52 protein-coding genes and 3 rRNA genes (2 of these 55 only partly in view) are annotated in these 56,341 nt (G+C 69.7%); 37 read left to right on the top strand and 18 right to left on the bottom strand.

The genetic code is table 11. The annotated features are described in order from the left end of the window. The 3 genes in view from OG446_RS07020 to OG446_RS07010 are tightly spaced (at most 21 nt apart) and all read left to right on the top strand, a layout consistent with a single transcriptional unit that may run on beyond the window. Positions 1 to 305: the 3' portion of a sterol desaturase family protein gene (locus OG446_RS07020; protein ID WP_328893201.1), read on the top strand. The gene continues 580 nt to the left of window position 1, outside the view; 305 of the gene's 885 nt are visible here — the last part of the coding sequence; its start codon lies beyond the left edge, outside the window; the stop codon is at positions 303 to 305. Then, positions 302 to 991, top strand: a complete 690-nt coding sequence (locus OG446_RS07015; protein WP_328893200.1) for a lysoplasmalogenase — start codon at positions 302 to 304, stop codon at positions 989 to 991. The genes OG446_RS07020 and OG446_RS07015 overlap by 4 nt, the downstream gene beginning before the upstream one ends. Before the next feature lie 21 nt (positions 992 to 1,012). Further along, the gene (locus OG446_RS07010; RefSeq protein ID WP_328893199.1) at positions 1,013 to 2,056 is read left to right on the top strand and encodes a zinc-dependent alcohol dehydrogenase family protein; all 1,044 of its coding nucleotides are present in this window, start codon (positions 1,013 to 1,015) and stop codon (positions 2,054 to 2,056) included. On the opposite strand, the gene OG446_RS07005 is transcribed toward OG446_RS07010, so the two are convergent. Next, positions 2,046 to 3,464 (bottom strand): CoA transferase, encoded by a 1,419-nt coding sequence (locus OG446_RS07005; protein ID WP_328893198.1) that lies wholly within the window; start codon positions 3,462 to 3,464, stop codon positions 2,046 to 2,048. The two genes, OG446_RS07010 and OG446_RS07005, sit on opposite strands and share 11 nt — an antisense overlap. Before the next feature lie 101 nt (positions 3,465 to 3,565). Beyond that, on the bottom strand, positions 3,566 to 5,101 hold the full coding sequence (locus tag OG446_RS07000) for a S8 family peptidase (protein WP_328893197.1): 1,536 nt from the start codon (positions 5,099 to 5,101) through the stop codon (positions 3,566 to 3,568). Positions 5,102 to 5,393: 292 nt separating this feature from the next. On the opposite strand from OG446_RS07000, the gene OG446_RS06995 reads away from it, so the two are divergent. The 3 genes from OG446_RS06995 to moaA all read left to right on the top strand — a co-directional run bounded on the left by OG446_RS06995 (position 5,394) and on the right by moaA (position 8,571). After that, a complete protein-coding gene (locus OG446_RS06995; protein WP_328893196.1) occupies positions 5,394 to 5,759 on the top strand; it encodes a DUF485 domain-containing protein in 366 nt (121 codons plus the stop codon). After that, a complete protein-coding gene (locus OG446_RS06990) occupies positions 5,756 to 7,396 on the top strand; it encodes a solute symporter family protein (RefSeq protein ID WP_328893195.1) in 1,641 nt (546 codons plus the stop codon). The genes OG446_RS06995 and OG446_RS06990 overlap by 4 nt, the downstream gene beginning before the upstream one ends. A 185-nt stretch (positions 7,397 to 7,581) precedes the next feature. Continuing rightward, positions 7,582 to 8,571, top strand: coding sequence for a GTP 3',8-cyclase MoaA (gene moaA, locus OG446_RS06985; protein ID WP_148015997.1), 990 nt, complete (start codon positions 7,582 to 7,584; stop codon positions 8,569 to 8,571). A 75-nt stretch (positions 8,572 to 8,646) separates the two neighbouring features. Here the strand turns inward: moaA and OG446_RS06980 are convergent, their stop codons facing one another. Both OG446_RS06980 and OG446_RS06975 read right to left on the bottom strand, forming a co-directional pair. Beyond that, positions 8,647 to 8,922 carry a hypothetical protein gene (locus OG446_RS06980; RefSeq protein ID WP_328893194.1) on the bottom strand — a complete coding sequence of 92 codons (276 nt, stop codon included), beginning with the start codon at positions 8,920 to 8,922 and terminating at the stop codon, positions 8,647 to 8,649. A gap of 220 nt (positions 8,923 to 9,142) precedes the next feature. Further along, positions 9,143 to 9,520 (bottom strand): DUF3099 domain-containing protein, encoded by a 378-nt coding sequence (locus tag OG446_RS06975; RefSeq protein ID WP_328893193.1) that lies wholly within the window; start codon positions 9,518 to 9,520, stop codon positions 9,143 to 9,145. A gap of 245 nt (positions 9,521 to 9,765) precedes the next feature. Between OG446_RS06975 and OG446_RS06970 the strand changes: the two genes are divergently transcribed. Further along, a complete protein-coding gene (locus OG446_RS06970) occupies positions 9,766 to 10,041 on the top strand; it encodes a GlsB/YeaQ/YmgE family stress response membrane protein (protein ID WP_328893192.1) in 276 nt (91 codons plus the stop codon). Positions 10,042 to 10,111: 70 nt separating this feature from the next. Here OG446_RS06970 and tyrS read toward each other — a convergent pair whose 3' ends face one another. The 3 genes from tyrS to OG446_RS06955 all read right to left on the bottom strand — a co-directional run bounded on the left by tyrS (position 10,112) and on the right by OG446_RS06955 (position 14,504). Further along, on the bottom strand, positions 10,112 to 11,380 hold the full coding sequence (tyrS, locus tag OG446_RS06965) for a tyrosine--tRNA ligase (protein WP_328893191.1): 1,269 nt from the start codon (positions 11,378 to 11,380) through the stop codon (positions 10,112 to 10,114). A 123-nt stretch (positions 11,381 to 11,503) separates the two neighbouring features. After that, positions 11,504 to 12,898 carry a metallopeptidase TldD-related protein gene (locus OG446_RS06960; RefSeq protein WP_328893190.1) on the bottom strand — a complete coding sequence of 465 codons (1,395 nt, stop codon included), beginning with the start codon at positions 12,896 to 12,898 and terminating at the stop codon, positions 11,504 to 11,506. A gap of 82 nt (positions 12,899 to 12,980) precedes the next feature. Beyond that, positions 12,981 to 14,504 carry a TldD/PmbA family protein gene (locus OG446_RS06955; RefSeq protein ID WP_328893189.1) on the bottom strand — a complete coding sequence of 508 codons (1,524 nt, stop codon included), beginning with the start codon at positions 14,502 to 14,504 and terminating at the stop codon, positions 12,981 to 12,983. 272 nt (positions 14,505 to 14,776) lie between these two features. Here OG446_RS06955 and fabG point away from each other — a divergent pair, with 272 nt between their 5' ends. From fabG to OG446_RS06935, 4 genes are all read left to right on the top strand, one after another. Continuing rightward, on the top strand, positions 14,777 to 15,496 hold the full coding sequence (gene fabG, locus OG446_RS06950; RefSeq protein ID WP_328893188.1) for a 3-oxoacyl-[acyl-carrier-protein] reductase: 720 nt from the start codon (positions 14,777 to 14,779) through the stop codon (positions 15,494 to 15,496). Between the two features lie 5 nt (positions 15,497 to 15,501). Then, positions 15,502 to 16,269 (top strand): enoyl-ACP reductase FabI, encoded by a 768-nt coding sequence (gene fabI / locus OG446_RS06945; protein WP_148016005.1) that lies wholly within the window; start codon positions 15,502 to 15,504, stop codon positions 16,267 to 16,269. A gap of 164 nt (positions 16,270 to 16,433) precedes the next feature. Beyond that, entirely contained in the window at positions 16,434 to 16,832 is a 399-nt protein-coding gene (locus tag OG446_RS06940) for a hypothetical protein (RefSeq protein WP_328893187.1), read from the top strand. A gap of 148 nt (positions 16,833 to 16,980) precedes the next feature. Beyond that, positions 16,981 to 18,516, top strand: coding sequence for a hypothetical protein (locus OG446_RS06935; RefSeq protein ID WP_328893186.1), 1,536 nt, complete (start codon positions 16,981 to 16,983; stop codon positions 18,514 to 18,516). A gap of 30 nt (positions 18,517 to 18,546) precedes the next feature. On the opposite strand, the gene OG446_RS06930 is transcribed toward OG446_RS06935, so the two are convergent. Both OG446_RS06930 and OG446_RS06925 read right to left on the bottom strand, forming a co-directional pair. Continuing rightward, on the bottom strand, positions 18,547 to 18,759 hold the full coding sequence (locus OG446_RS06930; RefSeq protein ID WP_328893185.1) for a hypothetical protein: 213 nt from the start codon (positions 18,757 to 18,759) through the stop codon (positions 18,547 to 18,549). Positions 18,760 to 18,958: 199 nt separating this feature from the next. Next, complete coding sequence (locus tag OG446_RS06925; protein ID WP_328893184.1) at positions 18,959 to 19,633, bottom strand: FadR/GntR family transcriptional regulator; 675 nt, start codon at positions 19,631 to 19,633, stop codon at positions 18,959 to 18,961. A gap of 103 nt (positions 19,634 to 19,736) precedes the next feature. Here OG446_RS06925 and OG446_RS06920 point away from each other — a divergent pair, with 103 nt between their 5' ends. The 4 genes from OG446_RS06920 (at position 19,737) to OG446_RS06905 (ending at position 22,108) form a co-directional block, all read left to right on the top strand. Beyond that, entirely contained in the window at positions 19,737 to 21,023 is a 1,287-nt protein-coding gene (locus tag OG446_RS06920) for a CynX/NimT family MFS transporter (RefSeq protein ID WP_328893183.1), read from the top strand. Between the two features lie 26 nt (positions 21,024 to 21,049). Continuing rightward, on the top strand, positions 21,050 to 21,160 hold the full coding sequence (locus OG446_RS06915; protein ID WP_266786054.1) for an SGM_5486 family transporter-associated protein: 111 nt from the start codon (positions 21,050 to 21,052) through the stop codon (positions 21,158 to 21,160). A 148-nt stretch (positions 21,161 to 21,308) separates the two neighbouring features. Continuing rightward, positions 21,309 to 21,515 carry a hypothetical protein gene (locus tag OG446_RS06910; protein WP_328893182.1) on the top strand — a complete coding sequence of 69 codons (207 nt, stop codon included), beginning with the start codon at positions 21,309 to 21,311 and terminating at the stop codon, positions 21,513 to 21,515. A 74-nt stretch (positions 21,516 to 21,589) separates the two neighbouring features. After that, the gene (locus OG446_RS06905) at positions 21,590 to 22,108 is read left to right on the top strand and encodes a SixA phosphatase family protein (RefSeq protein WP_328893181.1); all 519 of its coding nucleotides are present in this window, start codon (positions 21,590 to 21,592) and stop codon (positions 22,106 to 22,108) included. Between the two features lie 72 nt (positions 22,109 to 22,180). Here OG446_RS06905 and serB read toward each other — a convergent pair whose 3' ends face one another. Then, positions 22,181 to 23,437, bottom strand: coding sequence for a phosphoserine phosphatase SerB (gene serB / locus OG446_RS06900; RefSeq protein WP_328893180.1), 1,257 nt, complete (start codon positions 23,435 to 23,437; stop codon positions 22,181 to 22,183). Positions 23,438 to 23,720: 283 nt separating this feature from the next. Here serB and OG446_RS06895 point away from each other — a divergent pair, with 283 nt between their 5' ends. Next, positions 23,721 to 26,267, top strand: coding sequence for an ABC transporter ATP-binding protein/permease (locus OG446_RS06895; RefSeq protein WP_328893179.1), 2,547 nt, complete (start codon positions 23,721 to 23,723; stop codon positions 26,265 to 26,267). 78 nt (positions 26,268 to 26,345) lie between these two features. Here the strand turns inward: OG446_RS06895 and OG446_RS06890 are convergent, their stop codons facing one another. Next, positions 26,346 to 27,101: a transglycosylase SLT domain-containing protein gene (locus OG446_RS06890; protein ID WP_328893178.1), complete on the bottom strand. Its 756-nt coding sequence runs from the start codon at positions 27,099 to 27,101 to the stop codon at positions 26,346 to 26,348. A 460-nt stretch (positions 27,102 to 27,561) separates the two neighbouring features. Here OG446_RS06890 and OG446_RS06885 point away from each other — a divergent pair, with 460 nt between their 5' ends. The 3 genes from OG446_RS06885 (at position 27,562) to OG446_RS06875 (ending at position 29,823) form a co-directional block, all read left to right on the top strand. Beyond that, positions 27,562 to 28,707 carry a GAF domain-containing sensor histidine kinase gene (locus OG446_RS06885; RefSeq protein ID WP_328893177.1) on the top strand — a complete coding sequence of 382 codons (1,146 nt, stop codon included), beginning with the start codon at positions 27,562 to 27,564 and terminating at the stop codon, positions 28,705 to 28,707. Then, entirely contained in the window at positions 28,700 to 29,344 is a 645-nt protein-coding gene (locus OG446_RS06880) for a response regulator transcription factor (protein WP_328893176.1), read from the top strand. The genes OG446_RS06885 and OG446_RS06880 overlap by 8 nt, the downstream gene beginning before the upstream one ends. 227 nt (positions 29,345 to 29,571) lie before the next feature. Further along, the gene (locus tag OG446_RS06875) at positions 29,572 to 29,823 is read left to right on the top strand and encodes a chaplin family protein (protein ID WP_219572718.1); all 252 of its coding nucleotides are present in this window, start codon (positions 29,572 to 29,574) and stop codon (positions 29,821 to 29,823) included. An 80-nt stretch (positions 29,824 to 29,903) separates the two neighbouring features. Here OG446_RS06875 and OG446_RS06870 read toward each other — a convergent pair whose 3' ends face one another. Continuing rightward, a complete protein-coding gene (locus OG446_RS06870; protein WP_328893175.1) occupies positions 29,904 to 30,683 on the bottom strand; it encodes a hypothetical protein in 780 nt (259 codons plus the stop codon). A 198-nt stretch (positions 30,684 to 30,881) separates the two neighbouring features. Between OG446_RS06870 and OG446_RS06865 the strand changes: the two genes are divergently transcribed. The 4 genes from OG446_RS06865 (at position 30,882) to OG446_RS06850 (ending at position 34,103) form a co-directional block, all read left to right on the top strand. Next, positions 30,882 to 31,679: an ABC transporter ATP-binding protein gene (locus OG446_RS06865; protein ID WP_148016018.1), complete on the top strand. Its 798-nt coding sequence runs from the start codon at positions 30,882 to 30,884 to the stop codon at positions 31,677 to 31,679. A 79-nt stretch (positions 31,680 to 31,758) separates the two neighbouring features. Next, positions 31,759 to 32,187, top strand: a complete 429-nt coding sequence (locus OG446_RS06860; protein WP_148016019.1) for an NfeD family protein — start codon at positions 31,759 to 31,761, stop codon at positions 32,185 to 32,187. A gap of 153 nt (positions 32,188 to 32,340) precedes the next feature. Further along, complete coding sequence (locus tag OG446_RS06855) at positions 32,341 to 33,273, top strand: SPFH domain-containing protein (protein ID WP_328893174.1); 933 nt, start codon at positions 32,341 to 32,343, stop codon at positions 33,271 to 33,273. Between the two features lie 62 nt (positions 33,274 to 33,335). Then, positions 33,336 to 34,103, top strand: a complete 768-nt coding sequence (locus OG446_RS06850; protein WP_328893173.1) for a sulfite exporter TauE/SafE family protein — start codon at positions 33,336 to 33,338, stop codon at positions 34,101 to 34,103. Positions 34,104 to 34,163: 60 nt separating this feature from the next. On the opposite strand, the gene OG446_RS06845 is transcribed toward OG446_RS06850, so the two are convergent. The 3 genes from OG446_RS06845 to OG446_RS06835 form a co-directional block, all read right to left on the bottom strand. Further along, the gene (locus OG446_RS06845) at positions 34,164 to 34,670 is read right to left on the bottom strand and encodes an HNH endonuclease (RefSeq protein WP_327711799.1); all 507 of its coding nucleotides are present in this window, start codon (positions 34,668 to 34,670) and stop codon (positions 34,164 to 34,166) included. A gap of 148 nt (positions 34,671 to 34,818) precedes the next feature. Beyond that, positions 34,819 to 35,358 (bottom strand): YbhB/YbcL family Raf kinase inhibitor-like protein, encoded by a 540-nt coding sequence (locus tag OG446_RS06840; protein ID WP_328893172.1) that lies wholly within the window; start codon positions 35,356 to 35,358, stop codon positions 34,819 to 34,821. A 65-nt stretch (positions 35,359 to 35,423) separates the two neighbouring features. Further along, positions 35,424 to 36,206 (bottom strand): sporulation protein, encoded by a 783-nt coding sequence (locus tag OG446_RS06835; RefSeq protein WP_328893171.1) that lies wholly within the window; start codon positions 36,204 to 36,206, stop codon positions 35,424 to 35,426. Positions 36,207 to 36,279: 73 nt separating this feature from the next. Between OG446_RS06835 and OG446_RS06830 the strand changes: the two genes are divergently transcribed. The 4 genes from OG446_RS06830 (at position 36,280) to rrf (ending at position 42,695) form a co-directional block, all read left to right on the top strand. Beyond that, positions 36,280 to 36,921 carry a DNA-3-methyladenine glycosylase gene (locus OG446_RS06830; RefSeq protein ID WP_328893170.1) on the top strand — a complete coding sequence of 214 codons (642 nt, stop codon included), beginning with the start codon at positions 36,280 to 36,282 and terminating at the stop codon, positions 36,919 to 36,921. A 588-nt stretch (positions 36,922 to 37,509) separates the two neighbouring features. Further along, positions 37,510 to 39,035 (top strand): 16S ribosomal RNA (locus tag OG446_RS06825). Between the two features lie 307 nt (positions 39,036 to 39,342). Beyond that, positions 39,343 to 42,467, top strand: a 23S ribosomal RNA gene (locus OG446_RS06820). A 111-nt stretch (positions 42,468 to 42,578) separates the two neighbouring features. After that, positions 42,579 to 42,695, top strand: a 5S ribosomal RNA gene (gene rrf, locus OG446_RS06815). The 16S, 23S and 5S rRNA genes sit together here, the layout of an rRNA operon. Before the next feature lie 223 nt (positions 42,696 to 42,918). On the opposite strand, the gene OG446_RS06810 is transcribed toward rrf, so the two are convergent. After that, positions 42,919 to 44,418, bottom strand: a complete 1,500-nt coding sequence (locus OG446_RS06810; RefSeq protein ID WP_328893169.1) for a hypothetical protein — start codon at positions 44,416 to 44,418, stop codon at positions 42,919 to 42,921. 30 nt (positions 44,419 to 44,448) lie between these two features. Between OG446_RS06810 and OG446_RS06805 the strand changes: the two genes are divergently transcribed. Beyond that, entirely contained in the window at positions 44,449 to 45,204 is a 756-nt protein-coding gene (locus OG446_RS06805; protein ID WP_328893168.1) for a tetratricopeptide repeat protein, read from the top strand. Between the two features lie 58 nt (positions 45,205 to 45,262). On the opposite strand, the gene OG446_RS06800 is transcribed toward OG446_RS06805, so the two are convergent. Further along, entirely contained in the window at positions 45,263 to 46,540 is a 1,278-nt protein-coding gene (locus OG446_RS06800) for a DUF1015 domain-containing protein (RefSeq protein WP_328893167.1), read from the bottom strand. A gap of 71 nt (positions 46,541 to 46,611) precedes the next feature. Here OG446_RS06800 and OG446_RS06795 point away from each other — a divergent pair, with 71 nt between their 5' ends. The 4 genes from OG446_RS06795 (at position 46,612) to OG446_RS06780 (ending at position 50,780) form a co-directional block, all read left to right on the top strand. Continuing rightward, complete coding sequence (locus tag OG446_RS06795; protein WP_328893166.1) at positions 46,612 to 47,640, top strand: HAD-IIA family hydrolase; 1,029 nt, start codon at positions 46,612 to 46,614, stop codon at positions 47,638 to 47,640. Positions 47,641 to 47,833: 193 nt separating this feature from the next. Continuing rightward, positions 47,834 to 48,793: a FecCD family ABC transporter permease gene (locus OG446_RS06790; protein WP_326666718.1), complete on the top strand. Its 960-nt coding sequence runs from the start codon at positions 47,834 to 47,836 to the stop codon at positions 48,791 to 48,793. Between the two features lie 86 nt (positions 48,794 to 48,879). Further along, the gene (locus OG446_RS06785) at positions 48,880 to 49,869 is read left to right on the top strand and encodes a FecCD family ABC transporter permease (protein WP_328898226.1); all 990 of its coding nucleotides are present in this window, start codon (positions 48,880 to 48,882) and stop codon (positions 49,867 to 49,869) included. Between the two features lie 89 nt (positions 49,870 to 49,958). Next, entirely contained in the window at positions 49,959 to 50,780 is an 822-nt protein-coding gene (locus tag OG446_RS06780; protein WP_328898225.1) for an ABC transporter ATP-binding protein, read from the top strand. Between the two features lie 112 nt (positions 50,781 to 50,892). Here OG446_RS06780 and OG446_RS06775 read toward each other — a convergent pair whose 3' ends face one another. Beyond that, the gene (locus tag OG446_RS06775) at positions 50,893 to 51,240 is read right to left on the bottom strand and encodes an SCP2 sterol-binding domain-containing protein (protein WP_328893165.1); all 348 of its coding nucleotides are present in this window, start codon (positions 51,238 to 51,240) and stop codon (positions 50,893 to 50,895) included. A 43-nt stretch (positions 51,241 to 51,283) separates the two neighbouring features. On the opposite strand from OG446_RS06775, the gene OG446_RS06770 reads away from it, so the two are divergent. From OG446_RS06770 to OG446_RS06750, 5 genes are all read left to right on the top strand, one after another. After that, positions 51,284 to 51,622, top strand: coding sequence for a hypothetical protein (locus OG446_RS06770; RefSeq protein ID WP_328893164.1), 339 nt, complete (start codon positions 51,284 to 51,286; stop codon positions 51,620 to 51,622). A 7-nt stretch (positions 51,623 to 51,629) separates the two neighbouring features. Next, positions 51,630 to 52,445: a TlyA family RNA methyltransferase gene (locus tag OG446_RS06765; RefSeq protein ID WP_328893163.1), complete on the top strand. Its 816-nt coding sequence runs from the start codon at positions 51,630 to 51,632 to the stop codon at positions 52,443 to 52,445. After that, complete coding sequence (locus tag OG446_RS06760) at positions 52,442 to 53,347, top strand: NAD kinase (RefSeq protein WP_219572077.1); 906 nt, start codon at positions 52,442 to 52,444, stop codon at positions 53,345 to 53,347. The genes OG446_RS06765 and OG446_RS06760 overlap by 4 nt, the downstream gene beginning before the upstream one ends. A gap of 81 nt (positions 53,348 to 53,428) precedes the next feature. Then, positions 53,429 to 55,174, top strand: a complete 1,746-nt coding sequence (recN, locus tag OG446_RS06755) for a DNA repair protein RecN (protein ID WP_328898224.1) — start codon at positions 53,429 to 53,431, stop codon at positions 55,172 to 55,174. 434 nt (positions 55,175 to 55,608) lie between these two features. Then, positions 55,609 to 56,341, top strand: partial view of a glycosyltransferase family 4 protein gene (locus OG446_RS06750; protein ID WP_328893162.1) — the 5' portion only. 362 nt of this gene lie beyond the right edge of the window; the window shows 733 of its 1,095 coding nt (coding positions 1-733); the start codon lies at positions 55,609 to 55,611; its stop codon lies off the right edge, out of view.

Raw genomic sequence — 56,341 nt, 5'->3', positions numbered from 1 at the left:
ACCACGCCTCCCAGGGCGGCTACCTCGACCGGAACTTCGGCGGCATCCTGATCGTGTGGGACCGGTGGTTCGGGTCCTTCACCGCGGAGACGGAACGGCCCGTGTTCGGGCTCACCAAGAACATCGACACGTTCAACCCGCTGCGGGTCGCCACCCACGAGTACGCCGCGATCGCCCGCGACGTCCGCGCGGCGGGCAGCTGGAGCGAGCGGGCCGGGCGGGTCTTCCGCGGACCCGGCTGGAAGCCCGCCGAAGTCGCGGCGGGCAGGGCCACGGCCGCTCCCGCGCGGGAGCGCACCGGATGAGCGCCGGCCCGTCCCCGGACCGGCGGGAGCGTCTCGTGCGCCCCCTGCTCATCGCCTTCCTCCTCGCGTGCGTGGCCGACCTCGTCGGGGTCCTCACCGACGCCGGCCCCGTCCACCTCGTCGCCAAGCCGCTGCTGATGCCGCTCCTCGCCGCGTACGCCGTCGCCCGGCGCGGGCCCCGGCTGCTGATCGCCGCCCTGCTCTGCGGCTGGACCGGGGACGTGTTCCTGCTGGCCGACGCCGACCTCGCCTTCCTCGTCGGGATGGGCGGATTTGCCGCAGGACACCTCTGCTACCTGCGGCTCTTCGGCCGGGCCCGCGGCGCACTGCTCCCCGGTATCGGGTACGCGGTCGTCCTGACCGTCTTCGTCGTGCTGATCTGGGACGGGTTGCCGGCCGGGCTACGGGTCCCGATGGCGGGCTACAGCCTGCTGCTGACCGCCATGGCCTACCGCTCCGGCGTCCTCGGCCGGTACGCGGCCGCCGGAGGCGCGCTCTTCCTGCTCTCCGACGCCCTGATCGCCACCGGCATCGCCGACTGGCCGCAGCCGCCCGCCCCCGATTTCTGGGTCATGCTCACCTATGTCGCGGCGCAGTTCCTGCTGACCCTGGGCGCGCTCGCGCCGGGGGCGAAAAGAGCCGGTGCGGTCTTCGGGGCGTACCGTGAGCGGAGTATCAGCATCTGAGATCAGCAAGGACCCCCACGCATGCGCGCCACCGTCATCCACGCACCCCACGACATCCGCGTGCAGGAGGTCCCGGACCCGGTGATCCAGCAGCCCACCGACGTGGTGCTGCGGGTCCTGCGGGCCTGTATCTGCGGCAGCGACCTGTGGGCCTACCGCGGCGAGTCCGCCCGGCAGCCCGGCCAGCGCATCGGCCACGAGTTCCTGGGGATCGTCGAGGAGGCGGGCGCCGAGGTCAACGGCTTCGCCGTCGGCGACCTCGTCGTCGCCCCCTTCGTCTGGTCCGACGGCACCTGCACCTACTGCGCCGAGGGCCTGACCACCTCCTGCCCGCAGGGCGGCTTCTGGGGCTCGGTCGGCTCCGACGGCGGACAGGGCGAGGCCGTGCGCGTTCCGTTCGCCGACGGCACACTGGTCAAGCTCCCCGCCGCCGCGGCCTCCGACGACCACCTGCTCACCGCGCTCCTGGCCCTGTCCGACGTCCTCGGCACCGGCCATCACGCCGCTGTCGGCGCCGGTGTGAAGCGGGGCTCCACGGTCGCCGTCGTCGGTGACGGTGCCGTCGGCCTGTGCGGCGTCATGGCCGCCAAGCGGCTCGGCGCCGAGCGGATCATCGCGCTCGGCCGCCACCGGGCACGCACGGACATCGCCCGCGACTTCGGCGCCACCGACATCGTCGCCGAGCGCGGCGAGGCAGCCGTCGAGGCGGTACGGGAACTGCTCGGCGGCGAGGGCGCCCAGGCGGTCATCGAGGCCGTCGGCACCGAGCAGTCGATGCGCACCGCCGTCGGCATCACCCGCGACGGCGGCTCCATCGGCTACGTCGGAGTGCCGCACGGCAGCGGCACCGGGCTGGACCTCGGCATCATGTTCGACCGGAACATCGCCCTGCGCGGTGGCGTCGCCCCCGTACGCACGTACATTCCGGAACTGCTCCCCGACGTGCTGTCCGGCACCATCGACCCGTCGCCCGTCTTCGACCTGGCGGTCGGCCTCGACGAGGTACCGGCCGGCTACAAGGCGATGGACGAGCGCACGGCGCTGAAGGTCCTCATCAAGCCGTGAGCCAGACGGCCGCGTCCGCCCCCAGCGGTCCGGGCGGGCGCGACCAGTCGGCGGGCGCCCCGTCGAAGGCGACCGGCGGCAAGGCATGGCGCAGGCGGCCCAGCGGGCTGTCGGTCTCGGTGAGCCACTTCCGCGGGTCGTAGTGCTCGGGTTCCGTACGGTCCGGCGTCGCCGGGATCTCGTCGGTCAGCCAGGCCGCGGTACGGGCCAGCGAGAGGGTGGCCAGCCGCGAACCGCCCTCGTCGTGCTGCTCGGTCAGCGCCCGCAGTACCGCCGCGGCCAGCAGATAGCCGGTGCCGTGGTCCAGCGCCTGGGCGGGCAGCGCACCCGGCGGACCGTCCGGCTCCTCCGGGTCCGCCTCGGCCACTGCGATGCCGGTGGCGGCCTGCACCACGCTGTCGAAACCGCGCTGCCCGGCCCATGGGCCCTTCCCCCAGGCCGACAGGCGCCCGATCACCAGACCAGGCCTGCGCGCGGCGAGGGACCGCGGCGTGAGGCCGAACCCGTCGAGCGCACCGGGCCGGTATCCGGTGACGACCACGTCCGCCCCGGCCAGCAGCTCGTCGAAGACCTCGCGGCCGGCGCCGCTCGCCAGGTCGATGCTCACCGACCGCTTCCCGAACCCCGTGTCGCTGTGCGCGTCCTGGCTCTCCGGGAGCTGCGGGGCGTCGATCCGCAGGACGTCGGCGCCGAGCAGCGCGAGCGTACGGGTGGCGACCGGCCCCGCGGTGACCCGGGTGAGGTCCAGGACGCGCAGTCCGGCAGCGGGCCGCAGCGGTGTGCCGCCGAGGGCTGCCGTCCGCCGCACCGGGGCCGCGTCCAGCCGCTCCCTCTCCACCAGCGGCACACCGGAGAGTGCGACGCGGCGCGGGTCGACGGCCCACTCCCCGGGTGTTCTGGCGGCCACGGCCAACCCGCCCGCGGCGTACACCGCCTGCTCGATCCCGTCCGCCCGCAGCCCGGCGAAGGACGCCGCCACGGCGTCCACGGCCAGATCGTCGGCGGTGTCCGCGGGCAGCCCCAGCGTGCCCAGCAACCGGGCCCGGTGGTGCGGGTAGTTGGCGTGCGTACGGACCCAGCCGTCGGCCGTGCGCCAGAACCGGGAGAGCGGAGCGAAACTCGCCGGGGCGCGGCCGTCGATCCGCAGATGGCGCTCGCTGACGAACGCGGTGGCCACCGCGCCGTCGTCGGTCCGGACCCGGGGCACGGGGCCGCCGGTGCGGCGGGCCGCGAGCTCGGCGGCGGCCAGGGAGCAGACCGCGACCGCGGCGCGGGCCAACTCCCGCACGGGCAGCCGGGCGGGGAGCAGCCCGGCCGCTTCTGTCGTCCCGATCCGGGAGAGAAGTACGGAGTCACCACCGAGGGCGGCCCAGGCCTGCCCGGTGGCTGAGTCGGGGAGGTGCGTCATCCCCGCACTATGGCACTGAGTGCCATGTGCGGGACAGGGGCGGACCCGGGCGGACCGGGGCCGGCACGGAGGGTTCCTGTGCCGGCCCCTCGCTCCGTCCCCTACCAGCGCACCGCGTCCAGCGCGTCCACCACTCCGGCCCCGTAGAAGCCGTTGCGGTTCTTGCCGCCCTCGCAGACCGCGTCGATCTTGCCGTCGCCGTCGATGTCGTACGGGTCACCGCACGCCGTGGCGTCGGCCTCGAGCGTCAGCAGCGCCTTGACCGCGGCGGCCGACGCGTACGGATGCGTCGACTTGATCAGGGCCACGACGCCCGCGACGTGCGGGGAGGCCATCGACGTACCGGCCTTGTAGCCGTACTTGCCGCCCGGCAGCGTGGACAGGATCAGACCGCTCGTCGCCGGCGGCGCCGGCGTCTGATAGGCCGTCGAGTCCCCGCCCGGCGCGGCCACGTCGATGACGCCGTTGCCGTAGTTCGAGTACGAGGCCTTCAGCCCCTTCGCACCCGTCGCCGAGACCGTCACGACCCCCGGCAGCATCGTCGGGATGTCGAGGCACACCTTCGGGTCGATGGTCCGGGTGACCGGCGTGGTGTCGTTGGGGCTCGTGACGTCCTCGATCGTGTCGGCCGCCAGGTCCTCGGCCGCGTTGCCCGCCGCGGCGACGTTGACCGCGCCCTTGCCCTCGGCGTACCGCGTGGCCCGGGCGACGGCCTCGACCAGTGCGCCCTGGTCCGGGTCGTCCTTGCAGTTGAACAGCCACGGGTCGGTGTAATAGCTGTTGTTCGTGACATCGGCACCGTGGTCCGCGGCCCACATGAAGCCGCAGACGACGGCCTCGGTGTAGAAGAAGCCGTCCGGGTTGCCCACCTTGATGCCGGAGACCTTCACGCCCGGCGCGACCCCGGTCACCCCGATGCCGTTCTTCGCGGCGGCGATGGTGCCCGCGACATGCGTGCCGTGATCGCTCTCACCGGTCTTCGGACGCCAGGCGCCCTCCGAGGTGTCCGGTGCGCCGGAGACACAGTCCGCCGAGCCGCGGCGGTCGAAGTTCGGGGCGAGATCGGGGTGGGTGTCGTCGACACCCGTGTCGATGACCGCGACCGTGACCTTGGAGCTGCCCAGCGACTTCTCGTGCGCCTTGTCCGCCTTGATGGCGGGCAGGTCCCACTGCAGGGGCTCCATGGGGTCCTGGCCCGCCGTGGCCTGCGCTGCCGCAGTCCGTTCCTGCTGCGCGGTCAGCGGCTGGTCGACCCCGATGTCCTTCGTGGCCTGCGGAACGATCGGGTTGGTACGGGTGGCGCCCGCCGAGTCGACGCCCCTGACGCGGCGCATCGACTGCGCGAACTGCGGGTTCTGCGAGTGGGCGACGATGACCCCGATCCGGTCGTAGGCGATCACCACCGTGCCGCCGGCCCGCTCGATGGCCTTGCGCACCTGCTTGACGGTGCCGTGACCGCCGCGGGTGTTGACCACGTACGACAGCTTCGGACCGTCCGTCGACACCGCCGCCGAGGGCGTCTCCTGCGCCGGGGCGGCGGAGGCGGTGCCCGTCGGCAGGAAGCCGAGCGATGCGGTGAGGGCCAATCCGACGGGCAGCGTCAGTGCGCGCTTCCGTCTGGATCCCAGATGAGCCATGGGGTCTCCACTTCATCCGTGTCTGTCGACGGACACGGGGTGTGTCCAGTCGCGTACATGACGAGTGAAGCTATCGCTGATCATCCCGGCTCATCAATGAGTTCGAGAGAACCGATTCCGGCCGGAGCGTCCGAAGGGGTGACACGAAGACGACGGAAACCGAGGTGAACCGCTTCGCCGCGCGCTGCGTGCCGTTGTCAGGGGAGGCGTACATCACTCCCCGATATCGAGGTCCCCAGTGAGATCCACCGTCCCCACCACCACTACCGCACCCGCGTCGCGAGGAGATTCCGTGGCTACCGATGCACCGCCGCCCGAGGGCAGTACGGAGACCGGCCCCGCCCAGCCCACGACCGAGGAGTTCGTCGCGGAGCAGGCGAGCCAGGAATTCGGCGAACTCCGCCGCTCGTACCGCTCGTTCGCCTTTCCGCTGACCATCGCCTTCGTGGCCTGGTACCTGCTGTACGTGCTGCTCTCCAACTACGCCGGCGGCTTCATGGGCACCAAGGTGTACAGCAACTTCAACGTGGCCTTCGTCTTCGGCCTCGCCCAGTTCCTCACCACCTTCCTCATCGCCTGGTTCTACTCGCGGCACGCCAACGCGAAGCTCGACCCGAAGGCCGAGGCCATCAAGTCCCGTATGGAGGCCGACGTATGAGCGCCGCGTACCACTCCCAGACCGTCGTGACGCTCGCCGCCTCGTCCACCAGCGAGCACCGGCCGCTGATCATCTCGCTCTTCGCGGTCTTCGTCGCCGCGACCCTCGGCATCACCGTCTGGGCCGGCCGCCAGACCAAGAGCGCCTCCGACTTCTACGCGGGCGGCCGCCAGTTCACCGCCTTCCAGAACGGCCTCGCGGTCTCCGGCGACTACATGTCCGCCGCCTCGTTCCTCGGCATCGCCGGAGCCATCGCCCTCTTCGGCTACGACGGCTTCCTCTACTCGATCGGCTTCCTCGTCGCCTGGCTGGTGGCGCTGCTGCTGGTCGCCGAACCGCTGCGCAACTCCGGCCGCTACACCATGGGCGACGTCCTCGCCTACCGGATGCGCCAGCGCCCGGTCCGTACCGCCGCCGGTGTTTCCACCATCGTCGTCTCGATCTTCTACCTGCTGGCACAGATGGCAGGAGCGGGAGTTCTGGTCTCGCTGCTCCTCGGAATCACGAGCGACGCGGGAAAGATCCTCATCGTTGCGCTGGTCGGCGTACTGATGATCGTCTACGTCACCATCGGCGGCATGAAGGGCACCACCTGGGTGCAGATGGTCAAGGCCGTCCTCCTGATCGCCGGCGCCATCCTGATGACCTTCATGGTGCTGTGGAAGTTCGACTTCAACGTCTCCGACCTGCTGGGCACCGCCGCCGAGAAGAGCGGGCACGGCGCGTCGTTCCTGGAGCCCGGGCTCAAGTACGGCGCCACCGGCACCTCGAAGCTGGACTTCCTCTCGCTCGGCATCGCCCTGGTGCTCGGCACCGCCGGTCTGCCGCACATCCTGATCCGCTTCTACACGGTGCCGACCGCCAAGGCCGCCCGTAAGTCGGTCAACTGGGCCATCGGCATCATCGGCGCCTTCTACCTGATGACGATCGCCCTCGGATTCGGCGCCGCGGCCCTCATCGGCCCGGCCGAGATCAAGGCGAAGAACCCGGCAGGCAACGCGGCGGCCCCGCAGCTCGCCGAATACCTCGGCGGGGTCGGCTCCACCGGCGGCGCCGTCATGCTCGCCGTGATCTCCGCCGTTGCCTTCGCCACCATCCTCGCCGTCGTCGCGGGCCTCACCCTCGCCTCCTCGTCGTCCTTCGCCCACGACATCTACGCCAACGTCATCCGCAAGGGGAAGGCCACCGAGAAGGAGGAGATGAGGGCCGCCCGCTGGGCCACCGTCTTCATCGGCGCGGCCGCGATCGTCCTGGGCGCCTTCGCCCGCGACATGAACGTCGCCGGCCTGGTGGCGCTCGCCTTCGCCGTCGCCGCTTCGGCCAACCTGCCGACACTCCTCTACAGCCTCTTCTGGAAGCGGTTCACCACCCAGGGCGCGCTGTGGTCGATCTACGGCGGACTCGCCAGCTCGGTGATCCTGGTGCTGTTCTCTCCGGTCGTCTCCGGAAACGCGAAGACCTCGATGTTCAAGGGCGTCGACTTCGCCTGGTTCCCGCTGGAGAACCCGGGCCTGATCTCCATCCCGCTGGGCTTCCTGCTCGGCTGGGTCGGCTCCCTCCTGTCCAAGGAGGAGCCGGACAAGGGCAAGTACGCCGAGCTGGAGGTCAAGTCCCTCACGGGCATCGGAGCCCACTGAGAGCAGAAGTTCACACAGGAGTCGGGTGCCCGCACCGCTCCGTCGCCGCGGCCGCGTCGTAGAGTCCTACGACGCGGCCGCGCCGCACCTCGTGTCAAACGGGCCCCGCCGTTGTCACAGGTCTCGCGTAGTCTCGGAAGAGTCAGATACCGCAACCGGGAAGTCACCGGGGGAGGGGGCCCACCATGCTCATCGACACATTCGACCGGGTTGCCACCGACCTGCGTGTATCGCTCACCGACCGCTGCAATCTGCGCTGCACCTACTGCATGCCCGAAGAGGGCCTGCAGTGGCTCGCCAAGCCCGACCTGCTGAGCGACGACGAGATCGTCCGGCTCGTCCGCATCGCCGTCACACAGCTCGGCATCACCGAGGTCCGCTTCACCGGCGGAGAGCCGCTGCTGCGCCCCGGCCTCGTCTCCATCGTCGAGCAGTGCGCGGCCCTGGAGCCCCGCCCCAGGATGTCGCTGACGACCAACGGCATCGGACTGAAGCGGACCGCCGCCGCGCTCAAGGCCGCGGGCCTGGACCGGGTCAACGTCTCCCTGGATACGCTGCGCCCCGAGGTGTTCAAGACCCTCACCCGCCGCGACCGCCACCACGACGTCCTGGCCGGACTGGAAGCCGCCCGCGAGGCGGGGCTCACCCCGGTCAAGGTCAACACCGTCCTGATGCCGGGGCTCAACGACGACGAGGCACCCGACCTCCTCGCCTGGGCCGTGGACAACGCGTACGAGCTCCGCTTCATCGAGCAGATGCCGCTCGACGCCCAGCACGGCTGGAAGCGCGACGGAATGATCACCGCAGGAGACATCCTCGAGTCGCTGCGCACCCGCTTCGACCTCACCGCCGAGGAGGACGGCGAGCGCGGCTCCGCCCCCGCCGAGCGCTGGCTCGTGGACGGCGGACCCCACCGGGTCGGCGTCATCGCCTCCGTCACCCGGCCGTTCTGCCGGGCCTGCGACCGCACCAGGCTCACCGCCGACGGCCAGGTCCGCACCTGCCTGTTCGCCCGTGAGGAGACCGACCTGCGCGGCGCCCTGCGCTCCGAGGCTCCGGACGAGGAGATCGCCCGGCTCTGGAAGGTCGCCATGTGGGGCAAGAAGGCCGGTTCCGGCCTCGACGACCCGTCGTTCCTCCAGCCCGACCGCCCGATGTCGGCGATCGGCGGCTGACCGACGGAATCCGAGGGCTCAGGGCGGATCCGAGGCTCAGGACGGGTCCCAAGGCCCAGGACGGATCCGAGGGTCCTAGGGCCTCTCGTCCGACTCCCATTCGGTCAGCGTTACCACGTCCTTCAGGAAGCCCCGGACGCCCAGGAACGACGAGAGATGCTCCCGGTGATCGTCACAGGCCAGCCAGGTCTTGCGGCGCTCCGGAGTGTGCAGCTTCGGGTTGTTCCACGCCAGCACCCACACGGCATCGGCACGGCAGCCCTTGGCCGAGCAGACGGGCGCGACGGCAGCACTCGCGGACGCGGAATCGGGTCCGGCGGAATCGGCGGAATCGGGTTCGGGGGAGTTCACGGACTCAACCCTAGAGCCTGAGCCGGACGGCAGACCGTGCGGCATCCCCGCCGGAGAAAAGGCGACGCCGAGCAGCCACGGGGGGAGCTGCCCGGCGTCGGTCCGTCGCTCCGACGGGGGATGCGGAGCGCTCACGAAGTATGTCACGCAGACCGGGCTGCGGTGCACTGGAACTTCATGATTGATCTGAGCTTTTCTTGAGCTTGGGCCCGTCCCGGGCTCAGCCGTGCTCCTGTGGATCCGGGCTTCGGAAAACATGTCCGGATTCCGGACCGGGCTCCGCCGGAGCGGCCATCGGCGCGGCTTCCAGCACGGGGCGCGTGGCGGCCGGCACGAAGGTCGAAGGGATGGAAGGACCGTTCTCCCGGCCCGCGTTGGCGATGACGACCGCGACATAGGGGAGGAGAACCCCCAACGCGAGCGCCACGATCGCCACATGGCGTTCCACGTTCCACAGGACCGCGGCGGCGACCACCGAAACCGTGCGCACGGACATCGAGATCACATAGCGCCGCTGCCTGCCGCGCACGTCCTCGGCGAGCCCCTGCCGCGCCCCCGTGATCCGGAAGACCTCCGCACCACGCTGTTTCCCCAACACGTCTCCACCACCCTTCCCCGAGCTCATGACGAACTGGGGGAGACCCCGTTCCTGCGCCGGACGCTCCCCGGACCGGACCGGATCCCACGGTACGCCCGGCCTCCCCCGGGTTCGAGACCGGGGCGCGCCGCATACGTACACCCCACCACCCCGTCGCACGTACGGACCCGTCCGACATGCGGCGTACCGGACCAGGACCGAAACTGGGCGGACATGCGCGACACCGCGTCGCACAAGGAGGCGACATGAGCTGGTTGTGGGCAGTCATCGTGGGCCTGGTGCTCGGTCTGATCGCAAAGGCGATCCTGCCGGGCAAGCAGGAGATCCCACTCTGGCTGACGGTCATTTTCGGCATGATCGGCAGCATCCTCGGCAATGCTGTCGCCACCTGGATCGGCGTCAACGACACCAAGGGCATCGACTGGACGCGCCATGTGCTCCAGCTGATCGGAGCCGTGGTGGTGGTCGGTGTCGGTGACATGCTCTGGGCCTCGATCCGGGGCAGCAGGCAGAAGACCTGAACCACGCAGAGCACAGCACGACGGCGGGGCACGCATCATGCGTGCCCCGCCGTCGTGCTGTCGTGACGGCTCAGCCAGCCGTGACCTCGATCGCCGCGAGGTTCTTCTTGCCCCGGCGCAGCACCAGCCAGCGCCCGTGCAGCAACTCCTCGCGGGACGGGGCCGCCTCGCCGTCGAGGGCCTTCACGTTGTTCACGTAGGCGCCGCCCTCCTTGACCGTGCGGCGGGCGCCCGACTTGCTCGGTGCCAGACCGACCTCGACCAGCAGGTCGACCAGCGGACCGAGCTCGGTGACCTGCGCGTGCGGCACCTCGGAGAGCGCGGCACTCAGTGTCGCCTCGTCCAGCTCGCCGAGCTCGCCCTGACCGAACAACGCCTTCGACGCGGCGATGACCGCGGCACACTGGTCCGCGCCGTGCACCAGCGTCGTCAGCTCCTCGGCCAGCGCGCGCTGCGCCGCCCGGGCCTGGGGCCGCTCCTCGGTGACTTTCTCCAGCTCCTCCAGCTCGGCGGGGCTCAGGAAGCTGAGGATGCGCATGTAGCGGGAGACGTCGCGGTCGTCCACGTTCAGCCAGAACTGGTAGAACGCGTACGGCGTGGTCATCTCCGGGTCGAGCCAGACGGCGCCGCTCTCGGACTTGCCGAACTTGGTGCCGTCCGCCTTCGTCATCAGCGGCGTCGCCAGCGCGTGCACCTCGGCGCCCGGCTCCAGGCGGTGGATCAGGTCGAGACCCGCGGTCAGGTTGCCCCACTGGTCGCTGCCGCCCTGCTGGAGGGTGCAGCCGTGGCGCCGGTACAGCTCCAGGAAGTCCATGCTCTGGAGCAGCTGGTAGCTGAACTCGGTGTAGCTGATGCCCTCGTCGGACTCCAGCCGCCGCGCGATGGACTCCTTGGTGAGCATCTTGTTGACCCGGAAGTGCTTGCCGATGTCCCGGAGGAACTCGATCGCGGACATGCCCGCGGTCCAGTCCAGGTTGTTCACCATGACCGCGGCGTTCTCGCCCTCGAAGGACAGGAACGGCTCGATCTGGGACCGCAGCCGCGCCACCCAGGCGGCGATCGTCTCCGGGTCGTTCAGCGTGCGCTCGGCGGTCGGCCGCGGGTCACCGATCTGGCCCGTGGCCCCGCCCACCAGGGCGAGCGGCCGCAGACCGGCCTGCTGGAGCCGGCGCATGGTGAGCACCTGCACCAGATGGCCGACGTGCAGACTCGCCGCAGTGGGGTCGTAGCCGCAATAGAACGTGACGGGACCGTCCGCGAGAGCCTTGCGCAGTGCGTCCTCGTCAGTGGACTGGGCGAACAGCCCGCGCCACTTCAGCTCGTCGACGATGTCCGTCACGGTTCCGTGTCTCCTCAGCTACGTGTATCGAATGCGCTTCGTGTATCGAATGCGTGCCGGTATCGAATGCGCCGCCTGTGTCGAAAGACAGCAGATCGAAAGGCAACCGTCAGTCTAGGCGGGTCATACGCCCCGGCTCACCGAGCTCATGTTGAAGTCCGGGATGCGCAGCGCGGGCATCGCGGCCCGGGTGAACCAGTCGCCCCACTCGCGCGGCAGCGTCTTCTCCGTCCGGCCCGCCTCGGTGGCCCGCGACAGCAGGTCCACGGGCGACTCGTTGAAGCGGAAGTTGTTCACCTCACCCACCACCTCGCCGTCCTCCACGAGATACACCCCGTCGCGGGTCAGCCCGGTCAGCAGCAGCGTCGCCGGGTCGACCTCCCGGATGTACCACATGCAGGTCAGCAGCAGTGCGCGGCCGGTCGTCGCGGCCACCATCTCCTCCAGGGACCGCTCACCACCGCCCTCCAGCAGCAGGTTGTCGATCGCCGGGGCGACCGGCAGCCCGGTCTGACCGGCCGTGTGGCGCGTCGTCGTCAGCCGGTCGAGCCGGCCGTCGCTGATCCAGTCGGTCCGGCCCAGCGGCAGCCCGTTGTCGAAGACCGACGCACCGTCCCCGGAGGAGTGCGCGATCACGAACGGCGCGGATTCGAGCCCCGGCGCGTTCGGGTCGCTGCGCAGGGTCAGCGGCAGTGGCGACAGGGTCTCGCCGAGCCGGGTCCCGCCGCCCGGCTTGGAGAACACCGTCCGGCCCTCGACGGCGTCCCGGGCGGTGGCCGACCACAGCTGGTAGATCAACAGGTCGGCGACGGCGGTCGGCGGCAGCAGCGTCTCGTACCGCCCGGCGGGCAGCTCGATCCGGCGCTCCGCCCAGCCCAGCCGCTGGGCCAGCTCGGCATCCATCTCGGCCGGGTCGACGTCCTTGAAGTCGCGGGTCGAGCGCCCCGCCCAGGCCGAGCGCGACCGGTCGGGCGACTTGGCGTTCAGCTCCAGCGTCCCGTTCGGCTGGTCGTGGCGCAGCCGCAGCCCCGTCGACGTACCCACGTAGGTCGAGGTCATCTCGTGATGGGCGAAGCCGTACAGCTCACGGCCCCCGGCGCGGGCCCGGGCGAAGGCGTCGCCGAGCGCGGGCGCGAACGCCGCGAAGACGTCCGAGCCCGTCTCCGCGGGCGCGTCCGTGAAGTCGGGGGACTCCGGCACCCCGGTGACCAGCGGCTGTGCGTCCTCGGCCGGTCCGGCCCCGCGCGCGGCGGCCTCGGCGGCCCGCACCAGCGGCTCCAGGTCCGCCGCGGTGACGGCGGACCTGGACACGACACCGGAGGCGGCGCCCTCGGACCCGTCGACGGTGGCGATGACGGTCAGGGTGCGGCCCCGGGTCACCCCGTTCGTGGTCAGCGCGTTGCCCGCCCAGCGCAGATTGGCCGACGACTCCTCGTCGGCGATGACCACACAGCCGTCGGCGGTGGACAGTGCGAGCGCGCGCTCGACGATCTCGTGCGGCTTGCTGACGCGGCTCATCGCCCGGCCTCCTGCGTCGTGTTGAGACTGTGCCTGCCCGGGGGCCGCCCCCCGGACCCCCGGCCGGTTCCGTGGTCGCCGCTCATCGCCCGGCCTCCTGCGTCGTGTTGAGGATGTTCACGCCCCGGAAGAGGGCGGAGGGGCAGCCGTGCGAGACCGCCGCGACCTGGCCCGGCTGGGCCTTGCCGCAGTTGAAGGCGCCGCCCAGGACGTACGTCTGCGGGCCGCCCACCTTCTCCATGGAGCCCCAGAAGTCCGTCGTCGTCGCCTGGTAGGCGACATCGCGCAACTGCCCGGCCAGCTTGCCGTTCTCGATCCGGAAGAACCGCTGCCCGGTGAACTGGAAGTTGTACCGCTGCATGTCGATCGACCAGGACCGGTCGCCGACCACGTAGATCCCGCGCTCCACCCCGCCGATCAGGTCCTCCGTGGAGAGCCCGCCCGGATCCGGCTGCAACGACACGTTCGCCATGCGCTGCACGGGGACGTGCCCCGGCGAGTCCGCGTACGCGCACCCGTTGGACCGGCCGAGCCCCGTCAGCTTCGCGATCCTGCGGTCCAGCTGGTAGCCGACCAGCGTCCCGTCCTTGACCAGGTCCCAGGACTGCGCCTCGACGCCCTCGTCGTCGTACCCGATCGTCGCGAGCCCGTGCTCGGCGGTGCGGTCGCCCGTCACGTTCATCACCGGGGAGCCGTACGCCAGCTTGCCCAGCTGGTCGAACGTGGCGAAAGAGGTCCCGGCGTACGCCGCCTCGTACCCCAGCGCCCGGTCCAGCTCGGTGGCGTGGCCGATCGACTCGTGGATGGTCAGCCACAGGTTGGACGGGTCGACGACCAGGTCGTACGTCCCCGCCTCGACGCTCGGCGCCCGCATCTTCTCGGCCAGCAGCCCCGGGATGCTCTCCAGCTCCGTGCCCCAGTCCCAGCCGGTGCCCGTCAGGTACTCCCAGCCGCGTCCCGCCGGCGGCGCGATCGTGCGCATGGAGTCGAACTCGCCGGTCGTCGCGTCCACGGCGACCGCGGTGAACTGCGGATGCAGCCGCACCCGCTGCTGGGTGGTGACCGTGCCCGCGGAGTCGGCGTAGAACTTGTTCTCGTGGACGGTCATCAGGGAGGCGTCCACATGCGCGACGCCCTCCGCCCCCAGCAGCCGGCCGCTCCACTCGGCGAGCAGCCCCGCCTTCTCCTCGGCCGGTACGTCGAAGGGGTCGATCTCGTACGCCGAGACCCAGCTCCGCTCCCCGTGCACGGGCTCGTCGGCGAGCTCCACCCGCTCGTCCGATCCCGCCGCCGCGATCACCTTCGCCGACAGCTTCGCCATGGCGACGGCCTGCGAGGCCACCTTCGCCGCGGCGTCCATCGTCAGATCCACCCCGGAGGCGAACCCCCACGCCCCGCCGTGCACCACCCGTACCGCGTACCCGAGATCGGTGGTGTCCGACGACCCGGCCGGCCGGGCGTCCCGCAGCCGCCAGGTGGCGCTGCGCACCCGCTCGAAGCGGAAGTCGGCGTGCACGGCTCCCAGCGCCCGCGCGCGGGCCAGCGCCGCGTCGGCGAGGGGCCGTAGCGGGAGGGCCAGGAACGACTGATCTACCTCATGGGGCACGGGCGGCCTCTCCTCTGCGTTCACATACCCTCGGATCGTTTACGAGGCAGTGAAGCACGGCCACAGCGGCGTCGCGGCCGATTTCCGGGCCGAGCGCGGGGAGCGGGCCCCCGCGGCGTCCCGCGGTCCGGTCGCCGGCCGTCCGGGCCGGGTCGTCACTGTAGGAACCCCACAGTGACCGGCCGAAGGCGCTGTCAGGGGCCGATTCCTCGTGGGGCGGACGGTACCGATAGGTTTTCGAGGTACCAGACCGCTACCGAAAGGGTGATCCGTTGAGCCGCTCGGTTCTCGTCACCGGAGGAAACCGGGGCATCGGCCTCGCCATCGCCCGCGCTTTCGTCGACAACGGCGACAAGGTCGCGATCACCTACCGTTCCGGGGAGCCGCCCGCGGCGCTCACCGAGGCCGGTGTTCTCGCGGTCCGTTGCGACATCACCGACAGCGAGCAGGTGGAGCAGGCCTACAAGGAGATCGAGGAGAAGCACGGCAGCGTGGAGGTACTGGTCGCCAACGCCGGTATCACCAAGGACCAGTTGCTGATGCGGATGTCCGAGGACGACTTCACGTCCGTACTCGACACGAACCTCACCGGCACCTTCCGAGTCGTCAAGCGCGCCAACCGTGCCATGCTGCGCGCCAAGAAGGGCCGCGTCGTCCTCATCTCCTCCGTCGTCGGCCTCCTCGGCTCGGCCGGACAGGCCAACTACGCCGCCTCCAAGGCCGGTCTGGTCGGTTTCGCCAGGTCGCTGGCGCGCGAGCTCGGTTCGCGCAACATCACCTTCAACGTCGTCGCGCCCGGTTTCGTCGACACCGACATGACGCAGGCGCTCACCGAGGAGCAGCGCAAGGGCATCGTGTCCCAGGTGCCGCTGGGCCGCTACGCGCAGCCCGACGAGATCGCCGCCGCGGTGCGCTTCCTCGCCTCCGACGACGCGTCGTACATCACTGGAGCCGTCATCCCCGTTGACGGCGGATTGGGCATGGGTCACTGATCACCATGAGCGGAATTCTCGACGGCAAGCGCATCCTCATCACCGGGGTGCTGATGGAGTCGTCCATCGCGTTCCACACCGCCAAGGTGGCCCAGGAGCAGGGCGCGGAGATCATCCTGACCGCCTTCCCGCGGCCCACGCTGACCGAGCGCATCGCCAAGAAGCTGCCCAAGCCGGCCAAGGTCATCGAGCTGGACGTGACCAACGCCGAGCACCTGGACCGGCTGGCCGGTCTGGTGCGCGACGAGCTCGGCTCCCTCGACGGTGTGGTCCACTCCATCGGCTTCGCGCCGCAGGACGCGCTCGGCGGCAACTTCCTCAACACCCCGTTCGAGTCGGTCGCCACGGCGATGCACGTCTCGGCGTTCTCGCTGAAGTCACTCGCCATGGCGTGCAAGCCGCTGATGAGCGAGGGCGGTTCGATCGTCGGCCTCACCTTCGACGCCCAGTACGCCTGGCCGCAGTACGACTGGATGGGCCCGGCCAAGGCAGCGCTGGAGGCCACCTCCCGCTACCTCGCCCGTGACCTGGGCAAGGACGGCATCCGCTGCAACCTGATCTCGGCCGGGCCGATCGGTTCCATGGCGGCCAAGTCCATCCCGGGCTTCGGTGAGCTCGCCGACGTGTGGAACACCCGTGCGCCGCTGGCGTGGGACATGAAGGACCCGGAGCCGGCCGGCCGCGGCATCGTCGCGCTGCTCTCGGACTTCTTCCCGAGGACCACGGGCGAGATCATCCACGTCGACAGTGGCGTGCACATGATGGGTGCCTGACCCCACTCGCGCATCACGGCCGCGCACCGCCTCCTCCGGGGGCGGTGCGCGGCCGTTTCCCTTGCCCCGCCCGGCCTCCCGGCGCTCAGGTCGAAAAGCCGGCCGATCCACCGCAGAATGTGGAGGAACCGGACTTCTGGTCAGGCTGAGGGGAGGAGATCGCTGTGCGCGGCACTCGTCACCGAACCCGAACCCGATCCCTGCTGGTGGCCTCCGCCGTCGTCGCCGGGCTACTGGTGCCCGTGGGCCTGTATGCGGCGGGGCACGTGGGAGCCGCAGGCGCGGCCGCGCCTCCCGCGCCCGACCCCGAACCCTCCGGCGCCGAATGCCGTACGTCGGTGAAGGGCTCCCGGGTCGTCGCGTACTGCCACAACCCGTACCCCTCCGCCGACCGCGTCCAACTGCACACCGAGTGCGCCCGCTGGTGGGACATCGACGCCGACTCCAGGCCGGTCGAGGTCCCCCCGGGCCGGACCGTACGGCTGGACGACCGCTGCTGGAAGGAAGTCCGCTCCGCCTGGGTCACCCACGCCACCGAGACGCACCGGGCCGAGGCGTCCTAGGCGTGCGTCCCCGGCGGGGCCCCACGGGCGAAGGTCCCAGGGGCAAGGCCTCGTGCCGGTACGGCGCGCCCGGCTTCCTCGGCACGCGGCAATCGGGCAGGCTGGCCCCGGTCAGGGCTCATCCCGACCGCCCTGCCGAGGAGCGGTCATGTACGAGTTACGGGCCCCGAGCCCTGCCCCGGTGCGCGCGGCGGGGGAGCCGGCCCCCGAGTCCTCGCGGCGGCTGCTGACCTGGCTGGTGGCCATCGCGGTGGTCTGCGTCGCCGTCCAACTGGCCTTCGTCGTACCGGGATCGGGCCTCGGGTGGGACGAGACCGTCTACGTCAGCCAGGCCGGGGGTGACGCCCCGGCCGCGTTCTTCAGCGCTCCCCGCGCCCGCGGCATCTCCTACCTGGTCGCACCGGTCGCCGCCCTCACCGGGTCCACGACCGTCCTGCGGATCTACCTCGCCCTCCTCTCGGCCGGCGCGCTCGTCGGCGCCTTCCGGGTCTGGCGCACCCTGGTGCCCGGCCGTGTCCTGGTCTGCGCGGGAGCCCTGTTCGCCACTCTCTGGCCGACCCTGTTCTACGGCTCGATGGCCATGCCGAACCTGTGGTGCGCGCTGGGTGCCCTGGCCGCCACCGGGTGGGTCGCGCGTGCTCTGCTGCGCGGGGCGGGGCGGGCCGAGCTCCTCGGCGCGGGGGCGGCGATGGCCGTCGTCGTCCTGATGCGGCCGGCCGACGGGGTGTGGCTCGCTCTGCCGTTGCTGCTGGTCGCAGTGGTGCGGCCACGGATGTTCGCCGCGCTGGCCGTCGGGCTGCTCGCGGGCGCCGCACCGTGGATCGTGGAGGCGTTCGCGCACTACGGAGGGCCGCTCACCCGGCTGCACCGGGCCAGCGAGATCCAGGGCGGCCTGGGCTGGAACCTGGCGGTGGACGACCAGGCCAAGGCGTTGGAGGGGCGCACTCTCTGCCGCCCCTGCACCATTCCGTGGCAGCGGCCCGGCGCGACGGTCTGGTGGGTCCTGCTGCCGTTCCTGACCGCCGGAGGAGCGGTCGTCGCACGCCGGGCGGGCCGGGGCACGGCGGTCCTCCTGGCGACCGGGACGGCGGTGTCGCTCGCCGTGCCGTACCTCTTCCTGATCGAGTACGCGGCACCGCGCTTCCTGCTGCCCGCCTACGCGCTGCTGTCCCTGCCGGTCGCGGAATGCCTCGTACGGCTCTACGCCCAGGCGCGCGGTCCCGCCGGGCAGCCGGGGCGTACCGTCGCGCGGCGGTGGCGCGTCGTCGCGCTCGCTGCCGTCCTCGCCGCCCATCTGGCCGTGCAACTCCAGGTGACGAGCCGGGTGTCCGCCAGCAGCAAGTCGACCACCGCGGACTTCGCGGCCGTGGCCGCCGCGCTCCACCGCAACGGAATCCGCCCGCCCTGTGTGATCAGCGGCGACCAGGCGGTCCCGATCGCCCACTACGCGGGCTGCGCCTCACGGCAGACCGCCGGGCACGACGGGAGCATCACCCCCGCCGGTCTCAGAGAGGCCGCCCGGCGGGTCCCGACGGCCGTTCTCGTCTCCGGCGGCGGCCCCCGGCCGGCGTACGCCCCTGCGGGACCGCCCGTCTTCCTGGTGGAGACCCGGGGCGAGGGACCGTTCACCGGCTATCTGTTCCCACCGCCGGACCGCCCCGGCCCGGACCGGCCGGACTCCTGAGAAGGCTTGCGACGACCCGGGGCCGGACGGTCAGTCGGGGAGCGGGACGCGGATCACCGGGTCGAACGGGTGCTTGTTGAAGCCGGTGCGCAGATTGCGGCATCCCGGCGCGCCGCACATGAAGAACTCCTCGACGCTCCGGCGGCCCGTGAGGGCTCTGAGCCACACCTTCTCGTTGGTGGTGAGAGCGCGGTGTTGTTCGTCTGAATCGCAGGTGAAGCAGTACATCTGACGGGGCTGCACAAGACCTCCCGAGGCGGGCGGACCGACCGGACAGGGCGAAACGAACCGAGCGAACCGAAGCATAAGGGGGCGTGGCGGGCGAGGGCAGCGCCCGCGGGAGCGTTTCCCGCGATGGTCCCCGCCCGCGGGGGGAGAACCCGGCGGCCCGGCGCACGCGCGCCGGGCCGCACACGTGACCGCAGTGGCGTACCGGTATTCCCTATGCCCGCTCCACCAGGCAGCTCAGCGCGTGACTCGCGGCCTCCGCCGCCGCCGTCTCCGCGTCGCCCGCCCGGATCGCCTCGACGAGCCGGCTGTGGTCCATGTGGTTCTCCGGTCGCAGCTCGTGACCGATGTCGACCCGTAGGTAGTCCTTCAGCAGATCGCCCAGGTCGGCGTAGAGCCCGGTCAGCACCTCGTTGTGCGAGGCGGCGACCACGGCCAGATGCAGCGTCGCGTCCGCCGCCACGAACGCCTCGGCGTCCCCCGCCGCCCAGGTCTCCTCCCGGCGCCGCATGAGCGTGTCCAGCTGCTTCAGGTCCCGCTCGGTGCGGCGGGCGGCGGCCAGGCGCGCCGCCGACGACTCCAGCGTCGAGCGCAGCTCGGCCACATGACGCGGATCGGCGGACGCGAACCGGCGGTGCATCACCCCGGCCAGCTCGCTGACGGCCACCACATAGGTCCCCGAGCCCTGCCGGATGTCGAGCAGCCCGTTGTGCGCGAGCGCGCGCACCGCCTCGCGCACGGTGTTGCGGGCCACCCCCAGCTGCTCGACCAGTTCGGGCTCGGTGGGGATGCGCGACCCCACGGGCCACTCGCCCGACGTGATCTGGTTCCTCAGCTGGGCAATCACCTGGTCGGCGAGTGCCGAACGCCGCGGGGACGTCAGCGCCATGGTGCTCCTTGCTCCGGTGTGCGGGCGGGCGGGGCCGCCCGGGCCCCCCGAATCGTCTCAGAGGATTGGACAAGCAATCATCCCATGATTCTATGATGGCCCCATGCCTGACGACACGCCCCCTCCCCGCACCCCGACCCGGACGCTGGGCCCCGCCGCCCCTACGGCCCCCCGCATCGAGGTGCCCACGCAGGGGACCGGCCCCGCCCCCTGGGTGCTCCGCCTGGTCGCCGTCGGGCTCGTCCTCACCGCGCTCAACCTCCGCCCCGCCATCACCAGCCTCGGCGCCCTCCTCGAAGAGGTGCGCGACGGGCTGCACATGAGCGGCAGCGTCGCCGGCGTACTCACCTCCGTACCGCCGCTCTGCTTCGCGGTCTTCGGCATCATGGCTCCGCGCCTGGCCCGCCGCTTCGGACCGGGCGCGGTCGTCTGCGCGGGCATGGTCGCCATCACCGCGGGGCTGGTGATCAGGCCCCTCGTCGGCGGCACGGCCGGCTTCCTCGCCGCGAGCGCGCTCGCCCTCATGGGCATCGCCGTCAGCAACGTCCTGATGCCGGTGATCGTCAAGCGCTGGTTCCCGGACCGCGTCGGCTCCATGACCGGCCTCTACTCCATGGCCCTGGCGCTGGGCACCTCGCTGGCCGCGGCCGTGACCGTACCCATGACCGAGGCGATGGGCGGCAGTTGGAAGGCCGGCCTCGGCGTCTGGGCCGCGCTCGCCGCCGTCGCGATCCTGCCGTGGGTCCCGCTGGTACGGGACCGCAGCGGCGCGGCGGGACACCCCGCGGCCCACCGGACCGAGGCCCCCGCGCTCCGGATCACCCGCAGCCGCACCGCCTGGGCCCTCGCCTGCTTCTTCGGCCTCCAGGCCACCGCCGCCTACATCACCATGGGGTGGATGCCCCAGATCTTCCGCGACGCCGGCGTCTCGGCCGGTACGGCGGGAGTCCTGCTCGCCCTCACCATGGCCATGGGCGTGCCCCTCGCCTTCGTGATCCCGAGGGTCGCCGCCCGGATGAGGAACCAGGGCCCGATCGTCGTCCTCCTCGGCGCCTGCGGCCTCATCGGCTACGCGGGCCTCTACCTCGCCCCGTCCGGCGGGGCCTGGGCCTGGGCGCTGCTCCTCGGCATCTCGAACTGCGCCTTCCCGCTCGCCCTCACCATGATCGGCATGCGCTCCCGCAGCGGCGCCGGAGTGGTCCGGCTCTCCGCGTTCGCCCAGTCCACCGGCTACCTCATCTCGATCCCCGGCCCGCTCCTGGTCGGCGTGCTCTACCAGCACAGCGGCGGCTGGGGGCTGCCGATCGCCCTCATGGCGGCCCTGATGGTGCCGCAGATGGTGGCCGGCATCCTGGCAGGCCGGGACCGGACGATCGAGGACGAATGCTGAGATGCGAGACTGGGGCCATGTCTCCTGTGCTCGATCCGAATCCCCAGAACGGTCAGAAGAAGCTGCTCATGGTCTTCGGGGCCATGCTGCTGATCACGGTCGTCATCGGCGTGATCGCCTCCATCGCCTCCCCGTGACGCACGGCTCCCGGTGCGAGGGTGGGGCTAGCCCCACCATCCCCTAGGGGGCCAGGGTCAGGGTGAAGTGGGTGGGTCACCGGATGGGAGCGGCGCCCCCCGATCCGTAGGTTCTGAGTATCGGAATCCAGCACCCACGGAGGCGGACATGCCGGCCCGTACGCACACCCGCCCCACCCGTCAGGACGCCGCCGGTGTCGAGGTCCGGCTGCCGTGGTGGGCCGTCGCGCTGCCCGCCGTGGCCTTCGGCGCGCTCCTCCTGCTGATCGCGGGACCGGGGCAGGCGCACGCCGCCACGGGTGATCCCGCGGTCGGCCGGTTGCTGGAGCGAATCGTGGAGCTGCTGACCCCCTGACGTCCGGAGCGCGGGGCGGGGGAGCCCTCCAACACCCTGCGCCAGGTGGCACATTTCATGCGAAGCTGAGGTGTATGAGCGTCGATACACCTCGCAGGATCGTCCTTCTCAGGCATGCAAAGGCGGAATGGTCGCAGGACTCCGACCATGAGCGGCCGCTCGCGGAGCGCGGCCGCAAGGATGCCCCCGTGGCAGGCCGCAAACTCGCCGATTCCGGGATCGTCTTCGATCTGGCCCTCTGTTCGACCGCGGCCAGGACGCGCGAGACATGGAAGCTGGCCGTGCACGAGATGCCCGAGCGTCCCAGGACCGTGTACGAGGAGAGGCTCTACGAAGCCTCGCTCGGTGAGCTGATCGCTCTGATCAACGAGACCCCCGACGACGTCCGCGATCTGCTGGTCATCGGCCACAACCCGGGCATGCACGCCGTCGCCGACGCCCTGGCGGGCGGGGCGGAGGGCGACGCCCTGGCGCGCATGACCCGCGGCGGCTTCCCGACCGCCGCGTTCGCCGTGGTCGAGCTTCCCGGCACCTGGAAGAGCGTGGAGCACGGCGTCGGCAAGCTCGTCGAGTACTGGACTCCGAACGACTGACCGCCCCGGCTCATGACAGGGCCCGGATGCCTACGCCGAAGCGTGCGCACCCGGGCCCTGTCGCGTGCGCCGCTACTCGACGAGGCCGTCGGCGGCCTCGACCTCCTCGCGGGTGATGCCGAGCAGATAGAGCACGGTGTCCAGGAACGGCACGTTCACCGCGGTGTGCGCCGCCTCGCGGACCACCGGCTTGGCGTTGAAGGCGACCCCGAGCCCCGCGGTGTTCAGCATGTCCAGGTCGTTCGCCCCGTCACCGATCGCCACCGTCTGTGCCAGCGGCACCCCGGCCTCCGCGGCGAAGCTGCGCAGCAGCCGGGCCTTGCCCGCCCGGTCGACGATGTCCCCGGTCACCCGGCCGGTGAGCTTCCCGTCGACGACCTCCAGGGTGTTGGCAGAGGCGAAGTCGAGCCCGAGCCGCTCCTTGAGATCGTCCGTCACCTGCGTGAACCCGCCGGAGACGACGCCCACTTGGTAGCCGAGCCGCTTCAGCGTACGGATCAGGGTGCGGGCGCCCGGCGTCAGCCGGACGTCGGCACGCACCTTCTCCACCACCGACACGTCGAGCCCCGCCAGCAGCGCCACCCGCGCGTGCAGCGACTGCTCGAAGTCGAGCTCGCCGCGCATCGCCTGCTCGGTCACCGCGGCGACCTCGGCCTCGCAGCCGGCATGGGCCGCGAAGAGTTCGATGACCTCGTCCTGGATGAGCGTCGAGTCGACGTCCATCACGACGAGGCGCTGCGCCCGGCGGCTCAGCCCGGCCGAGACGACCGCCACGTCGACGCCGATCCCGGCCGCCTCGACGGCCAGTGCGGTGCGCAGCGCCTCGGTCCCGGTGCCCGACACCGCGAACTCGACGGCGGTGACCGGATACTTCGCCAGCCGGAAGATACGGTCGATGTTTCCGCCGGTCGAGGTGATCGTGGCCGCTATGGCCGCGGTCGACTCCGCGGTCAGCGGATGCCCGAGCACCGTCACATGGGAACGGCCGTCGCCGCGCGGACGGTTGTCGCCCGTGCCGGAGATGATCTCGGCCTGCAGTTTCAGCGACTCGGCCCAGCTGTGCACGGTGGCCCGCAGGTCGCCCTCGGTGGTCCCGCCCGCGGTCGGGGCGGTGACCAGCGCGCACAGGACGATACGGCCACGGGTGACGACCTGCTCGATGTCGACGACATCGACCGAGTAGGCGGCGAGGGTGTCGAAGAGCCCGGCGGTGATGCCGGGCCGGTCCTTCCCGAAGATCTTTACCAGAAGGGTCGGCGTGTCTGCGTCCCGACGTGACTCAGGAGGCTCAGGGGGCAGCGAGGACTGAGGGGGCTGAGATGCGCTCATGGTGCTCCCACCGTATCGGTCCGCGGCAGGCCCCCGACGGCCCGTCCCGAGGACCGGACAGCCGGGCCGGCGCCGGGGATGTTCACCTTCGGTGCGGTCTGCTGCACCTGATTTCCTTTGTGGTGATAACTCGCGGTTTCGTCCGGGTCGTTCGCAACGGTGCGGTCTCGGTTCGGCCAACCTCCCGCCCGGCTTTCGCATCGGGGACTGCTCCTGGAATAGTTCCCCACGATGTTCAGCATCCCTAGACTCCCTGCAACGGGGGTAATTCGGGGGACAACTAGTGGGGCGCGGAGTGCCGGAACTCGTACTGGAATTGAATGGCAGGACCTGGACGCTCGATCCGTCCAGGTCGTACACCCTCGGGCGTGATCCGCAGGGTGACATGACGATCGACGACGCCAGAGTGTCGTGGCGGCACGCCACGATCAGCTGGAGCGGACGCGGCTGGTTCATCGAGGACCACGGCAGTACCAACGGCACGTATGTGCAGGGCCAGCGGATCCACCAGATGGAGATCGGGCCCGGCTCCACCGTGAACCTGGGCAACGCCACCGACGGCCCCCGGCTGAGCCTCGGCGGAGCCGACGTGTACAGCGGGCAGGCGGCCGCGGGTGCCCAGGCCCCGGCCCAGCAGCCGCAGCAGCCGTACCCGGGACCGCAGCAACAAGGACCGGGCGGGCAGCAGCAGCCGCAGGCCTGGCCGCAGCAGCCCCAGGCCCAGCCGCAGCAGCCCCATGTGCCGCAGCAGCAGGGCATGGCACCGGCACCTCACGGCGGCAGCCCGGGCGGCGCGGCGGGGGCGCCTCCCGTGTACGGCGACCGCAGCCCGACCACGTTCCACCAGCTGGCGCTCGGCCGGGTGATGCGGATCGGCCGTGCACTGGAGAACGAGCTGGTCGTCTCCGACCTCCAGGTCTCGCGCCACCACGCCGAGTTCCACGCGACACCCGACGGCCGGTTCGAGATCCGGGACCTCGGATCCCACAACGGCACGTACGTCAACGGCCAGCCGCTCTCGAAGTCCGGCTCCGCGCTCATCGGCCCGAACGACATCGTCGGCGTCGGTCACTCGACCTTCCGGCTCGTCGGCGACCGGCTCGAGGAGTTCGTCGACACCGGTGAGGTCTCCTTCGCCGCCCGCCACCTCACAGTGACGGTCGACGGCGGGAAGCAGATCCTCAAGGACGTCTCGTTCGGCGTCCCGGAGAAGTCGCTGATCGGAGTCATCGGCCCGTCCGGCTCCGGGAAGTCCACCCTGCTGAAGGCGCTCACCGGCTACCGGCCCGCCAACCAGGGCGACGTCCTCTACGACAACCGAAATCTGTACAAGCAGTTCGCCGAGCTGCGCCAGCGCATCGGTCTGGTCCCGCAGGACGACATCCTGCACAAGGAACTGACCGTCACCCGGGCCCTCAAGTACGCCGCCAAACTCCGCTTCCCCGCGGACACCACGGAGGCCGAGCGCCAGGCCCGGATCCAGGAGGTCCTCGCCGAGCTCAAGCTCGACATCCACAAGGACAAGAAGGTCACCTCGCTCTCCGGCGGCCAGCGCAAGCGCGTCTCCGTGGCCCTGGAGCTGCTGACCAAGCCGTCGCTGATCTTCCTGGACGAGCCGACCTCCGGCCTCGACCCGGGCATGGACCGCGATGTCATGCAGCTGCTGCGCGGCCTGGCCGACGACGGCCGTACCGTCCTGGTCGTCACGCACTCGGTCGCCGAGCTGGCCATCTGCGACAAGCTCCTGGTGATGGCGCCGGGCGGTTCCGTCGCCTACTTCGGTCCGCCGGAGGAAGCGCTCAACTTCTTCGGCTACAGCACCTGGGCCGACGTCTTCTCCGCGTTCGAGAACTACCGCGACTACGACTGGTCGGGCCGCTGGCGCGGCTCGCAGCACTACCAGATGTACGCGGCTGACATCGACGCCGTCGCCGCACAGCCCGTGCACATGCCGCCGCACCAGCAGATGCGCCCGCCGAAGCCGCAGGGCTGGATGACCCAGCTGTGGACGCTGATGCGCCGCTACGTCTCGGTGATCGCGTCTGACAAGGGCTTCATGGGCCTGATGGTGATCCTGCCGGCGGTGCTCGGCATCGTCAGCGTGGTCATCCCCGCAGACTTCGGCCTCGCCCCGCCGAAGCCGCCGTCCCGCTTCAACGGCGACGCCGGCACGATCATGCTGATCCTGGTGATCGGGATGACCTTCTCCGCCGCGGCCAACTCCGTACGAGAACTGATCAAGGAACGGGTCATCTACGAACGGGAACGGGCCACCGGCCTCTCCCGCTCGGCCTACCTGATGTCCAAGGTGATCGTGCTCGGCGTGATCACGGCCATCCAGGGCGTCATCATCTGCGGCATCGGCTTCGCCACCCGCGATCTGCCCGCGGAGGGTCTGATCATGCCGCCCGCCGTGGAACTCTGCGTGACGATCATCGCGCTCGGCTTCACCTCGATGATGTTCGGCCTGGTGATCTCCTCGCTGGTGAAGACCTCCGAGAAGACCATGCCGCTGCTGGTCATGTTCGCCATCGTCCAGGTCGTCTTCACCGGCATCCTCTTCCAGGTGTACGGATCGCCCGGCCTGGAGCAGTTCGCCTGGCTGATGCCGTCCCGCTGGGCCATCGCGGGCGCGGGCTCCACGCTCGACCTCGCCCACCTGATGCCGCCGTGGGACCAGAAGAACCCCACGGACCTGGACCCGCTGTGGGAGCACTCGGTCAGTCAGTGGGGGATCAACCTCACGGTGCTGCTGGTGCTCGGCGTCATCTGCGGCTTCGCGGTCGCGCGTCTGCTGCGCCGCCATGAGCCCGAGGTCATGCGCAAGTAGCAGGGCGCCCTGCGCACAGCACGACGCCGAAGGGCGGCACCCCGCGGGGTGCCGCCCTTCGGCGTGGTCCGGAACGGATCAGTACGCGCTGTCGACGTTGTCGATCGAGCCGTACTTGTCGGCCGCGTAGTTGGCCGCCGCGGTCAGGTTGGCGACCGGGTCGTACTGGGTGTGCGGGGTGCCGCTGACGTGGTAGTAGTCGAACGTCGGCTTGATGATCTGGAGCAGACCGATCGACGGCACGCCGTTCTGCGCGTTGATGTCCCAGTCGTTGATGGCGTTCGGGTTGCCGCTGGACTCGCGGATGATGTTGCGGTGCAGCCCCTCGTAGGTGCCCGGGATGCCCTTGTCCTTCATGATGGCCAGGGACTCCTTGATCCAGCCGTCCAGGTTGTTCGCGTACACGGGGGCACGGGACTCGGAACGGCTCGCGGCGTGCGAGCTGCGCTTCTCGGCGGCCTTCTTGGCCTTCCACTTCGCGGCGGCCTTCTCCTTCGCCTTCTTGGCGTCGGCCTTGGCGACGGCGTCGACCTTCGCCTGTACGGCGGCGGCCTTCTTGGTCTTCGCGGCTTCGATGGTCTTGACCATCTGCTCGGCGGAGGAGTGCTGCTCGATGAGACTGGCCTGGATGGTCTTGGCCTGCGGGGCACTGGCGGCGGACCCGAAGACGACGGGGGACGCGGAGAGTGCCTGGGGCTCGGTCTCGGCCTCGGCGTTACCGGGCACCAGGGACAAGGAGAGGGCAGCGGCGGCGACGGCGGAGATGCCGGCGGCGGAGAGCTTCTGGGTCTTGTTCAGGCGTCGGAGACGGCCGGGAATGCTGGACGCGGACATATCAGGCGTACCTCTTCGAATCGCGGAAGGTCCTCACGGAGGACGAAGACGGGAGGCGACTTCGCTTCTCCGTCGGGGACGAGTGCAATTGTTAGCGGCAGCAAAACGGCGTGGCAAAGGTGTGACGTACGAAGCCGGGTAGTGGAACACGACGGTGTTGGGGGCCTCCAATCGCTGCCCATGACCACCCAAATCGCCCTTTTCGCTCCACTATGGGACTTCGTAAGTGACGTGGGTCCTATGTGTGGCCTCACATCGGGCGGGTGACAAACTCACCGTCCGTTGCTCAAGCAATGCGGAATGTTAGATTCCGGCAGGGGGTGGATCGACCGAGCGCCTCGTCGGGGACGCTGCCGGGACCCGCGGGGAGGGATCGGCTCATGGTCCTAGTCCCAGAGCCCCGAAAAGGGCCGTCCACAGGCCGATACGGGGCTGGCGGGTCCGCCGGTACCGTGAGGCCATGAGCCATCGCCCACCGTCGGGCCTCGCCGCGGTGAGTGCCGCGCTGCTCGCCATGAGCCGGCACCTCGAAATGCGGGACGTCCTGAAAACGATCGTCGCGTCGGCCCGCGAACTGCTGGACGCCGAGTACGCGGCCCTCGGGGTCCCCGACGACCACGGCGGCTTCGCCCAGTTCGTCGTCGACGGCGTCAGCGACGAGCAGTGGAAGGCCATCGGCCCGCTCCCGCGCCAGCACGGCATCCTCGCCGCGATGCTCCACGAGGCGAAGCCCGAGCGGCTGGCCGATGTCCGCAAGGACCCGCGCTTCGAGGGCTGGCCGGACGCCCACCCCGACATGTCCGACTTCCTCGGGCTGCCGATCAGGGACGGCGACGACATCATCGGCGCCCTCTTCCTCGCCAACAAGCGGTGCCCGAAGCCCGAGGGCACCTGCGGGTTCACCGCGGAGGACGAGGAACTGCTGGGGATCCTCGCCCAGCACGCCGCCATCGCCCTCACGAACGCCCGGCTGTACGAGCGCAGCCGCGAACTGACCATCGCCGAGGAACGCTCCCGGCTCGCCCACGAGCTGCACGACGCGGTCAGCCAGAAGCTCTTCTCCCTCCGGCTCACCGCCCAGGCCGCCGCCGCCCTGGTCGACCGCGACCCGGCCCGCGCCAAGGACGAGCTCCAGCAGGTCGCCGCCCTGGCGGCCGAGGCCGTCGACGAGCTGCGGGCCGCCGTCGTCGAACTGCGCCCCGCGGGCCTCGACGAGGACGGCCTGGTCGCCACCCTCCGGACCCAGATCCAGGTCCTGGACCGCGCCCACACCGCCCGCGTCACCTTCGCGAGCGCGGCGGTACGGGCGCTGCCCGCCGCCCAAGAGGAGGCGTTGCTCCGGGTCTCCCAGGAGGCCCTGCACAACGCGCTGCGCCACTCCGGGGCGGGGCACGTCGACGTCACCCTCGCCCGCCGCGACGGCTGCACGGTGCTGCGGATCACGGACGACGGCCGCGGCTTCGACCCGGCGGCCACGCGCCGGGCGGGCAGGCACCTGGGCCTCGTCTCGATGCGGGACCGCGCCGACGGCGTCGGCGGCAAGCTCACCGTTGAATCGGCGCCCGGCAAGGGCACCACGATCGAGATGGAGGTGCCCGGTGGCTGAACGGCTCATCAGGGTGCTGCTGGTCGACGACCACCAGGTGGTCCGCCGCGGCCTGCGCACGTTCCTGGAGATCCAGGACGACATAGAGGTCGTCGGCGAGGCGGCCGACGGCGCCGAAGGGGTGGCCAGGACGGAGGAGCTGCGGCCCGACGTGGTGCTGATGGACATCAAGATGCCGGGCACCGACGGCATCGAGGCCCTGCGCAGGCTCCGCGAGCTGGAGAACCCGGCCAAGGTCCTGATCGTCACCAGCTTCACCGAACAGCGCACCGTCGTCCCGGCCCTGCGCGCCGGTGCGTCCGGCTACGTGTACAAGGACGTCGACCCGGACGCGCTGGCCGGCGCCATCCGCTCGGTGTACGCGGGCCATGTCCTGCTCCAGCCCGAAGTGGCCGGTGCGCTGCTGGCCCAGGACGACCCGGGCAGCGGTACGGGCCGGGGGAGCACCCTCACCGAGCGGGAGCGGGAGGTTCTGGGCCTGATCGCCGACGGCCGGTCGAACCGGGAGATCGCGCGGGCCCTGGTGCTCTCCGAGAAGACCGTCAAGACACATGTCTCGAACATCCTGATGAAGCTGGACCTCTCCGACCGCACCCAGGCAGCGCTCTGGGCCGTCCGGCACGGGGCGGCGGGCTGAACAGGCGGCCGATCCGGGTGGCCGAAACAGGCGGCCGATCCGCGCGGCCGATCCGTGCGGCCGGACCGGTGACCTGAACGGCTGACCGAGTCCGGGCGTCACCCTCCGGGCCCGTGTTTCACACTCCCGTGTGTACGTCACCCGAACGGCGCATCCTCTTCCGGCCCGGGGCGTTCTTCATGGCGTGCTGTGGCGGCTGGCCGCAGCGACACGAGGAGGATCCTGAAGTGAAGAACCTGAAGAAGGCTGCTGCCGTCACCATGATCGCCGGTGGCATCATCGCCGCCGGTGCCGGCGCGGCCTCCGCCACCGGTCACAGCGGTGCCGGCGCCCACGGTGTCGCGGCCCACTCCCCGGGTGTGGCCAGCGGCAACCTCGTCCAGGTCCCCGTCCACGTCCCGGTGAACGTGGTCGGCAACACCGTCAACGTGATCGGCCTGCTCAACCCGGCCTTCGGCAACTTCGGCCTGAACGGCTGACGCGCCGTACCCACGGCTGTGCCGCCGTCCGGCCCCACGCGGTGCCGGGCGGCGGCACCACGTCGTCCGGCACCGCGCGCCTATCGCGCCCGCTCCTCCACATAAGCGTTGTAAGCCGCCACCTGCGCCCGGCGGGCCACCCGCTCCACCGGCCGCAGCGCCTCTCCCCGCGCCGCCATCTCCGACGCGCTCACCGCGCCGCCGTGCCCGTTCTCCTGCGCCACCGAGACCAGCAGCCCGACCCGCTGCGCCAGCTCCAGCACCCGCACCGCCCGCGGCGGATACCCCGGGGCGAGCACCTCACGGCCCCGCTCCGCCCGCGCCCGGTACGCGTCCACGGCGGCCTCGGCCACCGGCCCCGACCCGGCCACATCGAGCCGCGACAGCAGCGCCGTCGCATCCCGCAACGCCTCGGCGAGCTCCCGCTCCGCCTCGCCCAGCGACGGCACATCGGCGGGCGGAGCCTCGCGTACCTCCAGGCACCGCCACACCACATCGACGTGGAGGTCCCCGGCGGGCCCCGCCTCCCGTACCTCGGGCACCAGCCCGTACGGCGCACCGAAGGTGACCACGGCCTCCTCGGCCTCCAGCGCCCGTGCGTTGAACTCCGCCGGGCCGCTGAGGCCCAGCAGATGCCCGGGAACCGGCAGCGCGACCCGGAAGCCCGTCACCCCCAGCCCCCGCAGCCGCCCCAGGGCCAGCGTGAGACCGACCGGTCCCGCCTCACCCGGCAGCCCGTCGACGCGGTGCACCGCGTCCTGTCCGACAATGGCGAGCGCCGCGTCGTCCGGCGACACGAGCCCGGCCAGCAACGCGTTGCCCCAAGCGGCCAGCAGCCCTGAGCGTGGTTCCGAAAGCATGGGACCACCCTAGGGAACGGACCGGGTCCCTGTCCCCACCCTCCCGCGACCCGCTCCCGGCCCCATGGAGACGGTGCGGCGACTGCGCGACAACGGGCCCAGCGCCTGAGGCGCTCGCGCAGTGGCGTAGGTTTTCCCTGGGAGCTGTGCCTACAGGCACGCGACGATCTCGAGACTGCATGGGGAGACAACGCGCTCATGAGCGATGTACTGGAGCTGGTGGACGTATCAGTGGTCCGCGACGGACGCGCTCTGGTGGACGATGTCTCCTGGTCGGTCAAGGAGGGGGAGCGCTGGGTCATCCTCGGCCCGAACGGCGCCGGCAAGACCACCCTCCTCAACATCGCGTCCAGCTACCTCTTCCCGACGAAGGGCACCGCCACGGTCCTCGGCGAGCAGCTCGGCGGCGTCGGCACCGACGTCTTCGACCTGCGCCCCCGCATCGGCATCGCGGGCGTCGCCATGGCCGAGAAGCTGCCCAGGCGCCAGACCGTGCTGCAGACGGTGCTCACCGCCGCGTACGGCATGACCGCCACCTGGAACGAGAACTACGACAAGGTCGACGAGGACCGCGCCCGCGCCTTCCTCGACCGGCTCGGCATGACCGAATACCTCGACCGGAAATTCGGCACCCTGTCCGAGGGCGAGCGCAAGCGCACCCTGATCGCCCGCGCCATGATGACCGACCCCGAGCTGCTCCTCCTCGACGAGCCGGCCGCCGGCCTCGACCTCGGCGGCCGCGAGGACCTGGTCCGCCGCCTCGGCCGGCTGGCCCGCGACCCGTACGCACCCTCCATGATCATGGTGACCCACCACGTCGAGGAGATCGCCCCCGGCTTCACCCACGTCCTGATGATCCGCCAGGGCAAGGTCCTCGCCGCAGGGCCCATGGAGACCGAGCTCAGCTCCCGCAACCTCTCCCTCTGCTTCGGCCTGCCGCTCGTCGTCGAGCACCAGGGCGACCGCTACACCGCCCGCGGACTGCCGCTCGGCTGAAGGCCGTTGCTCCCCGCGCCGCCGGACCCGACCTCTCGCGCACTGTCCCCGGAGGGACTCGCGGTCATACGATGACCACGTGGACATCGACGCGTGGGTGTGGTGGCTGATCGGCGCGGTGGGACTGGGCATCCCCCTCGTTCTGACCGCGATGCCCGAGTTCGGCATGTTCGCCGTCGGAGCGGTCGTCGCGGCGGTCGTCGCGGCCCTCGGCGGTGGAATCGTGGCCCAGGTCCTGGTCTTCGTCATCGTCTCGGTGGCCCTCATCGCCGTGGTCCGTCCGATCGCCAACCGGCATCGCGCGGACCGGCCCCACCTGGCCACCGGCATCGACGCGCTGAAAGGCCGTCAGGCCGTCGTGCTGGAACGCGTCGACGGCAGCGGCGGCCGGATCAAGCTCGCCGGGGAGATCTGGTCGGCCCGCGCACTCGACGCGGAACTCAGCTTCGAACCGGGCCAACAGGTCGATGTCGTCGACATCGACGGGGCAACGGCAGTCGTCATGTGACCGAACGGCCCCCACAGCAGCGCCCGTTCTGCGAGACTCGAAGTCGATCATCATGGAAACCGGACCGGCAGGACAACCGACCTGACCCACGGCCCATCCGATCTCGACCTCGCTCACCGCGATCCGTCGGCAACCGAAGGGCACGAGGAATCGATGCAACCGATCATCATCGTCCTGATCATTCTGGTGGTGCTCGTCTTCATCGCTCTGATCAAGACGATCCAGGTCATCCCCCAGGCCAGCGCCGCCATCGTCGAACGTTTCGGCCGGTACACCCGCACCCTCAACGCAGGCCTGAACATCGTCGTCCCGTTCATCGACTCGATCCGCAACCGGATCGACCTGCGTGAACAGGTCGTCCCCTTCCCGCCGCAGCCGGTGATCACCCAGGACAACCTGGTCGTCAACATCGACACCGTCATCTACTACCAGGTGACCGACGCCAGGGCCGCGACGTACGAGGTCGCCAGCTACATCCAGGCCATCGAGCAGCTCACCGTCACCACGCTCCGCAACATCATCGGCGGCATGGACCTGGAGCGGACCCTGACCTCCCGCGAGGAGATCAACGCCGCACTGCGCGGAGTCCTCGACGAGGCCACCGGCAAGTGGGGCATCCGCGTCAACCGCGTCGAACTGAAGGCGATCGAGCCGCCCACCTCCATCCAGGACTCGATGGAGAAGCAGATGCGCGCCGACCGTGACAAGCGCGCCGCGATCCTCCAGGCCGAAGGAACGCGCCAGTCGGCGATCCTCACCGCGGAGGGCGAGAAGCAGTCCGCGATCCTGCGTGCCGAGGGTGAGGCCAAGGCGGCCGCCCTGCGCGCGGAGGGCGAGGCCCAGGCCGTCCGTACGGTCTTCGAGGCGATCCACGCCGGCGATCCGGACCAGAAGCTCCTCTCGTACCAGTACCTCCAGATGCTCCCCAAGATCGCCGAGGGCGACGCCAACAAGCTCTGGATCGTGCCCAGCGAGATCGGCGACGCCCTCAAGGGCCTCAGCGGCGCCTTCGGAAACCTCGGCACCGGCATGCCGGGCTTCAACACCGGCGGCAAGGAGCGCCGCGAGGAGCCCCCGGTCGACTGACGTGTACATACCCTCGTGCATGATCAGTGCACCAAGCACCGATCATGCACGGGGGATTCGACATGAACACCTGGGAGATGCCCGCCGTCTTCGTCGCGGGCATCAGTGCGGGCACGATCAACACGATCGTCGGCTCGGGGACGCTGATCACCTTCCCGGTGCTGCTCGCCACCGGCCTGCCCCCGGTCACCGCGACGGTCTCCAACGCGCTCGGCCTGATCCCCGGCTCGATCAGCGGCGCGATCGGCTACCGCAAGGAACTCCAAGGACAGCGCCGCCGCGTCCTCAAGTTCTCCGCCGGTGCCCTGATCGGCGGCCTCGCCGGCGCCACGCTGCTGCTGAAGCTGCCGTCGACCGCCTTCGAGACCATCGTCCCGATCCTGGTCGCTCTCGCTCTCGCCCTGGTCATCCTGCAGCCGCGCATCAGCAGAGCGGTCCAGCGCCGACGCGAGCACACCGGCGCCACAGCCCGCTCCGACGGCGGCCCGCTGCTCTTCGTCGGCCTGATGCTCGCCAGCGTGTACGGCGGCTACTTCACCGCGGCCCAGGGGATCATCTACCTCTCCCTGATGGGCATGCTGCTCGACGACACCATGCAGCGCCTCAACGCCGTGAAGAACGTCCTGGCGGCCGTCGTCAACAGCATCGCCGCGCTCTTCTTCCTCTTCGTCGCGGACTTCGACTGGACGGCCGTCGTACTGATCGCTGTCGGCTCCGCACTCGGCGGCCAGATCGGCGCCAAGATCGGCCGCCGGCTCAGCCCCACGTTCCTGCGCGCCCTCATCGTCACGGTCGGCACGGTGGCCATCGTCCAGCTGCTGCTCCGCTGACACGCGGAAGCCCGCCCCTCACCGAAGCGGGCTTCCCCTACGTCACGAGGCGTACGGCGGCTACGCCGCGGACTGCGCCAGCCACTCCGGCAGCGCCGACCGGTCGCCGGCCCCCAGAGCCAGCAGCATCGCGTCCGCCGGCGACGGCACGAACGGCTGCCTCAGCAGCGGCATCCCCGCCTCCTGAGGCGTACGCGCCGCCTTGCGGTGGTTGTCCTCGGCGCAGGAGGCCACCGTGTTGAGCCACGTGTCCTGACCGCCCTGGGCCCGCGGCACCACGTGGTCGACGGTGCTCGCCCGCCGCCCGCAGTACGCGCACCGGTGCTGGTCCCGGATCAGCACACCCCTTCTGGACCACGGTGCCTGTCTTCGGAACGGCACCCGTACGTACCGGCAGAGCCTGATCACCCGGGGCACCGGAATGTCCACGGCGGCACCGCGCATACGGAGATCGGGATGCGACTGCTCGACGACGGCCTTGTCCTGAAGAATCAGCACCACCGCACGGTTCAGCGTCACCGTCGACAGCGGCTCGAAGCTCGCGTTCAGCACCAGCGTGTCCCGCATTTCGCCCACCTCCCGTGTGCCGCCCGCCCCCTGGCAGGCCCGGATCAACTCTGGCCGGGCCGGCCGCAATGGACAACGCAATAAAAAAATGCCCTGCCCTGATCTCTCCAAGACCAGGGCAGGGCAAACAGGGGTGGAACCTTTGGCTTCACTCGCTCGCGGCGGGCTCCGCGTACTCACCGATCAGCTGGGCACGGCCCAGCGTGTGGAAGCGCAGGTTGAAGCCGACAACCGCGGGAGAGGTGTCACTGTCGGGACCGAGCTTCTCGCTGTCCACCGCGTACACGGTGAACACATAGCGGTGGTTCTCGCCGGCCGGCGGAGCGGCTCCGCCGAACTCCTTCGACCCGTAGTCGTTACGGGCCTGCACGGCGCCCGCGGGCAGCCCCTCGAACGTCCCGCTGCCCGCACCCGCCGGCAGCTCCGTGACCGACGCCGGAATGTCGAAGACCACCCAGTGCCAGAACCCGCTCCCCGTCGGGGCATCCGGATCGAAGCACGTCACGGCGAAACTCTTCGTCTCCGCCGGGAACCCCTCCCACCGCAGCTGCGGCGAGGTGTTCCCCGCCGCGTGGACCTGTGCGTCCGCGAGCACGGCCCCCGGCGCGAGGTCCTCGCTCACCACGGTGAACGACGGGACCTCGGGATGGAAGTCGTGCGGCAGCGGAGCCCTCTTCGGCTCGGTCACGTCAGCACCTCTCCTGATCGGTTCAGCTCTCGGAAGGTTCCGGAAGGTCACCTTCCCCTCCGACCCTAGAGCCAGTTGCGCTGCCCACCGACCTGCGCCAGCCACTGATTCAGGTACGCCGTCCAGTCGGTCCCCTGGAAGTCGTTCAGACCCACCTTGAACGCACGGTACGAGTCGCTGCCCTCGCTGAAGAGTCCCGGCTTCTTGTCCATCTCCAGTACGACGTCCATCTCACGGTCGTCCGCGATGAACGTCAGCTCGACCTGGTTCAGCCCCCGGTACTGCGACGGCGGGAAGAACTCGATCTCCTGGTAGAACGGCAGCCGCTGACGCGTGCCGCGGATGTGGCCGCGCTCCATGTCCGCGCTGCGGAAGCCGAAGCCCAGCTGCCCGAAGGCGTCCAGGATGGCCTGCTGCGCCGGCAGCGGGTGCACGTTGATGGGGTCGAGGTCGCCCGAGTCGAGCGCCCGTGCGATCTCCAGCTCCGTGGTCACCCCGATGTTCATGCCGTGCAGGTGCTGGCCCGCGAACATCGTGATCGGGGTCTCCCACGGGATCTCGAGCCCGAACGGCACGACGTGCACCGCACCCGCCCGCACCTCGAAGGCACCCCCGAGGCGCAGCTTGGTGAACTCGATGTCCTGCTTGGTCTCCTGGTCCTGACCCTCGACCTCGACCCTGGCCTGCAGGCCGACGGAGAGCCCCTCGATCTGCTGGTCAACGGACCCGCCCTGGATCCGCACCTCGCCCTGGACGACCCCACCCGGTACGACGTTGAGCTCGGTCAGCTCCGTCTCCACCGAGGCGCCACCGGCACCCATGCTCGCGAGCAGCCGCTTGAAGCCCATGTTTTCTCCTCCTAGGTCCTGACCCCTACATACGCGCCATGACCGTAGTCGGTTCCCGGTAACCTCGAACGTCATGATCGATGGCCAGGACCGTACGCCGCTGACGCGGGACTTCTTCGACCGCCCCGTACTGGAGGTGGCGCCGGACCTCCTGGGCCGCCTCCTGGTCCGCAGCACGCCGGACGGCCCGATCGAGGTGCGCCTGACGGAGGTGGAGGCGTACGCGGGAGAGATCGACCCGGGTTCCCACGCCTTCCGTGGCCGAACACGGCGCAACGGCGTCATGTACGGGCCCCCCGGCCACGCGTATGTCTACTTCACCTACGGCATGTGGCACTGCCTCAACCTGGTGTGCGGCCCGGAAGGCATGGCGAGCGGAGTCCTCCTCAGGGCCGGCGACGTCGGCACGGGGGCCGACCTCGCTCGCAAACGTCGACTCTCGGCCCGCAACGACCGGGAACTGGCCAAAGGCCCGGCCCGCCTCGCGACGGCGCTGGACATCGACCGGGCACTCGACGGCGCCGATGCAATCGCCCGTCCCGGTGCACACCTCGCCGTACTGCATGGCACCCCCCCACCCCGCGACCAGGTACGGAGCGGTCCGCGCACGGGGGTTGGCGGTGACGGAGCGGTACACCCGTGGCGCTTCTGGATCGACGGAGACCCCACGGTGAGCCCGTACCGCGCCCACGCGCCACGCCGCCGGTCAACTTGACTCGCCCTTGGGGGACGCCTAATGTAGTCCGAGCCGCTTGACACGGGTACAGCTCTTGGTTCGGTCCATCGGATCGCACGCCGGGCAACCTGAAGCGGCCAACCACTACCTACGACTCACCCTTGAGGGTGCGGATTTCGGCATGCCGAAATTCTTTCCCGTGACTCGATTATGAGCCACTGAGGGAATCGGCTAAAGTAGTGGACGCGCCGAAAGGAAAACGCGAAAGCGAATTCCTCAAGGCGGGAAATGCGAGACCCGCTTCGACCGGGAATCGGACACGAAAGAGTCTGATAGAGTCGGAAACGCAAGACCGAAGGGAAGCGCCCGGAGGAAAGCCCCAGAAAATGTTCTGAGGGTGAGTACGAAGGAAGCGTCCGTTCCTTGAGAACTCAACAGCGTGCCAAAAGTCAACGCCAGATATGTTGATACCCCGACCTGTTTCGGCAGGTTCGAGGTTCCTTTGAAAGTCCTAACAAGTCTTCGGGCTTGGTAGGCAATGCACACAGCGAGGACACAGCGAACGGCCGGTCATATTCCGACTCGGTCGTTCCGCTCTCGTGGTGTCTACCCGATTACGGGAAAACATTCACGGAGAGTTTGATCCTGGCTCAGGACGAACGCTGGCGGCGTGCTTAACACATGCAAGTCGAACGATGAAGCCTTTCGGGGTGGATTAGTGGCGAACGGGTGAGTAACACGTGGGCAATCTGCCCTTCACTCTGGGACAAGCCCTGGAAACGGGGTCTAATACCGGATAATACTTTCCCTCTCATGGGGGAAGGTTAAAAGCTCCGGCGGTGAAGGATGAGCCCGCGGCCTATCAGCTAGTTGGTGGGGTAATGGCCTACCAAGGCGACGACGGGTAGCCGGCCTGAGAGGGCGACCGGCCACACTGGGACTGAGACACGGCCCAGACTCCTACGGGAGGCAGCAGTGGGGAATATTGCACAATGGGCGAAAGCCTGATGCAGCGACGCCGCGTGAGGGATGACGGCCTTCGGGTTGTAAACCTCTTTCAGCAGGGAAGAAGCGAAAGTGACGGTACCTGCAGAAGAAGCGCCGGCTAACTACGTGCCAGCAGCCGCGGTAATACGTAGGGCGCAAGCGTTGTCCGGAATTATTGGGCGTAAAGAGCTCGTAGGCGGCTTGTTGCGTCGGTTGTGAAAGCCCGGGGCTTAACCCCGGGTCTGCAGTCGATACGGGCAGGCTAGAGTGTGGTAGGGGAGATCGGAATTCCTGGTGTAGCGGTGAAATGCGCAGATATCAGGAGGAACACCGGTGGCGAAGGCGGATCTCTGGGCCATTACTGACGCTGAGGAGCGAAAGCGTGGGGAGCGAACAGGATTAGATACCCTGGTAGTCCACGCCGTAAACGTTGGGAACTAGGTGTTGGCGACATTCCACGTCGTCGGTGCCGCAGCTAACGCATTAAGTTCCCCGCCTGGGGAGTACGGCCGCAAGGCTAAAACTCAAAGGAATTGACGGGGGCCCGCACAAGCAGCGGAGCATGTGGCTTAATTCGACGCAACGCGAAGAACCTTACCAAGGCTTGACATCGCCCGGAAAGCCGTAGAGATACGGCCCCCCTTGTGGTCGGGTGACAGGTGGTGCATGGCTGTCGTCAGCTCGTGTCGTGAGATGTTGGGTTAAGTCCCGCAACGAGCGCAACCCTTGTTCTGTGTTGCCAGCATGCCCTTCGGGGTGATGGGGACTCACAGGAGACTGCCGGGGTCAACTCGGAGGAAGGTGGGGACGACGTCAAGTCATCATGCCCCTTATGTCTTGGGCTGCACACGTGCTACAATGGCCGGTACAATGAGCTGCGATGCCGCGAGGCGGAGCGAATCTCAAAAAGCCGGTCTCAGTTCGGATTGGGGTCTGCAACTCGACCCCATGAAGTCGGAGTTGCTAGTAATCGCAGATCAGCATTGCTGCGGTGAATACGTTCCCGGGCCTTGTACACACCGCCCGTCACGTCACGAAAGTCGGTAACACCCGAAGCCGGTGGCCCAACCCCTTGTGGGAGGGAGCTGTCGAAGGTGGGACTGGCGATTGGGACGAAGTCGTAACAAGGTAGCCGTACCGGAAGGTGCGGCTGGATCACCTCCTTTCTAAGGAGCATCTAGATTCCGCAAGGAATCCAGAGCCACTACGCCGGCAAATGTTCGGCGGTGGTCAGCTCATGGGTGGAACGTTGACTATTCAGTACCTGGTGGTTCAACCGGGTCGTAAGTACTGCTCCTCGGAGCGTGGAAAACGAACCGATTGAATTCCGGGTACTGGGCGCGCTGTTGGGTGTCTGAAGGTATGGCCGCAAGGTTGCCTTCAAACGCCGGCCCCAGTGAACTCGCCTTTAAGGGCGGGGTGATGGGTGGCTGGTCGTTGCTTGAGAACTGCACAGTGGACGCGAGCATCTGTGGCCAAGTTTTTAAGGGCGCACGGTGGATGCCTTGGCACCAGGAACCGATGAAGGACGTGGGAGGCCACGATAGTCCCCGGGGAGCTGTCAACCAAGCTTTGATCCGGGGGTTTCCGAATGGGGAAACCCGGCAGTCGTCATGGGCTGTCACCCGCTGCTGAACACATAGGCAGTGTGGAGGGAACGAGGGGAAGTGAAACATCTCAGTACCCTCAGGAAGAGAAAACAACCGTGATTCCGGGAGTAGTGGCGAGCGAAACTGGATCAGGCCAAACCGTATGCGTGTGATACCCGGCAGGGGTTGCGCATGCGGGGTTGTGGGATCTCTTTTTCATGGTCTGCCGGCCGTGAGACGAGTCAGAAACCGTTGATGTAGGCGAAGGACATGCGAAAGGTCCGGCGTAGAGGGTAAGACCCCCGTAGCTGAAACATTAACGGCTCGTTTAAGAGACACCCAAGTAGCACGGGGCCCGAGAAATCCCGTGTGAATCTGGCGGGACCACCCGTTAAGCCTAAATATTCCCTGGTGACCGATAGCGGATAGTACCGTGAGGGAATGGTGAAAAGTACCGCGGGAGCGGAGTGAAATAGTACCTGAAACCGTGTGCCTACAAGCCGTGGGAGCGTCGCTGTATGTGCTTGCACATGCAGTCGTGACTGCGTGCCTTTTGAAGAATGAGCCTGCGAGTTTGCGGTGTGTTGCGAGGTTAACCCGTGTGGGGAAGCCGTAGCGAAAGCGAGTCCGAATAGGGCGATTTAGTAGCGCGCTCAAGACCCGAAGCGGAGTGATCTAGCCATGGGCAGGTTGAAGCGGAGGTAAGACTTCGTGGAGGACCGAACCCACCAGGGTTGAAAACCTGGGGGATGACCTGTGGTTAGGGGTGAAAGGCCAATCAAACTCCGTGATAGCTGGTTCTCCCCGAAATGCATTTAGGTGCAGCGTCGTGTGTTTCTTGCCGGAGGTAGAGCACTGGATAGGCGATGGGCCCTACCGGGTTACTGACCTTAGCCAAACTCCGAATGCCGGTAAGTGAGAGCACGGCAGTGAGACTGTGGGGGATAAGCTCCATGGTCGAGAGGGAAACAGCCCAGAGCATCGACTAAGGCCCCTAAGCGTACGCTAAGTGGGAAAGGATGTGGAGTCGCAGAGACAACCAGGAGGTTGGCTTAGAAGCAGCCACCCTTGAAAGAGTGCGTAATAGCTCACTGGTCAAGTGATTCCGCGCCGACAATGTAGCGGGGCTCAAGCGTACCGCCGAAGTCGTGTCATTCACACATATAGGGCCAACGCCTGTGTGGATGGGTAGGGGAGCGTCGTGTGCCGGGTGAAGCAGCCGCGGAAGCGAGTTGTGGACGGTTCACGAGTGAGAATGCAGGCATGAGTAGCGATACACACGTGAGAAACGTGTGCGCCGATTGACTAAGGGTTCCTGGGTCAAGCTGATCTGCCCAGGGTAAGTCGGGACCTAAGGCGAGGCCGACAGGCGTAGTCGATGGACAACCGGTTGATATTCCGGTACCCGCTTTGAAACGCCCAATACTGAATCAGGCGATGCTAAGTCCGTGAAGCCGGCCCGATCTCTTCGGAGTTGAGGGTAGTGGTGGAGCCGACGAACCAGACTTGTACTAGGTAAGCGATGGGGTGACGCAGGAAGGTAGTCCAGCCCGGGCGGTGGTAGTCCCGGGGTAAGGGTGTAGGCCGTGTGGTAGGTAAATCCGTCACACATTAAGGCTGAGACCTGATGCCGAGCCGATTGTGGTGAAGTGGATGATCCTATGCTGTCGAGAAAAGCCTCTAGCGAGTTTCATGGCGGCCCGTACCCTAAACCGACTCAGGTGGTCAGGTAGAGAATACCGAGGCGTTCGGGTGAACTATGGTTAAGGAACTCGGCAAAATGCCCCCGTAACTTCGGGAGAAGGGGGGCCATCACTGGTGAGGGAACTTGCTTCCTGAGCTGGGGGTGGCCGCAGAGACCAGCGAGAAGCGACTGTTTACTAAAAACACAGGTCCGTGCGAAGCCGTAAGGCGATGTATACGGACTGACGCCTGCCCGGTGCTGGAACGTTAAGGGGACCGGTTAGCTGACTTTCGGGTCGGCGAAGCTGAGAACTTAAGCGCCAGTAAACGGCGGTGGTAACTATAACCATCCTAAGGTAGCGAAATTCCTTGTCGGGTAAGTTCCGACCTGCACGAATGGCGTAACGACTTCTCGACTGTCTCAACCATAGGCCCGGTGAAATTGCACTACGAGTAAAGATGCTCGTTTCGCGCAGCAGGACGGAAAGACCCCGGGACCTTTACTATAGTTTGATATTGGTGTTCGGTTCGGCTTGTGTAGGATAGGTGGGAGACTTTGAAGCAGCCACGCCAGTGGTTGTGGAGTCGTCGTTGAAATACCACTCTGGTCGTGCTGGATGTCTAACCTGGGTCCGTGATCCGGATCAGGGACAGTGTCTGATGGGTAGTTTAACTGGGGCGGTTGCCTCCTAAAGAGTAACGGAGGCGCCCAAAGGTTCCCTCAGCCTGGTTGGCAATCAGGTGTTGAGTGTAAGTGCACAAGGGAGCTTGACTGTGAGACCGACGGGTCGAGCAGGGACGAAAGTCGGGACTAGTGATCCGGCAGTGGCTTGTGGAAGCGCTGTCGCTCAACGGATAAAAGGTACCCCGGGGATAACAGGCTGATCTTCCCCAAGAGTCCATATCGACGGGATGGTTTGGCACCTCGATGTCGGCTCGTCGCATCCTGGGGCTGGAGTCGGTCCCAAGGGTTGGGCTGTTCGCCCATTAAAGCGGTACGCGAGCTGGGTTTAGAACGTCGTGAGACAGTTCGGTCCCTATCCGCTGTGCGCGTAGGAATATTGAGAAGGGCTGTCCCTAGTACGAGAGGACCGGGACGGACGAACCTCTGGTGTGCCAGTTGTCCTGCCAAGGGCATGGCTGGTTGGCTACGTTCGGAAAGGATAACCGCTGAAAGCATCTAAGCGGGAAGCCTGCTTCGAGATGAGTATTCCCACCCTCTTGAAGGGTTAAGGCTCCCAGTAGACGACTGGGTTGATAGGCCAGATGTGGAAGCCCGGTAACGGGTGGAGCTGACTGGTACTAATAGGCCGAGGGCTTGTCCTCAGTTGCTCGCGTCCACTGTGTTGTTCCCGGGTTGCGAACAGTTATCGCACCGGTTGAACAGCTTCACTACTTAATTGAAAAGTGTGCTTGTTCGCTAGAACCCGATAGGGTTTCGGTGGTCATTGCGTTAGGGAAACGCCCGGTTACATTCCGAACCCGGAAGCTAAGCCTTTCAGCGCCGATGGTACTGCAGGGGGGACCCTGTGGGAGAGTAGGACGCCGCCGAACAATCTTTGAAGGACCCTTGGTCCCAGCGTTCAACGCTGGGACCAAGGGTCCTTTTTGTTTTCCGAAGCGCGTCGGGTGTCCGGCTGCGCAAGAATGTCTGTAGTACCCGATGACAGGAGCACCACCGATGTCCACCAACTCTCCCGACGATCGTTCGGAGCGCGAGCCGCGTCGCCGGGACGGCGGTGACCGGGGCGGCTTCAGCGGCGGTCGTGACGACCGATCAGGCGGCCAGCGTCGGGACAACGACCGCGGCGGCAACCGACGCGATGACAGCCGGCCCACCAGTGGCGGCGGTTTCCGCCGTGATGACAGTCGGCCCACCAGCGGAGGTGGCGGCGGTTTCCGTCGCGATGACCGTGACAACCGGGATCGTGCTCCGCGACGTGACGACAGCCGTGGCGGGTCGTCGGGCGGTGGGTTCCCTCGCGACGACCGTGCGCCGCGTCGTGATGACAGCCGTGGCGGCTCCACCGGTGGTGGCTTCCGTCGCGACGACAGTCGTGGTGGTTCCTCGGGTGGTGGCTTCCGTCGTGATGACCGGGCTCCGCGTCGGGACGATGACCGTGGTGGGCGTCCCAGTGGTGGGTTCGAGCGTCGTGACGACCGGCCGCGTGGGCCGCGTCGCGATGACGACAACCGCACCGGCGGCGGCTTCCGTCGCGACGACAGCCGTGGCGGCTCCTCCGGTGGTGGCTTCCGCCGTGATGACAGCCGTGGTGGGTCGTCCGGTGGTGGGTTCCGTCGCGACGACAATCGTGGCGGGTCGTCCGGTGGTGGCTTCCGTCGTGATGACCGGGCTCCGCGTCGGGACGATGACCGTGGTGGGCGTCCCAGTGGTGGGTTCGAGCGTCGTGATGACCGGCCGCGTGGGCCGCGTCGCGATGACGACAACCGCACCGGCGGCGGCTTCCGTCGCGACGACAGCCGTGGCGGCTCCTCCGGTGGTGGCTTCCGCCGTGATGACAGCCGTGGTGGGTCGTCCGGTGGTGGGTTCCGTCGCGATGACAGCCGTGGTGGGTCGTCCGGTGGTGGGTTCCGTCGCGACGACAGTCGTGGTGGTTCCTCGGGTGGTGGCTTCCGTCGTGATGACCGGGCTCCGCGTCGGGACGATGACCGTGGCGGGCGTCCCAGTGGTGGGTTCGAGCGTCGTGACGACCGGCCGCGTGGGCCGCGTCGCGATGACGACAACCGCACCGGCGGCGGCTTCCGTCGCGACGACAGCCGTGGCGGCTCCTCCGGTGGTGGCTTCCGCCGTGATGACAGCCGTGGTGGGTCGTCCGGTGGTGGGTTCCGTCGTGATGACAGTCGTGGCGGTTCCTCGGGTGGTGGCTTCCGTCGTGATGACCGGGCTCCGCGTCGGGACGATGACCGTGGTGGGCGTCCCAGTGGTGGGTTCGAGCGTCGTGACGACCGGCCGCGTGGGCCGCGTCGCGATGACGACAACCGCACCGGCGGCGGCTTCCGTCGCGACGACAGCCGAGGCGGCTCCTCCGGTGGTGGCTTCCGCCGTGATGACAGCCGTGGTGGGTCGTCCGGTGGTGGGTTCCGTCGCGACGACAGTCGTGGTGGTTCCTCCGGCGGTGGCTTCCGCGGGCAGCGGGACGATCGCGACCGGGGTGGCTACCGCGGGCGCGACGACCGTGGTGGGTACGAGCGGCGGGACGACCGGGACCGTGAGCCCATCAAGCGGCTTCCGATTCCCGACGAGGTCACCGGCCACGAGATCGACAAGGATGTCCGGCAGGAGCTGATGAGCCTGCCCAAGACCCTGGCCGAGGATGTCGCCAGGAACCTTGTCATGGTGGCCCGGCTCCTCGACGAGGACCCCGAGCAGGCGTACGCGTACTCGCGCATCGCCCTGCGGCTTGCCTCGCGTGTGGCGGCCGTGCGGGAGGCTGCCGGCTTCGCCGCCTACGCCACCCAGAAGTACGCCGAGGCGCTGGCGGAGTTCCGGGCGTCCCGGCGGATGACCGGTTCCGTGGAGCTGTGGCCTGTCATGGCCGACTGCGAGCGTGGACTCGGCCGGCCCGAGCGGGCGATGGCCATGGCCGGTGAGCCCGAGGTGCAGAAGCTGGACAAGGCCGGTCAGGTCGAGATGCGTCTGGTGGCTGCCGGTGCCCGCAGGGACATGGGGCAGATCGATGCCGCCATCGTCACGCTGCAGAGCTCCGAACTCGCCTCCAGTGCCGTGCACCCGTGGACGCCCCGCCTGCGCTATGCGTACGCGGACGCGCTGCTGGCGGCGGGGCGCGAGGACGAGGCGCGCGAGTGGTTCGGGAAGGCCCTGGAGGCCGACAAGGACGGCTCCACGGACGCATCGGACCGCCTTGCCGAGCTGGACGGTGTCGAGTTCGTCGACGCCCTCGGTGGCGACGACGACGATGCGGCTCCCGCCGGCGTCGAGGCGCCGGTCGTGGTCGATGCGGACGACGACGACATCGACGAGGACGAAGATGACGACGCGGATGACGACCAGGACGAGGACGACGGCCCCGTCAAGGCGTAGCGCATGAGAAGAGGGCGGCACCCCACGGGGTGCCGCCCTCTTCTGCGTTCGGGAGGGCTCAGCCGAGAGTCAGGCTGCGCAGAACCAGCCCCGTGGCGGGCTTGGGGCCGAAGGAGGTCGACTTGCGCGGCATGGTGACGCCCTCCCGGGCCAGGTCCCGTACCACCTCTTCGCGCACCGGATGCATCAGCACCGCCGTGGAGCCGTGGCGCTCGGCCTGTTCGACCGCTGCCGCCGTGTCGTGGATGTAGGCGATGTGGGCCGGGTCGTCGGGGATCCGCCAGATGTGGTCGAGCAGGACGGAGTGCAGGACCGTCGCGTCGAGGGTGCGCCAGGCGGCCGGCCGGTCCGCGGGAACGGTCCGGTTCAGCAGGGCCGGGTCCGGGCTGTCGACCAGATGGAAGCCGCCGTCGCCCGCGAGCAGGAAGGCGTTGCCCAGGGCCGCCGCATCGGCAAGCACGTCCAGGGCACGCGGGAGCGGCCCCTCGACGGTGCGGACGCGGAACAGACCGTCCAGTGAGCCGATCGCGTCGGCGACGGGCAGGCCGTGCAGCAGCCGGTGGATGGAGCGGACCCGGAGCGGATAGCGGGCGGTGTCGACCAGAAGGACCAGGCCGAAGTCCCAGGGGCCGGGCACCGTGTGCTCCTGCCGGAGGCGGAGGTAGGTGGCCCAGCGGTGATGCCCGTCGGCGATCAGGGCCTGGCGGCCGGCCAGATCCGTTTCGATCTCCGCGCGGTCGGCGGGGTCGGTGACCGCCCACAGTCGGTGGCTGTAGCCGTCCTCGGTGGTGGTGGCGAGCAGCGGCGGCCGGTGGACGGTCCGCTCGATGACGGCGGTCGTCCCCGTGGCGTCACCGTCGCTGCGATAGGTGAGCAGCAGGGGTTCGAGATGCGCCGCGGTGGTGCGCATCAGATCGGCGCGGTCCTCCACGACATCGGCCATCACGTCCTCGTGCGGGAGCACGATGCCGTCGGCGGGGTCGGAGAGGGCCAGCGCGCCGATGACACCGCGCTGGAGGGTGTCACCGTCACGTTGCTCGTACACGTACAGCGCGGGCTCCGGGTCGGGGGCCAGGACGCCTTCGGCGAGCCAGCGGTTCAGGGTCGCGGCGGCCTGTTCGTGCCGGGCGGCGGCGGAGTCGGCCTGGGGCAGGATCAGACGCACGATGTTGTGCGGATCCGCCGATTCCAGATGGTGCAGCCCGTCGGGGCGTACGACGACGTCGTAGGGGGGCGAGGTCACCGCGGCGAGACTGCCGACCTGCTCGGGGACGTAGCGCAGCCCACGGAACGGAATCAGACGCAGTCCCTGGTCCGCCGGGCCTCGTGTGTTCATTTCCGCATCGTATGCGCGGGGCGGGGATGCGCGATGATCGGGGGATACGCAGGCGATGAGGAGCGCGGAATATGAGTCGGGCGAGCAGGACCAGGCCGAGCGGGAGCAGCACCGCGCTGAGCGAGGCGTACGACACCGCGCTGCTCGATCTGGACGGTGTCGTGTACGCGGGCGGGCAGGCGATCGACCATGCCGTCGACGCTCTCGGTACCGCGCGGGGCGGTGGGATGCATCTCGCGTACGTGACGAACAACGCACTGCGGACGCCGGCCGCGGTGGCGGAGCATCTGACCGAGCTGGGGGTGCCCACCGAGGCCGCCGATGTGATCACGTCGGCACAGGCCGTGGCCCGGCTGGTCGCCGATCAGCTGCCGCCCGGGGCGCGGGTGCTCGTGATCGGGGGCGAGGGGCTGCACGTCGCGCTGCGTGAACGGGGACTGGAGCCGGTCGAGTCGGCGGACGACGACCCGGCAGCGGTGGTGCAGGGATACGGCGGGCCCGACATGGCGTGGGGCCGGTTCGCCGAGGCCGCGTACGCGATCAACCGCGGGCTGCCGTGGTTCGCGTCCAACACGGATCTGACGATCCCGAGCGCCCGGGGGATCGCGCCGGGCAACGGGGCGGCCGTGGAGGTCGTACGGATTGCCACCGGGGCCGACCCGCAGGTCGCGGGGAAGCCGCTGCCGCCGATGCACCGCGAGACGGTGCTGCGGACCGGGGCCGAGCGGCCGCTGGTGATCGGGGACCGGCTGGACACGGACATCGAGGGGGCGTTCAACGGGGGAGTGGACTCCTTGCTGGTGCTCACCGGGGTGGCGGACGCGGCGCAGTTGCTGGCTGCCGCGCCGGAACACAGGCCGACGTACGTGGACGCCGATCTGCGCGGACTGCTGACGGGGCAGCCCGAGGTGACGCGGACGGGCGAGACGTTCGGCTGCGGCGGCTGGACGGCCTCCGCGCACGGCGAGGCGCTGGTGCTGGAAGGCGACGGGGACGCGCTCGACGGTCTGCGGGCGCTGTGCGGGGCCGCGTGGTCGCACGCCGGGGAAGGCTCGTGCGGCCTTGACGCGGGGAAGGCGCTGGCCCGGCTCGGGCTGTAGGAGGAAGCGAGGGGCGGCCCGGTGAGCGTGTCGTGGGACGGCCGGGCGCCCCTGGAAGGCCGAGCGTATTTGGCTAGGCTAACCTAACCGCGTGTTGGTTGAGAGTCCTCCGAACCCGAGCCCCGGCCCGATAGCCGCGCCGGCGAGCGCCGCGCCCCCCAGGCGCCATGCGGTACGTGCCGCAGGGCTCCTGGTGGCGTTGGCCGCCCTGGTGCTGGTCTGCCTCGCGAGCATCGCGATCGGCGCCAAGGGGCTGCCGCTCGCCGATGTCTGGCACGGCCTGTTCCACTACGCGGGGAGCGGCGACGACGTCCTCGTACGGAAGGTCCGGATCCCCCGGACCGTGCTGGGGCTGATCGTCGGTGCCGCGCTCGGGCTCGCCGGGGCCGTGATGCAGGCGCTGACCCGCAATCCGCTGGCCGAGCCCGGGCTGCTCGGTGTCAACGCGGGTGCGTCGGCGGCGGTCGTCTCCGCCATCAGCTTCTTCGGCGTCACCTCGCTGACCGGGTACGTGTGGTTCGCCTTCGCCGGGGCCGCGATCGTCTCGGTCGCCGTGTACCTGCTCGGCGGCAGCCGGTCCGCCAATCCGGTGCGGCTCGCGCTGGCCGGGACGGCCGTCACCGCCGCGCTGTACGGCTACGTCAACGCCGTACAGCTGCTGGATTCGGCGGCGCTCGACCGGCTGCGGTTCTGGACCGTCGGCTCGCTGGCCTCCGCGAACATGGAGACCGTCGGCAAGGTGTGGCCGTTCATCGCACTCGGCGTGCTGCTCACCCTGCTCATCGCGCGGCCGCTCAACGCCCTGGAGATGGGCGACGACACCGCGCGGTCCCTCGGCGCCCATCTGACCCGGACCCGGGTCCTCGCGATGCTCGCCGTCACCCTGCTGTGCGGCGCCGCGACGGCCGCGTGCGGGCCGATCGTCTTCATCGGGCTGATGATCCCGCACCTGGTGCGCGCGATCACCGGTCCCGACATGCGCTGGATCCTGCCGTACGCGGCCGTGCTCTCCCCGGTGCTCCTGCTCGGCGCCGACGTCGTCGGCCGGGTCGTGGCCCGTCCGTCCGAACTGCAGGTCGGGATCGTCACCGCGCTGCTCGGCGGGCCCGTCTTCATCCACCTCGTACGACGCAAGAGGATGTCCCAGCTGTGAAGGCCACCCAGGAGGAGACGGCGGGGACGAAGGGCACGGCCCGGTCGGTGCGGGCCGTGCGGACGGCCGGCGGGTACTCGTTCCGGATGAACGTCCGGGCCGCCCTCGTCATCGTGCTGCTCGCCGCCCTGGCGGCGGGGACGGCCGTCGTCCTCATCGGCAGCGGCGACTTCTCGATGACGCCGGGCGAGGTGGTCACCACGCTCTTCGGACACGGCACCTTCCAGCAGGAGTTCATCGTCACGGACCTGCGCCTGCCGCGGGTGCTGGTCGGACTCCTCGTCGGGGCGGCGCTCGGCGTCGGCGGCGCCGTGTTCCAGACCGTCTCGCGCAACCCGCTCGGCAGCCCCGACGTGCTCGGCTTCGGCCAGGGCGCCACCGTGGGCGCGCTGACCGTGATCGTCCTCTTCCAGGGCGGGGCGGCCGCGGTCGCGGGCGGCGCGGTGGCCGGCGGCCTGCTGACCGGCGTCGCCGTCTACGTGCTGGCGTGGAAGCGCGGGGTGCACGGATTCCGGCTCGTCCTGGTGGGGATCGGCGCCGCCGCCATGCTCACCGCCGCGACCCAGTACCTGATCACCAAGGCCAACCTGGTCGACGCGACCCGTGCCGTCGTCTGGATGACCGGCTCGCTCGACGGCCGGGACTGGGCGCAGGTCTGGCCCCTGCTCGTGGTCTGTGGCGTGCTGCTACCGCTGGTGTTCGGGCACGGGCCCGCGCTGCGGGTGATGGAGATGGGCGACGACGCCGCGTACGCGCTCGGTGTACGTGTCGAACGCACCCGGCTCGTCCTGATGGGCTCCGCCGTGCTGCTCGTCGCCGTCGCCACGGCTGCCGCGGGACCGATCGCGTTCGTCTCCCTGAGCGCCCCGCAGCTCGCCCGCCGGCTCACCCGCTCCACCGGCCCGAACCTGGTCGCCGCGACCTTCATGGGTGCCGCGCTCCTCCTCGTCGCCGACTGGGTCTCGATGGAGGCCTTCGGCGACCGGCAACTGCCCGTCGGCGTCGTCACCGGCGTCCTCGGCGGCTGCTATCTGCTGTGGCTCCTGGTGTCCGAGCGCCGGGCGGGCCGGATATGAAGGCCCGCGCACGGGGTACGGCGCGGGCGGCCGGTACCGGTCCCGCACCCCATTCCCCCACCGATCCGACCCACCTCCGGAGTATGACGATGCAGCGCCTCACCGCCGACTCGGTGACCCTCGGCTACGACCAGCGGGTCATCGCGGAGAACCTCTCGGTCGAGATCCCCGACCACTCGTTCACCGTGATCGTCGGACCCAACGCCTGCGGGAAGTCGACCTTGCTGCGGGCGCTCTCCCGGATGCTGAAGCCGACCGGCGGCCGGGTGCTGCTGGACGGGGAGACGATCCACAGCCTGCCCGCGAAGAAGGTGGCCAGGACGCTGGGCCTGCTGCCCCAGTCCTCCATCGCCCCGGAGGGCATCACGGTGGCGGATCTCGTCGCCCGGGGTCGTTACCCGCACCAGGGGCTGCTGCGGCAGTGGTCACCCGAGGACGAACGCATTGTCGAGGAATCGATGGCGTCGACCGGGATCGGTGCGCTGGGTGATCGCTATGTCGATGAATTGTCCGGAGGCCAGCGTCAGCGGGTCTGGATCGCGATGGCACTGGCGCAGCAGACGCCGCTGCTGCTGCTCGACGAGCCGACGACGTACCTCGACATCCAGCACCAGATCGACGTGCTCGACCTGTGCGCGGAACTGCACGAGACGCAGGGGCGCACCCTGGTGGCGGTCCTGCACGATCTGAACCATGCCGCGCGGTACGCCACCCACCTCATCGCCATGCGGGAGGGCGAGATCATCGCGGAGGGCGCGCCCGGGGAGATCGTCACCGCGGAGCTCGTGGAGCGGGTGTTCGGGCTCCGGTGCCAGGTGATCTCCGATCCGGAGACGGGGACGCCGCTGGTGATTCCCGCGGCGCGGAAGCGCGGTGCGCGGGTCGCGGGAGCGGTGGCCGGGGGCGCGTGACCTGCGGCCACGCTCTGTCCTCAATCGCCGGACGGGCTTGCTGAGGCCACGCTCTGTCCTCAATCGCCGGACGGGCTTGGTTCTGCCTGGTCCGATGCACTTCCTGACGCAGTCACAGCAGCGATCTCAGCTTCAGCAGGTCGCGGAAGCCCGCCTCCAGGCGGACCCGGCCCGAACCCCACGCCTTGGCGAAGTTCAGCTCGCCGTCCACCATCGCCACCAGATCGTCCCCGGTCATCGCGAGCCGGATCTCCGCCTTCTCCCGGGGCGGCCCCTCGACCGTGTCCAGGACCTGGATCCGGCCGTCGGCAAGGCGTCCGGTGAACGTGATGCCGAGGTCCTTGATGTGGCAGCTGAGCGAACGGTCCAGCGCCGCCGCGCCGCGCACATCGCCGTCGGCCCCCGCGAGGTTGTCGGAAAGTCTGTCGAGTGCGCTGCGGCACTCCGCCATGGTCGCCATCGTGACCGACGGTACCGCAGCCCTTCGGGGTAGCGTTTCCCGCATGAGCGACTCGATGCCGGGGCCCGACACGGCCGCCGCAACCGCACCTGGGGAGATCCCGCAGGACGTGCCGCAGGAGCCGCCCCCCGCGGTGTCGCACGAGCCTGCCGGCCCGGCACCGCTCGGTGTCGTACGCACGCCCACGGGAAACGCGGACGTGGACGCGCACCTGGAGCGGCTGGCCGATGCGGACCACCTCGCGGCGGACGGACACATCGAGGTGTACGAGGATGTACACCGTGGCCTGCGCGAGGAGCTGACCGCACTCGACGCCAGGCCCGCACCCGCACCGACGCCCCCGTACAACAGACCGACACCCCCGTACGACAACAGGAGCTGAACCGAACGTGGCAGGAGTGGCCCGTCGCCGCCTCGACGCCGAGCTGGTACGCCGAAAGCTCGCCCGCTCACGCGAGCACGCGAGCCAGCTGATCGCCGCAGGACGGGTGACCGTCGGCGGCAACACCGCGACCAAACCGGCCACCCAGGTCGAGACGAGCGCCGCCCTCGTCGTCACCAAGGACGACAGCGACCCCGAGTACGTCTCTCGCGGCGGCCACAAGCTGGCGGGCGCCCTCGCCGCCTTCGTCCCCCTCGGGCTGAAGGTGGAGGGGCGGCGGGCGCTGGACGCCGGGGCGTCGACCGGGGGGTTCACCGATGTGCTGCTGCGCGCCGGAGCGTCCCGCGTTCTCGCCGTGGACGTCGGATACGGGCAGCTCGCCTGGTCGCTCCAGTCCGATGAACGCGTCACCGTCAAGGACCGTACCAACGTGCGGGAACTGACCCTTGAGGCGATCGACGGCGAGGCGGTGGACCTGGTGGTGGGCGATCTGTCGTTCATCCCGCTCGGTCTCGTGCTGCCCGCCCTGGCGCGCTGCGCCGCCCCCGACGCGGACCTGGTCCTCATGGTCAAGCCGCAGTTCGAGGTCGGCAAGGAGCGCCTCGGCAGCGGCGGTGTGGTGCGCAGCCCCGAGCTGCGCGCCGAAGCGGTACGGGAGGTGGCCCGCCGGGCGTGGGCGCTGGGCCTGGGGGTCCGAGGCGTGACGGCCAGCCCGTTGCCCGGACCTTCGGGGAACGTCGAGTACTTTCTGTGGCTGCGGGCCGGAGCACCGGAGCTGGATCCCGCAGATGTCGACCGTGCAGTGGCGGAGGGGCCTCGTTGACGACGAATGCGGCACGAACAGTATTTCTCTTGGCGCACACCGGCCGGCCGGCCGCGATCCGCAGCGCCGAACTCGTCGTCCAGGGGCTGCTCCGCAGCGGCCTGGGCGTGCGGGTCCTGGCGATGGAGGCGGCCGATCTGCCGCTGCCGTCGTCCGTGGAGACCGTGACCGACGCCTCGCCCGAGGCGGTGAACGGCTGTGAGCTCCTGATCGTGCTCGGCGGCGACGGGACGCTGCTGAGGGGCGCGGAGCTCTCGCGCGCCTCCGGCGTCCCGATGCTCGGCGTCAACCTCGGGCGGGTCGGCTTCCTCGCCGAGGCCGAGCGCGACGACCTCGACAAGGTCGTCGACCGGGTCGTCACCCGGGCGTACACCGTCGAGGAGCGCATGACGATCGACGTCCTCGTGCACAGCAACGGCGACATCGTCCACACGGACTGGGCGCTCAACGAGGCGGCCGTGCAGAAGGTGTCGCCCGAGCGGATGCTGGAGGTCGTGCTGGAGATCGACGGCCGGCCGGTGACCGGATTCGGCTGCGACGGCATCGTGTGCGCGACGCCGACCGGTTCGACCGCGTACGCCTTCTCGGCCGGCGGGCCCGTCGTGTGGCCCGAGGTCGAGGCGCTCCTGATGGTCCCGATCAGCGCCCACGCGCTGTTCGCCAAGCCGTTGGTGACCTCGCCGACCTCGGTGCTCGCCGTCGAGGTCCAGCCCCACACCCCGCACGGGGTCCTGTGGTGCGACGGGCGCAGGACCGTGGAACTGCCCGCGGGCGCCCGCGTCGAGGTGCGGCGCGGTGCCGTGCCCGTACGGCTGGCACGGCTGCACCAGGCGTCGTTCACGGACCGGCTGGTGGCCAAGTTCGCGCTGCCGGTGTCGGGGTGGCGGGGCGCGCCGCACTGACCCCGGCGGGTTCCCGTACCGGTGGATCCGGCGCCCCGACCGCGGCCCGTGTGCACGCGGGCCATGAAACCTCGTATGGTCATGTGCGTGTTGGAGGAGATGCGGATACGGTCGCTCGGAGTCATCGACGACGCGGTGGTGGAGCTGTCACCCGGTTTCACCGCGGTGACCGGTGAGACCGGCGCGGGCAAGACCATGGTCGTCACCAGCCTGGGGCTGCTGCTCGGCGGACGCGCCGATCCCGCCCTGGTGCGGATCGGCGCCAAGGCCGCAGTCGTCGAGGGCCGGATCACGGTGGCCGAGGGCGATGCGGCGGCGCTGCGGGCCGAGGAGGCCGGGGCCGAGATCGAGGACGGTGCGCTGCTCATCAGCCGTACCGTTTCCGCGGAAGGGCGCTCCCGGGCCCATCTCGGCGGCAGATCCGTGCCGGTGGGAGTGCTGGCCGAGCTCGCCGACGAACTCGTCGCCGTGCACGGCCAGACCGACCAGCAGGGGCTGCTCAAGCCGGCCCGGCAGCGGCAGGCCCTGGACCGGTACGCGGGCGACGGCGTCGCCGTGCCCCACGCCAAGTACGCGGCGGCCTACCGGAGGCTGCGCGAGGTCGCGGGTGAGCTCGACGAGCTGACCACGCGCGCCCGTGAGCGGGCCCAGGAAGCCGATCTGCTGCGCTTCGGGCTGAACGAGATCGCCGCGGTCGAACCGCTGCCCGGCGAGGACACCGAGCTGGCCGCCGAGGCGCAGCGCCTCGGCCATGCCGACGCGCTCGCCTCCGCCGCCGCACTCGCGCACACCGCGCTGGCGGGCAACCCCGAGGACCAGGAGGCCGTCGACGCGACGACCGTCGTCGCGGCCGCCCGGCAGGCGCTGGACGGGGTGCGCGCCCACGATCCGGCGCTCGCCGCACTCGCCGACCGGGTCGGTGAGATCTCCATCCTGCTCGCCGACGTCGCGGGCGAACTGTCCGGGTACGCGGACCAGCTGGACTCCGATCCGCTGCGGCTCGCCGCGGTCGAGGAGCGCCGGGCCGCGCTCACCGGTCTCACCCGCAAGTACGGCGTGGACATCGCCGCCGTGCTGGCCTGGGCCGAGGACGGGGTGGCCCGGCTGACCGAGCTGGAGGGCGACGACGACCGGATCGGCGAGCTGACCGCGGAGCGGGACGCGCTGCGCGCCGAACTCTCCGGCCTCGGCCAGGCGTTGTCCGACGCCCGTACGGAGGCCGCCGCGCTCTTCGCCGAAGCGGTGACCGCGGAACTCGCCTCCCTCGCCATGCCGCACGCCCGGGTCTCCTTCGACATCCGGCAGACCGAGGCGGCGGACGAGGCCTCCGGCATCGAGATCGGCGGCCGCAACGTGGCCTACGGGCCGTCCGGCGCCGACGAGGTCGAACTCCTGCTGGCCCCGCACCCCGGCGCCCAGCCCCGGCCGATCGCCAAGGGCGCGTCGGGCGGTGAGCTGTCCCGGGTGATGCTCGCCGTCGAGGTGGTCTTCGCCGGCTCCGACCCCGTACCCACCTATCTCTTCGACGAGGTCGACGCGGGCGTCGGCGGCAAGGCGGCCGTCGAGGTCGGCCGCCGGCTCGCGAAGCTCGCCAGGTCGGCCCAGGTCGTGGTCGTCACCCACCTGCCCCAGGTCGCCGCGTTCGCCGACCGGCAGCTGCTGGTCGAGAAGACCGTGGACGGCTCGGTGACCAGGAGCGGTGTCACGGTCCTTGAGGGCGAGGACCGGGTACGGGAGCTGTCGCGGATGCTCGCGGGCCAGGAGGACTCCGAGACGGCCCGGGCGCACGCGGAGGAACTGCTGGCCACGGCGCGGGCCGACGGATAGGGGTTCCGCGCCCACGGCACGGGCCGACGGACAACCGCGACGCACGGGAGGCACGCGGAGGCTGACTGGAGCCACGCGCGGGTTGAGGGGAGCCACGCGCGGGCCGATGGACAGGGGGATGACCGCGACGCACGGGAGCCACGCGCGGGTCGAGGGGAGCCACGCGCAGGCCGACGGACGGGAGCACGCGCGGGTCGAGGGGAGCCACGCGCGGGCCGATGGACAGGGGTCCGTACGGGTGGGATCCCGGCGTCCGGATTCCTGCGGATTTCACCCGTGCGGGTGGTGTGCCGCGCCCGGTTTGTCGCGGTGCGCACCGGCGTACGGGTTCGGTCGTGCCGGAACGTGCGTACGGACTGGCATCCTTGGCGGTGTACGTACGGCCGCGGGTGAGGCCGTCACGCCCGCATCGGGAGCCCCGGGAGCCATTCAACGTGTCACAGCTGCGTACGGTCCAAGTGCTGGGCGGCGGCAGTGCGGGCAGCAGTGCCCATGTCGCTTCGCTGGCCGCCGGACTTGTCGCGCGAGGCGTGCAGGTCACCGTCTGCGCTCCGGCCGGACTGGACCGTTCCTACGAATTCTCCGTCACGGGCGCCCGGTTCACGCCCGTGCCGCGGCGCAGTGACCCCGCCGCGGTCGCCGCACTGCGGGCCGCCTGCGCGGGTGCCGACGTCGTGCACGCACACGGACTGCACGCCGCCGTCCGGGCCGCCCTGGCGCTGGGCGGCCGGCAGGTACCGCTCGTCGTCACCTGGCACACCAGGACCCACGCCGAGGGCGCGCGCCGCCGGCTGGTCCGTCTGCTGGAGCGGAGAGCCGCCCGCTCGGCGGCGGTGGTGCTCGGCGCGTCGTCGGACCTGGTCGACCGGGCCCGGCGCCGGGGTGCGCGCGACGCCCGTCTCGCGCCCGTCGCCGTGCCCCTGCCGCGGCTTCCCGTGCCCGCGCCCGACGGAAAGGTGCGCGCCGAACTCGGGGCGGTGGAGCGGCCGTTGATCATGGCGGTGGGCAGCCTCGTGCCGCGTCACGGGTTCGGCACGCTGCTCGACGCGGCACGGATGTGGCGGCGGCTCGACCCCGTCCCCCTGCTGGTCATCGCGGGCGAAGGGCGGGAGCGGGCCGCGCTGCGGCGGCGGATCAAGGCGGAGGACCTGCCCGTCTCGCTGATCG

This window comes from Streptomyces sp. NBC_00236 (assembly GCF_036195045.1).
GTDB lineage: Bacteria > Actinomycetota > Actinomycetes > Streptomycetales > Streptomycetaceae > Streptomyces.
This window is presented reverse-complemented; position numbering and strand designations above follow the sequence as displayed.

What these genes read in the sequence shown, in the direction of transcription:
- OG446_RS07015 (WP_328893200.1), top strand. Translation starts at nt 302, where the DNA reads ATGAGCGCCGGCCCGTCCCCGGACCGGCGGGAGCGTCTCGTGCGCCCC.
- OG446_RS07010 (WP_328893199.1), top strand. Translation starts at nt 1,013, where the DNA reads ATGCGCGCCACCGTCATCCACGCACCCCACGACATCCGCGTGCAGGAG.
- OG446_RS07005 (WP_328893198.1), bottom strand. Translation starts at nt 3,464, where the DNA reads ATGACGCACCTCCCCGACTCAGCCACCGGGCAGGCCTGGGCCGCCCTC.
- OG446_RS07000 (WP_328893197.1), bottom strand. Translation starts at nt 5,101, where the DNA reads ATGGCTCATCTGGGATCCAGACGGAAGCGCGCACTGACGCTGCCCGTC.
- OG446_RS06990 (WP_328893195.1), top strand. Translation starts at nt 5,756, where the DNA reads ATGAGCGCCGCGTACCACTCCCAGACCGTCGTGACGCTCGCCGCCTCG.
- moaA (WP_148015997.1), top strand. Translation starts at nt 7,582, where the DNA reads ATGCTCATCGACACATTCGACCGGGTTGCCACCGACCTGCGTGTATCG.
- OG446_RS06970 (WP_328893192.1), top strand. Translation starts at nt 9,766, where the DNA reads ATGAGCTGGTTGTGGGCAGTCATCGTGGGCCTGGTGCTCGGTCTGATC.
- OG446_RS06960 (WP_328893190.1), bottom strand. Translation starts at nt 12,898, where the DNA reads ATGAGCCGCGTCAGCAAGCCGCACGAGATCGTCGAGCGCGCGCTCGCA.
- fabI (WP_148016005.1), top strand. Translation starts at nt 15,502, where the DNA reads ATGAGCGGAATTCTCGACGGCAAGCGCATCCTCATCACCGGGGTGCTG.
- OG446_RS06935 (WP_328893186.1), top strand. Translation starts at nt 16,981, where the DNA reads ATGTACGAGTTACGGGCCCCGAGCCCTGCCCCGGTGCGCGCGGCGGGG.
- OG446_RS06925 (WP_328893184.1), bottom strand. Translation starts at nt 19,633, where the DNA reads ATGGCGCTGACGTCCCCGCGGCGTTCGGCACTCGCCGACCAGGTGATT.
- OG446_RS06920 (WP_328893183.1), top strand. Translation starts at nt 19,737, where the DNA reads ATGCCTGACGACACGCCCCCTCCCCGCACCCCGACCCGGACGCTGGGC.
- OG446_RS06910 (WP_328893182.1), top strand. Translation starts at nt 21,309, where the DNA reads ATGCCGGCCCGTACGCACACCCGCCCCACCCGTCAGGACGCCGCCGGT.
- OG446_RS06905 (WP_328893181.1), top strand. Translation starts at nt 21,590, where the DNA reads ATGAGCGTCGATACACCTCGCAGGATCGTCCTTCTCAGGCATGCAAAG.
- serB (WP_328893180.1), bottom strand. Translation starts at nt 23,437, where the DNA reads ATGAGCGCATCTCAGCCCCCTCAGTCCTCGCTGCCCCCTGAGCCTCCT.
- OG446_RS06890 (WP_328893178.1), bottom strand. Translation starts at nt 27,101, where the DNA reads ATGTCCGCGTCCAGCATTCCCGGCCGTCTCCGACGCCTGAACAAGACC.
- OG446_RS06885 (WP_328893177.1), top strand. Translation starts at nt 27,562, where the DNA reads ATGAGCCATCGCCCACCGTCGGGCCTCGCCGCGGTGAGTGCCGCGCTG.
- OG446_RS06870 (WP_328893175.1), bottom strand. Translation starts at nt 30,683, where the DNA reads ATGCTTTCGGAACCACGCTCAGGGCTGCTGGCCGCTTGGGGCAACGCG.
- OG446_RS06865 (WP_148016018.1), top strand. Translation starts at nt 30,882, where the DNA reads ATGAGCGATGTACTGGAGCTGGTGGACGTATCAGTGGTCCGCGACGGA.
- OG446_RS06855 (WP_328893174.1), top strand. Translation starts at nt 32,341, where the DNA reads ATGCAACCGATCATCATCGTCCTGATCATTCTGGTGGTGCTCGTCTTC.
- OG446_RS06850 (WP_328893173.1), top strand. Translation starts at nt 33,336, where the DNA reads ATGAACACCTGGGAGATGCCCGCCGTCTTCGTCGCGGGCATCAGTGCG.
- OG446_RS06845 (WP_327711799.1), bottom strand. Translation starts at nt 34,670, where the DNA reads ATGCGGGACACGCTGGTGCTGAACGCGAGCTTCGAGCCGCTGTCGACG.
- OG446_RS06835 (WP_328893171.1), bottom strand. Translation starts at nt 36,206, where the DNA reads ATGGGCTTCAAGCGGCTGCTCGCGAGCATGGGTGCCGGTGGCGCCTCG.
- OG446_RS06830 (WP_328893170.1), top strand. Translation starts at nt 36,280, where the DNA reads ATGATCGATGGCCAGGACCGTACGCCGCTGACGCGGGACTTCTTCGAC.
- OG446_RS06805 (WP_328893168.1), top strand. Translation starts at nt 44,449, where the DNA reads ATGAGCCTGCCCAAGACCCTGGCCGAGGATGTCGCCAGGAACCTTGTC.
- OG446_RS06800 (WP_328893167.1), bottom strand. Translation starts at nt 46,540, where the DNA reads ATGAACACACGAGGCCCGGCGGACCAGGGACTGCGTCTGATTCCGTTC.
- OG446_RS06795 (WP_328893166.1), top strand. Translation starts at nt 46,612, where the DNA reads ATGAGTCGGGCGAGCAGGACCAGGCCGAGCGGGAGCAGCACCGCGCTG.
- OG446_RS06785 (WP_328898226.1), top strand. Translation starts at nt 48,880, where the DNA reads ATGAACGTCCGGGCCGCCCTCGTCATCGTGCTGCTCGCCGCCCTGGCG.
- OG446_RS06780 (WP_328898225.1), top strand. Translation starts at nt 49,959, where the DNA reads ATGCAGCGCCTCACCGCCGACTCGGTGACCCTCGGCTACGACCAGCGG.
- OG446_RS06775 (WP_328893165.1), bottom strand. Translation starts at nt 51,240, where the DNA reads ATGGCGACCATGGCGGAGTGCCGCAGCGCACTCGACAGACTTTCCGAC.
- OG446_RS06770 (WP_328893164.1), top strand. Translation starts at nt 51,284, where the DNA reads ATGAGCGACTCGATGCCGGGGCCCGACACGGCCGCCGCAACCGCACCT.
- recN (WP_328898224.1), top strand. Translation starts at nt 53,429, where the DNA reads ATGTGCGTGTTGGAGGAGATGCGGATACGGTCGCTCGGAGTCATCGAC.